The sequence below is a fragment of the Gardnerella pickettii genome (assembly GCF_029226345.1).
Classification (GTDB): Bacteria; Actinomycetota; Actinomycetes; order Actinomycetales; family Bifidobacteriaceae; genus Bifidobacterium; species Bifidobacterium piotii.
In genome coordinates, this window is the sequence record NZ_JAKNCU010000001.1 from 865,071 (window position 1) to 922,741 (window position 57,671).

Genomic DNA, 57,671 nt, shown 5'->3' on the forward strand with positions numbered 1-57,671 from the left:
AATTGACTTTGCGTCAAATGGCTGACTCTTTGCCACAGCACCCTTCCTATCCGTGTATGCGTACTTTTGTGAAGCATTCAAAAAACGTCTCAAATCCCCATTTTTCGCTCATGACTAGACATAGCCAAGCCCATTAGCATTACCGCTGCACTGGTTGCTAAGTTCATTGATTCTGCTTTTCCGTAGATTGGTATTACCGATATTTCGTCTACTTTATTTAAGACTTCTTGCGGCAATCCTCTGGCTTCGTTTCCAAATAATATTGCTACATTAGAGGTGATATTATCGGCGATATTAGACTCCTTTCTAAACGAATCTAAAACACGCGCAAACGACTTTGGTTTTTTATTTTCCGTGCCGTAAATATCAGCAGCAATCACTTTGATTTTTGCATTTTTTGTCCAATCAAACCATTCGTTTTCGCTCATTTTTACTACTGGCAAGTGGAATAACGATCCTGCACTAGATCGAACAAGCTTTGAGTTAAATCGACTTACGCAATCGTCAACAAAAACAACAGCATTGCATCCAGCTACGTCTGCAACGCGAATAATCGCGCCAGCGTTGCCTGGGTCTCTTACTTGCCAACATGATGCAATTAATATGTTTTTGTTTTTGCAAGATTTAGTATCATCGCTGCTCTCTAGCCCAGCTTTATCAGCTTCACTAATCTTATTGAATTCTTTACTAAATTCTTCGTCTAAAACCTTAGAATCGCAAAGTGCAACAATCCCCTGGCAATCCGTGCTGATTTTTCGCATAACTTCTGCCGTTACAGGGTGCACATAGCAATTATTTTTTAATGATTCGTCAACGATTTTAGCGATTACTTCTATAGGGCCACCACTACTAACGCTACTATATCTACGATTACTGCCACTATTAACAGCATCTTGCAAAACATAAATGTCTAAAATCGATTTACGCGCGTACCTTACAGCTTCCCTAACGCTTTGCGGACCTTCAACTAAAAAGCGCCCATCCCCTCGCGATTTTGCGCGACTTATTGCACAAATGCGCTTAACGCGATCGCTATGCGCGTTGTCTATTAACTCTTTTAACGGCATAATATCACTCTACTTTACATGTATTTACATTTACATGTATTTACAACACGCGTAACTGTTGCAATACAAAACTACTCAACAAAACTACTCGTGATGCTCCGACGAACTTTGAGTAGTATATCCCTCTGGCTCCAACTGGAACGTTGTATGCGAAACAGAAACTGGAAAATGCTCACGCAAACAATCTTGAAGCTGGCTTAAAATATCCGCACACTGCCCCATCGTCAAATCGCGTTCAACAACAACATGAGCCATAAAAATAGGCATTCCTGTAGAAACTGTGCTTGCGTGCAAATCGTGAACAGCAAGAACGTGCGGAACATGTTCAAGATGGTCTCGAACTTTTTCTATATCTAATCCTTCTGGAGTTTGTTCAAGCAAAACTTTTACAGCATTTTTAAGCAAGTGCAACGCTCGCGGAATCATCAAAATCGCTATAACTCCGCCAGCTACAGCGTCGAAACCGCTCCAATTTGTAGATATCATAACCAATGCAGAAACAACTACTGCTACAGAGCCTAAAGCATCGTTCATAACTTCCAAAAACGCTGCTCGCATATTCATATTGTCTTTAGATTGAGAAACTAGGATTATAAGCGAAGCAATATTTGCAAGAAGACCTAGAATACCAAAGAAAAGCAGTTGACTTACACTGTGAATTTCATTATGACTTGCGCCAAAAAGACGCATCCCCGACTCCACAATCGCATAAACGCCTACAAAAAGAAGCACAAGAGCGCCAGCTGCAGCAGTAATCACCTCTAGCCTTGCCCACCCCCAAGTGCGCTTTGCATTAGGCTTTTTGCGCATTAAAATCGCAGTAACCGTAGATGCAGCCAAAACGGAAATATCCGTTAGCATATGGCCAGCATCAATTAGCAAAGAAATCGAATTAGTTAAAATAGATCCGATTACTTCTGCCAAAAACACAATTGATGTTAGCGCTAGCGTTAGTGAAAGCTTATGCTGATGCGCATGACTTGCGCTAATAGCGTCTTTAACAGAAGCAGCATTAGCGCCAGAATTTTCTAAATGATTATGCACAAAAATCTCCTATTTTGATATTCACTTTTGATATTCACTTTTAATATTCATTTTGCAATTCACCAAGATGATGAGAAGTTGATTCAGCAATCAAATCATCTTTGAAATTGCCATTATCCGCCGCGTCGATTATTTCCATAGCATCGTCAACAACGTTTGACTTCAAAGCATTAATCCAATGAATACGAGAGTCTCTTCCAAACCAGCCCATTTGCTTGCGCGCAAGTCGCCTAGTTTTTTGCGCAATATCGTCAAATGCTTCGTCTTCACTACACAAGCCGTCTAAATAGTCCATTATCTGCTTGTATCCCAAAGCCCTGCTAGCAGTAACACCAAGCTTTGAGCGAATCGCCTTAACTTCGTTTACAAAACCCTGCTCGCGCATCATTTTTGTGCGAAGATCCACTCGCGCATCCAAATCTTCTCTACTTAAATCCAATCCGATTTGCACGCAATCAATCAAATACTTGTATTTTGGCAAAGTTGCAGAATACGGCTTGCCTGTTAGCTCAATAACTTCTAGCGCGCGAATTGTTCGGCGCGAATTTCTTGAATCCATGTTTTTAGCTGCAGCGGGGTCTAACTTTTGCAATTCTTCAAAAAGCGCCATTGCTCCTTGCGATTTTTCGCGCTCTTCCAAAGCTTTGCGAACATCAGGATTTGTGCCAGGAAAAGTTATATCGTCTACAGCAGCGCGAGCATATAGGCCAGATCCTCCAACAAGAATCGGGCGAATACCTTTTTCTTGCAAATCGCGTATGCATTGGCGCGCAAGCGTTTGAAACTTTGCAACGCTCATTGCCTCTTGAGGGTCAATAATGTCTATTAAATGATGCTTAATCTCGCTTTGCTCTTCTTTAGTGGCTTTTGCTGTACCAATATCCATATAACGGTACATTTGATATGCGTCTGCGTTAATAATTTCCGCTTTTACACCACGTTCAGCAAATTTCTTTGCAATCGCAATACCAAGACTCGTTTTGCCAGATGCTGTTGGTCCTACAATCGAAATCACTTTCGGCGGTTTGCACACAATGCGCTCCTACGTAGCAAATTTAAGCTAATAAAATTTAAGCTAATAAAAATAAACTTACTTCTTCTTAGCTTTTTTAGACTTTTCCGCAAGCAATCTAAGAGTATCTGCAGCTGCTTCTTCTGGAGCATGAGTATGGTGTTCCTCGTCTCCAGGCAAAGGATTAGCATAACCAAGATTCACGTTAAGCAAACGCTCTGCTTGAGTCTCGTCAATCTTTTCCGATAATGCGATTTCCGATATAAGAATACTGCGAGCGCGCGCAAGCATGCGCTTTTCTCCAGCAGAAAGTCCGTGTTCGTCAACGTCTCGCTGCGACAAATCGCGAACGACTTCCGCAATCTTATTAACATCGCCCGTGGCAATTTTCTCAACGTTAAGCTTGTATCTTCTAGACCAATTCATTTCTTTTTCAATGATTGGCGTACGCAAAATCTCAAAAACTTTAGCAACTTCTTTGGCGCCAACAATGTCTCTAACGCCAACTTTTTTAACATTATCTACTGGAACGTTAATCTCTAAACCATCTGAAGACAATACGACTAAGCGCAAATATTGCCTAGTAACACCCTTAACAGTACGTTCACTAATTTCCTCGACTCTAGCCGCACCATGACGAGGATAGACGACCATATCGCCGACTTGATAACCCACAGAACCCTCCGTATGCACAGAAAAACTCATTTCAGTCTCCCATAAGGCAAAGACTTGAGCGCTGTTAAATTATTTTTTTGACTTATTAGTCAAACTTTGCTCAAAACACACAAGACATACGCAAATAATGTTGTATGATAGACAACATGAGTACAGTATCTAACATCAATGAAGATGCAATCGCAGTGGCCGTTCGTCAAGACGTGCTTGCTGCGGTGAGCAACGCAGAATATTACAATCCGCACGAGGTCCTTGGTGGACATCTCGGAACTGGCAAAGGCGCTGGTACTGCCACTGTTCGCGTTTTACGACCAATGGCCAAGAAAGTAACAATTCTCACTAAGAGCGGCGAGTACGAAGCTCAGCACGAATACAATGGCATTTTTGTTGCCACTGTTCCTGCAACTAAGCACACTAAAAGCAAAGAATGGTCTGTTCCTAGCTATCGCATTCGTACCGTAGAAGTGGACGGCGCCGAGTCCGTAGACGACGATCCATATCGCTACTTGCCTCAAATCGGCGACATGGACATGTACCTATTTGGCGAAGGCAGGCACGAAAGACTTTGGGAAGCACTAGGTGCTCATGTTAAAAGCATTACTGATTCTTGGGGTCTTGTAAGCCCAGAAACAGGCAAAATGGTTAAAAAAGTTACTGGAACATCCTTTACTGTGTGGGCACCAAACGCTCGCGCTGTAAGAGTTGTTGGCAACTTTAACTATTGGAATGGCCGCCGTCACGCAATGCGTTCGCTTGGCTCTAGTGGCATTTGGGAGCTTTTTATTCCAGGAGTAGGCGCAGGCGAGGTTTACAAGTTTGAGATTATGACTCAAGCTGGAAACTGGATTATGAAGGCAGACCCAATGGAGCGCTCGCACGAAGTTCCACCTAACACTGGTTCTGTTGTTGTTGACTCCGACTTTAAGTGGCACGATAATGAGTGGCTTGAGCATCGCGCAAAGACGAATGCACACGATGGTCCTGTTAGCATCTACGAAGTTCAAGCAAATAGCTGGAATCGCGATTACGACAATTATCGCGAGCTTGCAGATCACTTAGTTGACTACGTTCAGCAAGAAGGCTTTACTCACGTTGAGTTTATGCCTCTTACACAATATCCATTCTCGGGATCTTGGGGATATCAAGTTACTGGCTATTACGCTGTTGATTCCAGACTCGGAAGCCCAGACGACTTTAAGTACTTAGTAAACAAGCTCCACAAGGCTGGAATTGGTGTGATTATGGATTGGGTTCCAGCACACTTCCCTAAGGATGACTTTGCTTTGGGTAGATTCGACGGCACTGCGCTTTACGAAGACCCAGATCCACTTCGCGGCGAGCACCCAGATTGGGGAACGTACATATTTAACTTTGGCAGACACGAGGTTCGCAACTTCTTGGTTGCTAACGCGTGCTTCTGGCTTAGCGAATATCACGTTGATGCTTTGCGAGTAGATGCCGTGTCTTCTATGCTCTACTTGGATTACAGCCGCGAAGCTGGCCAATGGCGTCCAAACATGTATGGTGGACGCGAAAACCTTGAAGCTATTGACTTTATTAAGGAAGCAAACGCTACTGCATACAAGAATAATCCTGGAATTATGATGATTGCAGAAGAGTCCACTGCATACCAAGGCGTTACTGCTCCTACAGACATGGGCGGCTTAGGCTTTGGCTTAAAGTGGAACATGGGCTGGATGCACGACACTTTGCAATACCTTAAAGAAGAGCCGATTAATCGCCGTTGGCATCACAACGAAATCACATTCTCTATGGTTTACGCGTATTCCGAGCATTACGTGTTGCCACTTAGCCACGATGAAGTTGTGTACGGCAAGGGATCTCTTCTTGGAAAGATGCCTGGAGACGAATGGCAACAGTTTGCTGGCCTTCGAGCGCTCTTGGCGTATCAATGGTCTCACCCAGGAAAGAATCTTCTGTTTATGGGCGGAGAAATCGGCCAGTCTTGCGAATGGAACTTCAACAATTCGCTTAATTGGCACGAGCTTCAATGGCCATTCCATCAAGGAGTTCAAAAGCTGGTTGCAGATCTTAATGCTTTGTATAAGAGCTCTAGGGCATTCTGGAGCCAAGACTTTACGCCAGACGGATTCCAGTGGCTTACTAGCGACGATTCCGACCACAATACATTAAGCTACATGCGAATCGGAGACAACGGCGAAGAAATCGTTGTTGTTGTTAACTTCTCTGGTCAAGCTTGGCAAGATTACCAAGTGGCATTACCTAAGGGCGGAAAGTGGCAAGAGATTCTTACTACAGACGACGCTAAGTATTGCGGATCCGATATTCACAACGGCACATTTACTGCTGCAGCCGAAGAGTATCATTCCAGGCCGTATTCTGCAAGGATTACTGTTCCAGCACTTGGAGCTGTATTCCTTAAGCCACTAGATTAAGTTAATAATTAAATAGCTAAAAAGGAATCTAAACTAGGTAAAATGTTGGACACTCCATTACAAACAAGTGCTCCTCGAACAATTCTTGTTGTAGAAGACGAGCCAGATTTAGCTACAGCTATAGCACAAAGAATTGCTGCTAGAGGTTGGAAAGCTAGAGTTGTTTGCGATGGAGTGTCTGCCGTTAAAGCAGCGTTAAGCTTAAAACCAGACCTTATAATCATGGATATTATGCTTCCTGTTATGGATGGCATAGAAGCAACGCGAAGAATAGTATCTAAATGCCCGATTCCTGTTCTTATGCTTACAGCAAGAGACTCAGAAGCAGATAAGTTGGCTGGACTAAGCGCAGGAGCAGACGACTACGTTACAAAGCCATTCTCCCCTAGAGAGCTTATTGCAAGATGCGGTGCGCTTTTAAGAAGAGTTGAGCGCGCTGCAATAATAGCAAAAAGAGAACAATACAACACTTTAATTAAGTTTGGAAACTTGATTATTGACACAAAGCAGAGACTTGTTACGATTGGCGAAAAAGCAATCCACTTTACGCCTACAGAATTTTCTTTACTTACGACTTTTGCAAATCATCCTCACGAAGTGTTAAAAAGAGAAACGCTTTTAGAAAAAGTCTGGGATTGGCCAGATGCTTCGGGAACGCGCACAGTTGATTCCCACGTTAAATCTTTAAGACATAAGATTGGATCTGATTGGATTCGCACAATACATGGAGTAGGCTACGCTTTTGAGCCACCTAAAGAAGATTATGAGCCAGAATTTGATTCTCAAAAATAGCAAAGATCATAAGAACATAAAAAATAGCAATCTGCTAAAGCGTTCATTAAAAAATTCAATGAAGAATACTCTAAAAAGCCCACTAAAAAACCCACTGCCTCATCCTAAAAGCGCAATAGGATTTTTTACGTCATTAAAAGGCGAATTGTCTGCGATTATTGTTTTTGCAACCGCTATAGCATTTGTTATGGCATGGTTTTTACTAAAAGTTGGATTAAGTGGTTGGATTGCAATGCCACTAACTCTTGCAGTTGCATTAGGAATAACATACGCGTTTTCTAGAGGATTAACTTCCCCACTTAGACAAATGCGCGATGCTGCAGAAACGATGGCAGATGGCGACTATTCTGTGCGTGTTCAAATCGAAAGCAGAAAAGACGAAGTTGGAAAACTCACTCTTGCTTTTAACGAGATGGCAGAAGAACTAGAGCACGCAGACAACATGCGCCGAGACCTTATAGCAAACGTTAGCCATGAGCTTAGAACGCCTGTTAGCGCTTTGCAAGCAATGGTAGAAAACCTTGCAGATGGCGTTGTGGAACCAACACCGTCAAATATGGAAGCAATCGTAAATCAAACACATAAATTAGCTGATTTAATCACTTTTCTTCTTGACTTATCTAGAGTAGAAGCAGGCGCAGAAAGCCTTGTTATTACAAGTTTTGACTTTAAAGACTTTATTAACAACATTGTAGAAACAGTAAGAATCGCAGACGCGGGTCACAATCACAGCATAAGTCTTAATATTGAAAACAACATTATGCTTGTTGGAGACAAAAATCGCCTATCTCAATTGTTTACAAACGTAGTATCTAACGCAATCAAGCATTCTGCAGACAACACTAAGATTCTTATAAGCGCTAAGTCGAATCACGAAAAAAATATTTTAGTTTGCAATGTTATTAATTTTGGAACGCAAATTCCTGAAGAAAATCGCGCAGACATTTTCCGCAGATTTGTTAAGGGAAGTCAAGGAATAGGAACAGAGTCTGGCGGAACTGGATTAGGACTTTCTATTGCAAGATGGGCTGCTCTGCTTCATCACGGAAACATTAGAGTTGTAGACGATAAGCGCGGAGTTAATTTTGAGATAACATTGCCGCTTACATATAGCGAATAGCAAAGTCGCGCGAGCTTTAAGAGCTTAAACATACAAGCTAAACACGAAAAATCCTTAAACACGCAAATCTAAGAGTATAAAACGCTTTCTTTAGACCACACTCCAGCCAGCGCAAAACATGCAAAAACAGTAACACCGCTTTTATTTAGCTCTTTAACGCAGTTTTTTAGCGTAGACCCCGTAGTAATAATGTCGTCTATAATAATCACTTTGTACCCGCTTTTAATGCCCTTTACGTTTACAGATAAACCTTTAGACGTGCGCAAAGACCTTTGCCTACTCCCACTTGCTTGAACCGATTTTCCCCTTACATTAATCATTTTAATTGCTTTAACAAAAGTAGCATCAATGCCTTGTTTTTTAAGACTTTTAACAACATTTTTAGCTATTGGCTCCATATGACTTCTTCCGCGCTTTCTTTTAGACGCAAAAGACGAAGGAACTGGAATAATGGCCACTTTGCTTGAGCTTCCAACAACACTAATAATCAAGCTAAAAAGCAAGTCTGAAAAAGGCTTATCTAAAAGTTGGTTTCCATGATCTTTCCATTGCAAAATACACCTTCTTACAGCCCATCCGTATGTTGCACAAGAATAAATATTTTTGCAAAACACTCCGCTAAACGGATCCATATGCCACTTACTAAACTTTGATTTGCATTCGTTGCAAAGTACGCAATCTGCAATTGAGCAGCCAGCACAAGAAATTGGAAAAGCAAGATTAAGAATGGTCTTAAGCAAATTTACCCAAGAAACGTTGGAAATAAGCCGATTTTGTTTGCTTTTGTTAAGGTTTTTGTAAATCATAAAAAGACGATAGCAATGCTAAAAACAAATAGCAATAAAATTAGAGCAATGTGGTTAAAGGCTTTTTACTTAAAACTTTACTTAAGACTTTCTAATAGCTTAGAGCACAATTCAAAAGTGTTATTAGGGTTTTTTACGCAAATCGCAAGAGCTCCTGTTAAAGAAGTTGGGTAATCGTTACCACCTTTATACATACGATCTCCCACAAAAGCAACAGATTTTAGCGAAATTTCGCAAATACTACAAAGAGAATCAAGAGCATAAGCCTTGTTGTTTCCTTTGCAAACAATATCAACACTTGTCTCTCCGCCAGCTCGCACAGAAAAGTCGGGCAAATATGCAGAAATTTGTTCAGCTAGCTGCTCCTTTAGCTTGCCGCTAGGATCCCAATCCTTTTTAAGTTCGATTGGAGCAAGCTGCCCTAGTGCAGAAAAAGTGATTTGAGTACCACGATTTTCTATTTGACTACCCCAAAGGTCTTTGTCTCCACTACTTTTTAGCAATCCCATTTTTTTAGCGCAATCTTTAACAACGCAAATAATTCGATTTGCGTCTTTTACGGAAATCGTGTGAGAATACACGCATTTAAGACTGCCATCAACAATTCGATAATAGCTTGTTCCATTAGTTGGCATAATGTGAAAATTGTCTAAATTCGTAGAAGCAGGCAAAACGCTTAGAACTTGACTTCTGACTAATCGCAAGTCTCCGCCCGTAATTAAAGCAACAGGAATTTTATTGATTAAATCGCCAAAAACCTTGCACATTGGACTAGTCATAGGCTTTTTAGAACATGCAAGAGTGTTGTCTAAGTCAAAACCAATAAGCGAACACAAAGCAAGACGCTCACAAAGTCCCTGCTCATTGTACTCATGAATATTTGGCTCCAACGCTTTCCTCCTGTACAAACTGTGCAATTCAAGTATTCCATATTATCAACATATTTACTACACCGTTTTGTGTTTGCATATTAATCAAATGCCCTAGCGTACAAATAAAGTTAGGTGTATGACGTCTTTAGTATGGGAACAAAAAAGATATAGAAACCGCCACGGGCGCGGCATGCGTGCGCCAATGTTTGGCACGCGACTTCCTAGATACAGAACAGCCAGCGGAATGTTCGATTCAATGGTAGCAGCTCAAATTAGAAGACTTAACAGTGCTTGGTCAAATCTTATAAAAGACGTTCAATTTGCTGTAGAAGATGTTCCTCCAAGCCAGCCAGTTTTGTGGGAAAGTAATAAAAGAATAATGTCTCAAGCTTTTCCTGCATCTAAAGGAATACCACAAAGAATAGTTTTGTACAGACTTCCACTATGCACACACGTTACTAGCAGAGCTGAGCTTCAATACGCGATTAGAGACGAAATAGTGCAACGTTTAGCAGAATTGTACGGAAGAAGACCAGAAGAAATCGACCCAGATTGGGGATTGTAAATAACAGCCTAAAAAGCCCTAAGTCTACTTTACAATCGAAGGATTCGAGCGAACTTTAACACTTATACTGTTAGGGTCAAGCGACTTAGAAGGAATCCATGCAACGCCTGCAAAACCAGCATCGTTTACTGCTTTTGATTGAATCCTAGACGCAAACGAAACGCCAGACTTAGATTTAATAGTAAACATAACAGCTTTAGGATTAATATCTTTCGCTAAAATCGTTGAAACAGTATAAGACTTAACTTCAATAGTCTTAGACGCTACTTTTAAGCCAGAAGAATCGTAAGCACTAATCTTTACATTGGCATTATCAACAGATCCGTTTGCAATATGTAGCGAAGTTTCGTCTGCAGAAAATGGGGAAACAAGCGCACTATTTGTAATAGAACGAACTGAATTAACAAAAGCAATATCGCTTTGACCATCTTTGCCACTTTTTTCAACAGAAGCCATAGCAAAAATCGGAACGCTACTTTGCGCAAAAATCGCCCCAACGCCCTTAGGTACTTCTGGTAAATCAACAACTTGAATTTGTCTTGCACTAAAATCTACTTGCTTTATGCTCTTTTTTCCAGAATCATCAAGCCAATACAAATCGACTTTTCCGCTTTTATTAGACCAAATATAAGCTTTAGCTTGATCACCCTCAATAACACCTGGCAAAACAGGCTCTAAAGATGCTGATTCTTGCGGAGAAATAACATCCACGCCTTTAGAAACAAGACCAGATGAACGAATAAACTTAACGAACGACGAAACTGGAGCTTGCTCACTTAAAACTTGAATATAAAGGCCATCCGACTTTGCTGCAGCTGCAGAAATGTTAAAGTAAGCGTCACTATGCGCTGGAACAGTAAAAGTGCTTCCTGTAGAAAGATTTAGTTGCGCGCCCGATTTATTAGTTGACCACGCTTTAACGCTTACAACAGTAGGCTTAGACGAAAGATTAACAGAGTTTAATCTTACAGAAACACCTTCCGCTATTCTTGGAATAATAAAGTTTTGGCGCATTGAAGGAGATACGCAAGAAGTGGCCGATAAGCCTTTTAAGTCGCCGTTTTTAGCCCAAGATGCAACAGATGCAGCAGACCCAGTTCCAGATTGCGCACTTAAAAGACTACTTTCCAAAACTTGAGCGTCTTTATCTACATTACTTTCTGCAAAATAAGCTCTATCTTGGCTTTCGCTTGAATCACTAGGATCACTAGAAGAACTAGAAGGATTGTTAAAAGATTTGTTAACTAAATCTTTAGAATCGCCAGCATATTTTATGCCATTAAGAGTGGACTTGTAAACGCTTCCAAAAGACGCATATCTGGATACTGACTTTAAGTCTCCTTCGGATTCTTGAAACTCGCTATCGCCATATTTTGCTGAATCTGGTAGAGCTATTCTGCTAGGGCAAACTGTTTGCAAATTTGTAGAACCAACACGCTTTTCTACGCTTCCAATAGGAAAAATCGGGTCGTCTGTTAGCTGTTTTAATGGGCATACGCAAGACGCAACAACTGCACAAGAAACCAGTATTGCTGCGCTTAAAATAGACAAAGACCACAGTTTGAATCTTCTAAAACGAACAGAAGCGCTAATTGAAGCAGCATCTTGTGCATGACGATGACTATTTTTAGAATTCGTATTTGACTTCATTAATCTACCTGCCATTTATCCGTCTAATCAATCATAGCTTCTAACTAATCATCCTAATTATTCACGCTCTATTACGTTATTGCTGTTAAAACGAGGCAAAGCAACCAGGCAATACAATAGCAGCACTAAAGCAAAAACAACAATCCATGGAATTCTCCAAGAAAGTGGGCGCGAATGGCTATAAATCGAAGTTTTAGAAGAAGACATGTCTGCTACATCGTCGAATCTGCAATACGTTCCATGACTAGATGAAACAACAAGCTGAGTTCCTTCCGAAGCGTTTACGTTTGCAATCAACTTTTCTGTTGCGTCTTTATTTGCGTCTCCTTCTAATCCAATAATTGAATTATTAGCCGCTAAATTATTTTTGGCTTTAGAATCATTAACAATGTAAATTCCGCCAATACCAAGCTGCTTTAAGGTTACAATCGACTCATCGCTTGCGTGAGAAAGAAGCTTAGAAGCCGCGTAATAAAGCGTATTTGTGCTAGGAGAATGCCCGTATAAAACATCTCTAACTTGTAAAGATGGAGATAAGTCAACTAAATCGCCACGAGTGGTACGCATAAGCGAAATATTCAACTCACGACTATTCACAGCTTTAATCGCAAGAACGCGATTTGCACTATTCTTATTCAAGTAGTCCGAAACAACCATCGGCAGGCCACTATCGCTTGCGTAAACGGATGTTACAGGTCCGCTAATAATCGCAAATAATCCAAGCAAAACAGCAACAGCAAAAATTCCAAAAGCTAAAATTCCTCTTGCAAGATGAATAATCTTTTTCATCATTGCCTTAGCAGAACGATTCATAGCTGCACGCTTAGAAACGCGCGTAGTGTAATCGTCTGGATTATTGTCTTGATTAGCAGAATTAGATTTTCGCAAAGGCTCAAACCTACGAACAGCTTTTCCTGCAACCATGCACATGCATGCAAGAACACCAAGTGCGCTTAAGCTTACGCCTGGAAGAACACTTGCGCTAATAGGACCGTCAAAATCTGAAGCAACAACAACGCGGCAAGCGACTAAAGAAAGCGCCATTCCGCTAACTATTACAACCCACATCATTCTTGAAGCTCTTAAAGCAAAAGGAAGAGCAAGCGCGCATAAAGCCATTAATACAGCTAAGGCTGCAAACACAATCATGATTATTCCGCGAAGTTGCAAAATTAACATTGAACCCGAAGAAAAATGATTCAAATCAATGTTAAACGCTCGAAGCAAAACGTCTATATAACTACTAGCCCTAGGAGCGCCATTTATTTTTTGAGAAGGCAAAGCCATACTAGCAAAAATTTGACGCCACATTCCAGTTCCAAAATAGCGCACAACGCTACCAAGCGTTGGCAAAAGAACCAAAACAGATGGAACAGGCATTAGCGCAAGCATAAAACGATGCGAGCGCACCATAATAATCGATGCAACAAAAATAACAAACATTGGCAGCAAAAGCTGAGGACTTGCAGCAAGGGGAACCATAAAGCACAAAGATGCGCAAGCCGCGCTTTGTATTGACGCAACTGGAACAACAGGGTCTTCTGTAACGTACATTCCTACAGCGTGGAAAGCGAACGCAAATGCAGCTGGCAAAAATACCATTGTTAGAATCATTGGCAAATCGCCTCTAGCAAAAACGCCAAAAGCCATCGCAATCATTGTCCAACAAAGACCAGAGCACACTCGCACAATGTCTGATCTAGTAAACACGCCTGCGAGCGCCCAAAAACTTAGTAACATAGCGGGGGCAGCAAGGAAAAATATGGCGTTTATTGCAGCTAGCGTGTTACCACCAAACACAATGGAAGCTAGCATCCAAATCATAAGAAGCGGAGATGGAGGAAGAGGAGACGCAAAACCGTCGTCTGGAATATATGCTCCAATCGCAGACTTAAACAAATCACTAAAACTTGTTCCAGTAGAAAGAAGCTGGCTTGAATAAAGCGAAGATCCAGAAAGAATCTTATTAATTGGCGCTCCGTAAAGAAGTATTACGGTTGCAAAAACAAGAAGAGATGCACAAATTGCGGCGCTCCACCTAAACAAAACTCTTCTATGCAAGTGTTTTCTTGCAAGCGGACTTAAAATAACACCCTTTTTTTGAGTCTTAAAAGCAATAGTTTTGTCTTTCCAACGCGTAATTTGGCTACGACTTGCTATAAGAGAAGTGAGTCGTTTTAAGGAAACTTTTGAAACTCTAGACACTCGTCTTCTTGCAAAAATAGCGCTAGGTAATTGTGCTAACGCAATCCAAGGAAGCATAAGACGCATAAACGCAACATACGGCTGCTTAGCAAACAAAGATTGCAGTGCTCGGATTATTGACATTGGAACAGTACAAAGCCAAATAAGCGGCCACATAATAACGCTAACATCTGTATACATGTATCTTTGCTTTGCCATAATCGAATAGGCTAAGCCGTAGCAAACATTGGTTTTTTCTGCATCGCGCTCTTCGCCTCTCCTAGTGCGAAGACCGTCAAAACGCGCTCTTCTATGCGCGATTCTAGCTTGCGGAACAACAACAACTCGCCCACCGCTTAAAACGACTCGCCTACAAAAATCGTTAGACTCTTCAAAAGTGGTAAGCCAAGGCTGAGTTCCTCGCATTGTTTGCCAAGTGCTAAGCGAAACTAAAGCGCCTGCAAAAGAAACAGAATAGACGTCTCCCCTAAAATCGTATTGCTCTTGATCTGGCTCGCCTTCTACGCTAAGCGAATGCACTTTATGCTTCCACGCATACATGCCAACGTTATGAAGAATTTTTCCTTGCCAATCAACTTGTTTTGCACCAAGAACGCAAGCTGTTGGAGTGTTTCGCCAAGTCTCTCTTAAAGCTTCCAAGCATTTTGAATCGCAAGGTTTTGAATCGTCGTGCAAAAGCCATAACGACTTAACGCCTTGCAATGGCAAAAGTTTTCTTAAAGACTTTTCTACAGCATCTCCAAATGATTTTGCAGACTTAATAGGAAGAATAACAACTTTTACTTGCTTATATTGTTTGTAGGATTCAGCATTATTGCCACTGTACGCATTGCCATACGCATTACTAAAAGCTTGATTTCCGTTGGAAAAATCTGCACTAGAAATTAATCCCGATAATTGAGTTGGCTCTATTTGAACGTTAAAAGACTTTACTAACTCTTTTTGTGTTCTACTAGCACAATCAGCTACAACAATAGTTCCAGGAAGAACACTTTGATTTATAACCGCTTGCAAAGTTTCTTCGTAAAACCGCGTATCTTGCTCAACGCTCATTATTGAAACAATAGAAGAATCAACCTCGCGAGGCTTTATTCTATTCATAGCAGAAAAGACTTGTAAAACATCGTTTTCAAAAGTGCAAGTTTCAGCGGTTATTGAATCCATACATAACAGTTTACGCAAGGGGTATGTATTATGCATGTTAAAATCTCAATAGAATACACTATAATGGTGATTTATATGTGCATTTACGAAAGAAGGAAGCATGGCAGCCTCTCGGTATAATCAAGACCGTCGGTACCAAACTAACTATTGGGACTCATCTGCACCACACCATACTCTCAATAGTCAAATGCTTAATAATACTCGTAAAATCATTTGCATGGCGATTATTGCCGTTCTAGTCTTTTTAACTACAATAATCGCATCCGTATGGCTTGACTTTTCTTCTACTATTAGTTCGCGCGTTATAAAAACCATCTCAACAAGCACCAAACAGATTCAGTCAATAGACCCTAATGCTGGTAAAACTATTAATATTCTTGTTCTTGGTCAAGATACTCGAGAAGGTAAGAATCGCGCTTTTCAGGGCGGCGGAGAAGACGAAAATCATCAATCAGACACAGCAATGATTGTTCAAATCAGCGCAGACAGGTCTTATATAAACATTGTTTCAATTCCAAGAGATTCAATGGTTAAAGCCGCATCGTGCAATACGTCTAAAGGCAGAATTCCAGCTAGACGTAAAGTTATGTTTAACTCGATTTTCGCACTTGGCTACGCTAAGGGAGGCGACTTAGCAAGCGCAGCATCATGTACGCTTGCAACAGTAAACGAAATTACTGGCTTAAACATAACAGATTTTATTGTTGCAGACTTTAGCGGTTTAAGCGATATGATTAACGCGATTGGCGGAGTAACCTTGTGCATTCCTGTAAACACTAGGGATTATTACACGGGCGTTAATCTAAAGCGCGGACTTCAACACCTTGATGGCGTGCAAGCAACACAATATGCAAGAATGAGGCACGACAGCGCAAGCGACGGAAGCGATATTATGCGAACAACGCGCCAGCAATATCTTCTTAAGCAACTTATTCATCAAGCTCTATCAAAGAATCTTCTAACACAGTCGAGTCAGCTTTATCAACTTGCAAAATCAGCTCTAAAGTCACTTAATATGAGCCAGGGTCTTGCAAACCCTACAACACTGGTTGGTTTAGCTGCAAGTCTTCGTAATCTAAAACCTTCGCACATTTACGCGCAAACAATACCGATTACAACCGACCCATACGATGCAAATCGTGTTATTTTAGACGAAAGTGCTCAAGACGTTTGGGATTTAATGCAAGAAGATAAGCCGTTAACTAAAGATTTAGGCGAAAAATCAAGTAAAAGTGAAAAGTCTTCAAAAAAGAACGCAAAAAATGGCAAAAAGTCTGCCTCTAAAGAAAACTCCGATTCTTCTAGTGCAGATTCTAACAACTCTGCGGAGTCTACAAATTCTGGCGAGAATAGCCTTAATTCCTCTAATTCCTATGCAGATTCAAATGCAGTTAAAATTGGGCGCGTGGATCCAAAAACTGGATTAGCAAAAGACAGCTTAGGTAGACTTATTGATCCAAATAGCGGCGGAATTGTTAACCCAGAAGACGGAACAATAAGAAACCCGCAAACTGGTCACTACATGGGAATTGCAGATAAATACCTAAATAATACAATATGCGCTGTTCCAAAAGGAAAATAATACACTAGAAAAAGCACGTTGTTAAATCGTTTATAACTACGTTGTTTTATAATGCCATTGGTAGTTTTCACTAATAATTATGCATACATATAGACGCCATCAATATTGCAAACGCGTGGCTTAGGGAGGATAAATGAGCCAGCAACGTCCAGAAGACGCTTTGGGGAATCAAAATAATCCACCTAGCTTTACTCCATCGAATAAACACAATAAAAACGCGAATTCAATACCGAGCTTTCCGCCTAAAAACGCACACAATAACGCGCATAAAAACAGCGAATTAAACAAGCAAGAGACTGTTCAGCGTGCACCGTCGTTTGAGCCAAAGCCTAGAAAAGTAAGCCAAAACTCGCAAAATTATCGCACACAAAACACTGGCACACAAGCATATAGCGAGCAATACTACCCCGAACAAAGTCAGCGTTTAAGCCAAAACAATGCAAGTGCATCTAGTTTTACTCCAAAAAGAATCCAAAACTTTAGTCAAAACGAAGTTAGACCAATAGCAAGTAATTCTTCTGCTGGAACTCTTGCTTTTAGAAAAAAACATCGCTTACTAAAGTACTTATCCCTGCTTTTAGTAACAATATTGATTCTTGTAGGAGCACTAGGCGTTTTATCTTGGAACTGGGTTGACTCTCAAATTAAGCGAGATAATTGGCTAACGGATACTCCAGATACTCAAGAAACAACTTGGCTAATTTTAGGATCGGATCAACGAGAAGGCGAAGAAGCAAAAGAAATAACTGGATTTAGAACAGATACGATTCTTGTTTTAACAAAACCAGTAAGTGGGCACAGCTCCTTAATATCCATTCCAAGAGACTCGCTAGTTTCTGTAAACGGCCAGCAAATGAAGATTAACACAGTTGCACAAGATCTTGGAAATAGAGCATTAACAAAAACCGTTGAAAAAATTACGGGTCACAAAATAGACCACGTTGCAGAAATAAAATTCGCAGGACTTACAAACGTTGTAAACTCGCTTGGAACAATAGACTTATGCTACGATCGCACAGTTAGCGATGTCTACAGTGGGCTTAATTGGACTGCAGGATGCCACAGCGTAGACGGAAACGTTGCATTAGCATTTTCTAGAATGAGATATGCGGATCCTCAATCTGATTTTGGAAGAGCTGCAAGACAGCGAATGGTAATTAGCGCAATAATGAAAAAAGCTTTATCTAGCAGCACGCTTACAAACTTCTCGAAAGTAAAAGGCTTTGCAAAAGCATCGCTTGATTCTGCAATATTAGACGAAAACTCAAATCCTGGAACACTGCTGAACATGGGTCTTGCTTTTAAGGAAGCAACAGGAAAAGACGGCGTAACAGGAACAGTCTATTGGACTAATCCAGATTATTGGGTGTATTCAGTTGGATCAGCCGTTTTGTTAGACGATGCTAAAAACATTGAATTATTCGATCAATTATCTGCTGGAACGCATGCGCCTGGAAACGTTGGAACGCTTGCAGAGCAATAAACATAATTTTAGCTAATCATATTTAGCCAATTTAGCCTTTAACCACATTTATAGTTTTTACTTGCATATTTCTTAATCGCAATACACTATTGCGTTATGGAATACGAAAACAATGCAAATAATACTAAAAGCATAGCTTCAAAACCAATGTTTTGGATGCAAATAATGGCAAATATTGTGCCTATTTTAGCCAATATTGCTCTTGCTATAATGGCGTTTTTGCAAAAAAGTTGGATGATGCTTGCAATGATTGTTCCTAGCATAATGATGTATATTGCTTGCTTAATACCGCAAATTGTTCAATATAATTCAAACAAAAACAACAAAAATTTAGTAAAAAATAATACGAATCAAAGCGTTCACTTTAGCAAAACAACAGTCGATTCTCATATTAAAGGTGTTCCAGAAACTCTTGTTCCAATCAACCTAGAAGCAATGCTGATTAATAACGCAAATCAAATCGTTTCTACAAATTACTCTAAAAACATGCAAAATCGTGTTCCTCCATGGAAAAATGTTGTATACGCTTGGCTAGTGTCTTCTAAAAACTCTTTAGAAGCTCCGATTGGAATAAACAGCAGCGGTTATTTTTGTATAGATCTTGTTAAAAATGGGCCGCACGCGCTTGTAGCAGGAACAACAGGGTCTGGAAAATCCGTTTTACTAACATCTTGGTGTTTGGCTCTAGCTTTTAAATACTCACCTAAATTATTGCAATTTGTGTTTATGGATTTTAAGGGAGGAGCTACATTCGATTCTCTTTCCACGCTTCCACACAGCGTTGGAAACGTTGGAGACTTAAATCTTAAGCATGCTGCAAGAGCATTGCGCGGATTAGAAATGGAATTAGACAGGCGAGAAAGATTAGTTGCAAATCAAGGCTGCCACGATATTAGTCAAGTAAAACCAAGCGAGCCTTCAATGGTTATTGTTATAGACGAGTTTCATGCCCTTAAAAATCAACTACCCGATTACATGAATCGCCTAATACGCATAGCTTCTGTTGGAAGATCCCTAGGAATGCATCTTATAGCGTGCACACAAAATCCAATGGGACAAGTAAATGCAGATATGAAAGCAAATATGTCTATAAACATTTGTTTAAGAGTTAGAGACGCAATGCAATCACACGAACTACTTGGGTCTCCTGCCGCCGCAAGCATAAACCCGAATAATCCTGGAGCAGCATATTGCAATACAGGAGACGGAATAGTAGCATTACAATGCTCACAAAGTCAAAACAAAAATTCGCTTATAAAAGCAATCGAATTGGCTGGAAAATTCTATTGCTACAAAACTCCTAAGCAATTGTTTAGCGCTCCCCTACCAAGATACTTAAATAATTCAACGCTTAATAAATACTGCAAAAACACAAAAGATAGCGAGTTTGGACTTTTAATCGGCGTAAAAGACGATGGAATTAACTTAAGCGAAGCAATTTTGCCAATAAATCTTGGAAACATAGCGATTATTGGCGGAAGCAAACGAGGAAAGTCTAATCTTATAAATGTGATTAAAAATGCGATTAGTACGCAAAATCTTGATTCAAAAAACATTCACATTCAAGACAACGCAGACTCACTTTTAGAGCCTTTTAACAGCGACGAAAAGTCTAAAGAATTGCAATGCAAACTAAAAGACACTAAAACAACAGTAATATTTTGCGCTCAAAACGCAAGACACATACGCATACCAGAGCAAGCGCCAGTAAGAATAATCTTCCCAACAGGCGATGCTGCAACAGACTCAATGCTTGGAATACCTACCGACTTACTAAAAACACTAAGCGTGGAAGATTATCAAACACCAGGAAGATGCATAATGGTGATTCCTGGAAAAGCTAATTTGCTGCAAATATTGAGTTTTACATAAAAATATGACTTAAATCACTCAAAAAGATTAAAAAAATTTTGTAAAAGTCTTGAAAAAAAGTTATATTCATGCTTTCCTGGAGTGCGGATAGTTTTATACAAAATCTAACAAATTTAGTCAAAACATACGCGTATTAAAAAGAGGTTATTTACTTATGAGTAGCGCATTCGACTGGCGTGCAAAAGCAGCTTGCCGAGATAAGGATCCTGAACTTTTCTTCCCAGTAGGAAACAACAGCTCATCCAATCAGCAAGTTGAAGAAGCCAAAGCGGTGTGCAGAACTTGTAATGTTGCCGACAATTGCTTAAGATGCGCTCTAGAAACAAGCCAAGATTACGGCGTTTGGGGCGGACTTAGCGAAGATGAAAGGCGCTCGCTAAAGCGTAGAGCAATGCGAGCGCGCAGAAATCAAAGCACTGAATTTTAAGTAAGAGACTACTCTACTCCAGGCACGCGTAGCTTAATATCTAGCAGAACGCGAGTTCCGCCTTCTCTGCGCGATTCCCACTTAACAGTGCCACCAAAATCGTTAGTAACAAAAGTGTTGATTAGCTGAGTGCCTAATCCAGATCCAGAAGACTTTGCCATTCCATGCAAGGATTCGCTTTCGATTCCGCCGCCATTGTCTTCTACAACAATACTAAGGTTGTCTCCGCCACGACCAACAGAAATCGTAATATGGCCTTCGCTCATTCCTTCAAAACCATGCTCAACTGCATTTGTAACAAGCTCGGTTAAAACAAGAGAAAGAGGCGTTGCATCTTGAGCTGCAAGCTTGCCGAATTTACCACAAAAATCAACCGTAATATTTTGATTTTGCGAAGCAAGCTCAATCGTCATTTTAAGCAAGCTAGAAATTACTTTGTCGAAGTCAACAACCTCATCGGCAGTCTGGCTTAAACCTTCGTGAACAAGAGCAATAGTTTGAACTCGCCTTTGAGCTTCTTCTAGCTCTTTTCTAACTTCGTACGACTTGGTTTTTCTAGCTTGAAGACGAAGCAAAGCAGAAACAGCTTGAAGATTATTCTTAACGCGATGATGAATCTCGGAAATGGTAGCGTTCTTAGTCTGAAGCTCCTTTTCTCTTCTAAGAACCTCCGTAACATCTCTGCAAAGAACAACTGCACCAGTTCTATCGTTAGGCCCATAAAGCGGCAGCGAGCGCATAGAAACAACGGAATTATTTACTTCTAACTCGCAATCAACATCGGCTTTACCGCTTAAAACTAAAGGCAAGCTTTCGGGAACAACATCGTTTGTGTGAAGAAGACGCGCTCCAAACTCGCACAAGAACTCGCCTTGCATAGTGTTTAATCCGCCAAGTCTGCGGAAGCAGCTGATTGCGTTTGGAGAAGCATAGCGAACAACACCGCTTTCTTCTAAAATAATAAAACCATCTGCAACTCGAGCATTGTGGCGCTGATTTAGCATTGAATCGTGGTACGGAAACTGCTCGCGCGCAATCATGTCGAACAACGTTTTGCCAGCATTAATGCTTTCTGTCTCGTACCTACCGTTTGATTCTCTTGTTGCAAGATTTGTTTCTCTAAGAACAAGACCAAGCGTTTTGCCATTGTGGCGAACTGGAGCGTAAACATTGCAAACAGTAGCTCTTCCAACAGTTCTTAAAACCGAAGAATGGAAACTTGTTTCTTTACTCATTGCTGCTTCTAGCTCATTATGCATTGATTCATCTAGCTTTACGCCGAGTAAATCTTCGGTTCTAAGCGTGATTGCTGTAGACGGACGGCATTGTTCTGCTACAACGTAATCTCCATTGCCATTTTGAATAACTAAAAGCAAGTCTGCAAAACTTAAATCTGCTATTACTTGCCAATCTGCTACAAGGTGATGCAACCATTCGCGATCCGACTCGTCAAAATCTGGACGTGTTGCAAGAATATGAGAAAAATCAGCCATGATTTAATAATATAAACACGCGAATATAAACACGCGAATATAAACAGACTAAATAAACAGACTAAGATTCTAAAGTCCATTAAAGCGCGTTATAAAACAAATAATTATAGACCAAAACAAAAGTGCAGAAGTTTTATCTCCTGCACTTTTATCTGCATCTATTAGCTTGCACTAATACGATTCTTGCGACTAATCCAAGCCAAGTTCCAAGTTTCCACCAGGAATTGCGTCGAGAAGATCGCGAGTATATTCCTTTTGAGGATGATCAAACACTTCGTCGGTTGTAGCATGCTCAACAAGCTTGCCGTGTTGCATAACAACAACCTCATCTGCGATTTGACGAACAACAGCCAAATCGTGAGTGATGAACAAGTAGCTTAATCCACGCTCTGCTTGCAAATCGTTAAGCAAGTGCAAAACCTGATCTTGCACAAGCACGTCTAGTGCAGAAACAGCCTCATCACAAACGATTACGTCTGGATCCAACGCCATTGCACGCGCAATCGCAATGCGTTGACGCTGACCGCCAGAAAGCTCGTTCGGGAATCGAGTCATAACAGAAGCAGGCATGCGAACCATGTCCAAGAGTTCACGCACACGATTCTGGCGACTCTTTTTATCACCAATCTTATGGATTCGCAAAGGTTCTTCAATAGAACGATAAATCGAATACATTGGGTCGAGCGAACCGTAAGGATTTTGGAATACTGGCTGAACATGACGACGGAAATCAAGCAAATCTGCGCCCTTTAAGTCAGAAATATTCTTGCCCTCGTAGGTAACAGTTCCGCTTGTTGGCTTTAGTAATCTCAAAACCATGTTTGCAACAGTAGACTTACCAGAACCAGATTCGCCCACAATTGCCAACGTTGTTCCGCGCTTAATAGAGAACGAAACGTCATCAACAGCTTTGAAAAGTTCCTTCTTGCGCGGAAGCTTAAACTCGCGAGTTAAGTGGTCGACTGTAATAATATGCTCGCTCTTTTCAAGAGTTTGCTCGCCTACTACGTGATGCTCAAGCAAATTATCCGCGTTTCCGCCATGCTCCTTAACGGAGATGATTCGCTGAGAAGCAAGGCTTGGAGCAGCAGCAACAAGTCGCTTAGTGTATGGATGCTGCGGGTGCTGCAAAACGTCCAAAGATGGACCAGACTCAACAACGCGACCCTTATACATAACAACAACGTGCTGAGCACGAGCTGCAGCCAAACCTAAATCGTGAGTAATAAAGAGCACAGAAGTTCCAAGCGAATCAGTAAGCGTGTGCAAATGATCAAGAATACGCTTTTGCACAGTCACGTCTAGTGCGGAAGTCGGCTCATCTGCAATAAGCAAATCTGGTCGGCAAGCTAAGCCAATCGCAATTAACGCACGCTGACGCATGCCGCCAGAAAACTCGTGCGGGAACTGACGTGCGCGAGTCGCAGCATCTGGCAAACCAGCCTCATCTAGCAAACCAGCAATGCGGTCTTCAACGCTTGCTCCAACAACATACTTTTTGGCAATTTCCCAAGCTTTGTCGTCATCTACGCCATACTTGATTAAATCGTCTGCAACGCGCCAACGAGTTTCGGAACCTGGAACCCACTCTTTTTTGTAGTATTCCATAGCTTCATTAAACTTTTCGGCATTCGTTTGTTCGCTAAGACCAATTTGCGCCAAAGCTTGTTTTGCTTCGTCCAATAATGCGCTCAGTTCTTTAGAGCCGAGGAAGATTTCGTCTTCGTTGCTTTTAACTTCTACAGCGTCTCCTGCTAAAGCTTCTGCAAGTGCGGAGCGCTTTTCGTGGCTAACGTCAACGCCATTTGCAAGAAGAGCTTCTTTAACTTGAGTTCCAATTCGCCAAACAGGATTAAGGTTGCTCATAGGGTCTTGCGGAACCAATCCCATTGCCGTTCCACGCAAAGCCGCATAATCTTTAGGCTTTAGATTGCTTATTTCTTTACCTTTAAGCTTAATAGAACCACCCGTAACGTGACCTGTTCCAGGAAGTAAACCAAGAACTGCCATTGCAGAAGTGGACTTTCCAGAACCAGATTCGCCTACGATTGCAACCCACTGACCTGGGTAAACGTTAAAGCTTGCATCGCGAACAGCGTGTACGGCCTTTTTAGAATCCGTTGTAAAGTCAACTTGAAGATTTTTGACTTCCAACAAAGGACCCTGCTCGCGTTGCATTGCAATAGTATCTACATTTTTACGTGTTGCTGTGTTCATAATCACTATTCCTCCACGCTAACTTACGCCTTGCGGCTCTTTGGATCCAACGCATCTTTTACGGCGTCGCCCATCATAATAAAGGCGAGAACGGTAATAGCGAGCGCAATAGACGGATAGAACAAGACTTCTGGATTCGTAGTAAGAACATTTCTAGCGGTAGAAATATCTACACCCCAGCTAACTGTTGTAGTTGGCAAACCAATACCCAAGAAGCTAAGTGTTGCTTCCAAAACAATGTAAGAGCCAAGAGAAGTTGTACCTACAACAATGATTGGAGCCAGCGAGTTTGGAATAATGTGCTGGAACAAGTTTCGCATTGGAGTAGAACCTAAAGCGGTAGATGCTGTGTTAAATTCAAGATTCTTGGATTCCATAACAGCACTTCTTGCGATTCGAGCAACGCCTACCCATCCAAAGAGAACCATAACAAACACGATTTTCCAAATCGACTTAGATGTGCGGAACATTTGCAAAACTACGATTGCACCTAACAGCATTGGCAAAGCCAAGAAGATGTCGGTGATTCGGCTAAGAACCGCATCAATCCATCCGCCAAAGAATCCAGCCAAAGCGCCGATTAGAGAACCAACTAACACAACTAAAGCAGTTGCTAGCAAGCCAACGCTTAAAGATGTACGTGTTCCGTACACAACTCGAGCGTAAATATCGCATCCTTGCATGTCGAATCCAAACGGATGCGCAGCAGAAGCTGGCTCAAGCGAGTGCTCCAAAACGCAATAATTAGGATTGTGCTTTGTAAGAGCGCCTGGGAAGAGCGCAACAAAAATAATCGCAATAATCAAAATTGCAGAAACAATAAACAATGGATTTCTGCGCAAAGATCGCCAAGCATCAGCCCACATGCTTGTAGCTGGAGCGGATTCGTCTACAGAATCAACTTCTTGAAGAGGCGTATCGTCAAGAGGAGCAACATAGCGTTCCTGACCTGGCAATGTATTGTAATTTGCATTATTTGTAGTCAAATTATCTTCCATCAAATTATCTTCCATAATGTGCTCTCCTTACGCGTAGCGAATGCGCGGATCTAGAGCCGCGTACAACATGTCAACAAGAAGATTGCTGACTACAAATATCAACATAAGAAGCGTAACTATAGAAACAACAAGGTTTCCTTCTCCCTTTAGAATTCCTTGATAGGTAAGGAATCCAACGCCATGAATGTTGAAGATTGTTTCCGAGATCATTGCGCCGCCCATAAGAGCGCCCAAATCTTGACCTAAGAATGTAACAACTGGAATAAGCGAGTTGCGCAAAATGTGTCGAACAATAACGGAGCCTTCTTTTAAGCCCTTTGCACGAGCTGTACGCACATAATCAAGCGATATGTTTGACGAAACTTCCGACCTTGTAAGTCGAATAATATACGCCATTGAAACGGATCCAAGAACTATTGCAGGAAGAAGAAGATCGTAGAATCCAGGATCATTGCTTGCAGTAACAGGCATAATATGCCACTTAACACCAAACAAATATTGGCCAATAAAGCCAGTAACAAATGTTGGCACAGAAATAAGAAGAAGTGATACAACCAGGATTACACTGTCGTACCACTTTCCTTTCTTTAAGCCAGAAATTATGCCAAAAGCTACGCCGAACAAGGCTTCAAAAGCAAACGCCATCAACGCAAGCTTAATGGTTACAGGGAATGCGCGGCCAATCTCATCAATTACTGGCTGACCAGCAAAAGTATGGCCAAAGTCAAGAGTAAGCGCATTCTTTAAGAACAACAAATATTGAATAATAAATGGCTTATCCAAGTTATACTCGGCACGAATTTGCGCTTCTACAGCATGGTTAATTGGCTTATCGCCAAACATTGCTTTTACTGGATCTCCAGGCAAAGCAAACACCAAAGCGTATACCAACAATGTTGTGCCGAGAACCACAGGAATCATCTGCAAAACACGGCGCAGAACATATTTACCCATTGGTTTCTCCTTATATATTTACTTAAAAATTCGCATAGCACACACCCAACTTGTGGCTTGCATATTGATTTAACCCAACCTAAGTAAAAACACAAAGTGCTGCCTCGAACAGCGGATAGAATTTTGTAATTTTATTCGCCATTCGAAGGCAGCAGCACGTTTTTACATGCTATTTAATTATGATTTATTTTTTAATAGCTACTTGATTTTAATAGCTACTTGATTTTGATCTTTACTTGTGGAGCTTGTAGTAAAGTGGCATATTCTGCCAATCCATTACAAAGCCCTTCAAGCTTGGAACCATAACAGCCTTAGCGTTCGCGTAGAACAGTGGGATGTATGGAAGATCCTCAAGAAGAATCTCGTTAGCTTGCTGATAAAGCTTAGTTGCCTCAGCTGGCTTAGAAGAAGCAGCCTTCTTAAGCAAAGCATCAAACTTAGGATTCTTGTAATCAGCTTCGTTAGAGCCATTGCCATCTGCAGCAACAGAAGCAAATTCCTGAGTCAAGTAGTTTTCTGGGCTTGGGTAATCTGGCATCCAGCCTGCACGCCATGCGCCCTTAATCTGACGCTGTTCGCATGCGTTACGGAACTCTTGGAATGTTGGAACTGGAGTGGTTTCAGCATTAATTCCAAGATGATTCTTGAGGGAGTTTACAACTGCGTCGAACACAGACTTAGCGTTGCCATCGGCGTTGTAAGTAAAGGTAAGAGGACCATCATACTTAGAGATCTTATCTGCCTTTGCCCAAAGCTCCTTAGCCTTTGCGGCATTAAACTTAAGATTTTCGTGACCCTTAAGATCTGCCTTGTAGCCTGGAGTCAAAGGAGAAGTGAACTCGTTTGCAGGAGATGCAGTGTTGTTAAGAACCTTCTTGATGATGGTTTCGCGGTCGATTGCCATAGAAACAGCTTGACGACGCAAGCGGCCTTCTTCGGTAGTTACATCGAAATGTGGCAATTTTGCATGAATACCGAACTGCTGGATTACAGAACCTGGACGGTTGTATGCCTTAACAGTAGTATCCTTTTGGAAAGTCTTGGTTTCGGTATCTGGAATGTTATCGGTCATATCAAGATTGCCAGACTGAACATCGCGGTAAGCAGCGGTGCCGTCGGTGTAGATCTTAAAGGTAATGCCGTCATTCTGAGCCTTGCGTGGACCTTCGTATGCTGGGTTCTTTACAAGTTCGATCTGCTTGTTGTGATCCCAAGACTTAAAGAGGTATGGACCAGAAGAAACTGGCTTTTCGCCATAAGCCTTTGGATTCTTGTAGAAGGATTCTGGAAGAGGAGCGAATGCAAGATAACCAACCTTAATAGCAAACACAGAATCTGGCTGGTTCAAATCAACAGTAAAGGTGTACTTATCTACAACCTTTAAGCCAGAAAGCTGCTCGTCGCCCTTAGTATCATTCTTCTGCAAGTCTTCGTAGCCCTTAATGGTTTGGAAGAAGGAAGAGCACTTCTGAGCATTCTTAGCGTTTGCTACAAAGCTCCAAGCCTTAGTAAAGCTTTCTGCGGTGATTGGAGTGCCATCGCTGAACTTCTTATCTTTCTTAAGCTTAACAGTGTATTGGGTTGCATCCGCGTTTGGAGTTACGCTCTCGGCATCTTCGTTTACCGTATTGCCTTTTTCATCAAAAGTGACCAACGTGGAGTTGACCAGCAAACCAATGCGACCACCAGCATTTTCGTTAATGTTTCCTGGAACAATCTCATTCTGAGGCTCGGAGTTGTTTACAGTAATAACAACCTTGCCACCATTTGTTTGAGCGGTCTTCGAGGCAGAAGAACCACATCCACCGAGCAGCATAGCAACCGAGCACGCAGCTGCGGCAAAAAGTAATGCCTTATTCTTCATATGTTTTCTCCTAACGTCGGGTATGGCAGGATTCAATTAAATATCACGAAAAAGTCTCATTACAAGCTTTGCAAAGCCTTTACGCTTTACAGGCTCTATAGGCTTAATAAATAAAATCCACCTAGTATTTATTGCCAGATGGATTCTTTGCAAAGCCAATAAGGAGGCCTCTTCGTTGATTAAAATTCAATCATACGGATTTTATTAAACAACGCAAGCTCAAAGTCTAAATGTAAAATTTACTGTTATTTTGTCTATAAACAGTAAAAACAACTATTGTAATAGAAAAATATTAGATTAAATCGTGTTTTATGAGATATTTTGCCAAGTCTTTTACATCTGCAGTGATATTACAAAAATGTAAATTTACATCTGGAATATGTAACAATCATGTTAAACGATGCAAAATATGCAACAAGATGATTAAGTATTAATCAAAATAAAAAGTGGTGTAAAATCGCACCCAAAAATACGAGTCTACACCACTTAATAATTTAAGTCAAGTAGCTAATCGAATCTAGTCAAATAGTTTGATTAAATCACTTAGCGTTATTTGTTTGATGCTCAAGAGCAGCTGCCACTAATCCAGCAAACAAAGGATGAGGCTTAGTTGGACGAGACTTAAACTCTGGGTGAGCTTGAGTTGCAACATAGAATGGGTGAACACTCTTTGGAAGCTCCACAAACTCAGTCAAGTTACCATCTGGGCTTTGGCCGCTAATACGCAAGCCAGCTTCGCGCAAACGATTCTTATATGCCACGTTCACTTCGTAACGGTGACGATGACGCTCAGTAACATGCGTAGTGCCGTAAAGCTCAGCAACAATAGAGTCTTCCTCAAGCGTTGCAGGGTAAGAGCCAAGTCGCATTGTGTGACCCATATCTCCTTTACCAGCCACGATATCCTTCTGCTCTTCCATAGTCGCAATTACTGGATCGCCACAATCCTTCTCGAACTCAGTGGAATTAGCATCCTCAAGCCCAAGCACGTGACGAGCGTACTCAATAACCATAGATTGCAAGCCAAGGCAAAGGCCAAGCGTTGGCAAGCCATGCTCGCGAGCGTAACGTAGCGCGCCAATCTTACCTTCAATTCCACGAATGCCGAAGCCGCCTGGAATAACCATGCCGTCCATTTGGTCAAGAGCTGCAGCAGCACCTTCTTGAGTTTCGCACTTGTCCGCAGCAACCCAGCGCACGTTAACTTTAGCCCAGTTTGCAAAACCGCCAGCCTTAATTGCCTCCGTAACGGAAAGGTACGCATCTGGTAAATCAATGTACTTTCCAACGATTGCAATGTTTAGCTCATGCTTTGGATGATGAACGCGCTCAAGCAAATCTTCCCACTCGTTCCAATCAACATCGTGGAATGGAAGCTCAAGCTCGCGCACAACGTAAGCATCCAAGCCCTCGTTGAACAAAATCTTTGGAACATCGTAAATGCTTGGAGCATCCACGCAATTCACAACGCCTTCTGCATCAACATCGCACATAAGCGAAATCTTGTCTTTAATGCCTTGATTAAGAGGGCGATCTGAACGCAAAACAAGCGCGTCTGGAGAAATACCAAGAGAGCGAAGCATCATTACGGAATGTTGAGTTGGCTTAGTCTTCAACTCGTGAGCTGCAGCAATATAAGGCACCAAGGAAACGTGCACAAACATGCAATTTTCTGGGCCTAAATCGCGGCGAACTTCGCGAGCAGCCTCCAAGAATGGCTGCGACTCAATATCTCCAACAGTACCGCCGATTTCCGTAATAATAACGTCTACATCGTCGCTAGCTTGCGCACGCATACGCGATTTAATTTCGCCAGTAATGTGTGGAATAACTTGCACGCACTGACCCAAATACTCGCCAGCGCGCTCTTTTCTAAGCACGGATTGATAAATCTGGCCAGTTGTAACATTAGCTTTTTGACTTAAGAAAACATCAAGGAATCGCTCGTAGTGACCAATATCAAGATCTGTTTCTGCGCCATCTTCTGTAACGTAAACCTCACCATGTTGGAATGGGTTCATTGTGCCTGGGTCAACATTGATGTAAGGATCAAGTTTTTGTTGCAAAACGTGAAGACCGCGGCTTCGCAAAAGCCTACCTAAAGACGATGCAGTAAGACCTTTTCCGAGGGACGAAACAACGCCACCAGTAACAAAAATATGCTTTGTAATATGCTCCTGAGAGTTACCATGTTTTCTTCTAACCATGGAACTCCATAGTATCTTCGAGCCTCGACTCGGGTGTTATACAATGAGCAACAGCTTCTAGTGCAAGCTTGTAACCGTACAGCCCCATGCCTGTAATAGTTCCAGTTGCAACAGCGCTAATAACGCTAATTTTACGAAAAGCATCGCGCGCAGAAGGATTAGAAATATGCACTTCCACTAGCGGCACTCCAGCATCCAAAACCATGTGAGCAGCATCCGCGAGCGCATAACTGTAGTGTGTAAAAGCAGCAGGATTCATAACAACAGGAGTATGCGTATCAGCTGCTTCGTGCATCCAGTGCACCATTTGTGCTTCGTCGTCACTTTGACGCACTTCTACTTGCAAATTAAGCTCTTGCGCCCACTTTTTGCAAAGCGAGCACAGTGCTTCAAAATCTTGATTGCCATAAACGTCTGGCTGGCGAACGCCTAATCGCCCCAAATTTGGGCCATTTACTACCAAAACTTTGCGCATATTTATCACATTTTCTCGATTTTCTCGATTTTCTCGATTTTCTGCATCTACCATTTCTGCATCTACCATTTTCTAGCTTCTAATCTTATTAAACGCTTCGCGAATCGCCTCCAGCGGCGGATTATCTAAGTGAATCGGGTTTCCAATCCCGTCTAAAACAACAAATCGCAAGGTGTTGCCTCTAGCTTTTTTATCTTTATGCATCAAATCAAGAACCTTATTAAAAGCATCGTCACTACTGCCGCCTCCATTCCAAGATATTGGCAATCCAAGTGACTTTAAAAGTGAACGATGATACTCAACGTCTTCTGGACTTAAATAGCCCAAATTTTGCGCAAGCTCCGCCGCAAAAACCATTCCAACAGCAACTGCGTTTCCGTGACGCCAAGAAAAATGCTCTATTTGCTCTATTGCATGCCCAAGAGTATGGCCGTAGTTCAAAAACTCGCGTAAACCTTGCTCTTTTAAGTCGTTAGAAACATGATACGCCTTAACGCGCACGCTTTTTTCTATTAAATCGCAAACCATATTGTTCAAGTGTGAATCGCTTAAAACAGAAGAGCCATCGAGAGTGCGTAATTTGCTAGCATTTTGCGGATTTTCCAGAATTTTTAGGATGCTCGTATCGCCAATAAACCCTGATTTTGCAACCTCTCCTAAGCCTTCAACAAAAATATCGTTAGGAAGAGTAGAAAACGCGCAAGTATCTGCCAAAACGCCTGCAGGCGTGTAAAAACTACCAACCAAATTCTTGCCAAACGCAGTATTTACGCCAGTTTTTCCGCCAGTCGAAGCGTCTACCATAGCAAGAAGCGAAGTTGGGCAATTTACGTAACGGATTCCGCGCATCCAAGTAGATGCAACAAATCCAGCCAAATCTGTGGCTGCTCCACCACCCAAGCCAACAATCGCATCCGAACGCGTAAAACCAGCATTTGCAAGGCGCGACCACACAAAATCAGCAACCTTAACGGTTTTGCCAGCCTCTGCGTCTGGAATAAGAATGTCGAAAACATCGTAGCCAGCAGCGCGCAAAATAGCTCTTGCTTTATCGCTATGCCTTTGAACAGGCTGAGTGTGAATCAAAGCTACTCGAACAGGCTCTTTTCCAAGCATTTGCGGCAAAAGACTCATAGCACCAGCGCCAATATGAACATTATAGTTTTCAATATCTTTGCCACTTACATGCACAATTCGTTGCATAATCATATCTTTCAGCTTTCTTGCGGCAGGTTTTGGCGTTAATCCATAAACGCGAGCGTGCAAATTCGCTACTTTACAAAACACGGGGTCTCTTCTAGCAAACAAATCCAACCACCGTTTTGCTCCGTCTTTGCCGTTTAGCATAGGGCGATTTGAATTCCAGCTTACGCGCTCAATTGCATCGTTTGGATCCACTTGCAAGTAAACAACGCGGCCACCGAGTTTTGTATATTTTTTTAAGACTTCTTGCGTTTGTGGGCGCATTGGGGAGCCGCCGCCGAGGGCGATTATTGGGGCAGATTGCTCAGAATCTGCAAAAATAGCATTTTTAACAATTTGAGCTTCAATATCTCTAAAAGACTCTTCGCCAAAATCCTTAAAATATTGGCTAATCGGCATATTGATTTTTTGCTCAATTAAATCGTCTGTGTCTACAAAAGGAACATTCAAAATATGCGCTAATTCCTTGCCAACACGCGTTTTTCCAGCTGCAGGCATGCCGATTATAACAGCTAACGGCATTTTGTATTTAGGCACACTGTGAGTGGAACTTTGCAAAGATTCTTCGCTCATCTCATATGCTCTTTCCAAGATTGAACGTAATTCTTAGCATTCCTAGCGGTTTCTTCTAGCGAATCTCCACCAAACTTTTCTAACGCATACTTTGCAAGCGTTAATCGAACCATTGCCTCTGCAACTACGGAAGCTGCTGGAACTGCTGTAAAATCGGAGCGCTGATTAATTGCCTGCGCTGGCTGGCCAGTAAGCACATCTACCGTTCTCAAAGCACGCGGAATAGACGGAATAGGCTTCATTGCAGCGCGCACGCGAATCGTCTCTCCATTTGACATTCCACCTTCAATGCCACCAGCACGATTGCTAAGGCGCGCAATGTTGCCATCTTCGCCTGTTACGATTTCGTCGTGAGCAACCGAACCAGGGCGATTTGCTTCTTCAAAACCATCTCCAATTTCCACGCCTTTAATGGCCTGAATTCCCATAAGCGCCGACGCCAACGCCGCATCCAATCGGCGATCCGACTCAACATACGTTCCAACTCCAGCAGGCATGCCGTATGCCAAAACCTCTACAACACCGCCAAGCGTATCTGCATTGGCTTTTGCTTCATCAATGCGAGACATCATGCGCGCTTGCGCATCTTTATCTAGAGTACGAACAGGCGAAGCATCCAACGCCTCAATATCATCTGGTGTTGGCAGGGCTAAACTTTTGCTTACATATTCGCCGCCAATCCCAATAACGTGTGCAACTGTGCGCACACCCAACGCTTGGTGCAAAAACGCATCAGCTACAGCACCTAAAGCCACACGGGAAGCCGTTTCCCTGGCACTCGAACGCTCCAAAACCTCGCGAGAATCACTAAAACCGTATTTACGCATGCCTGTTAAATCCGCATGCCCTGGGCGAGGCCTAGAAAGAGGCGCGTTACGGCCTTCTTTTGGCAAATCGTGGTCTAGCGGATCTGCGCTCATCACTTCCACCCACTTTGGCCACTCGCTATTTGCGATTTCGATTGCAATTGGAGACCCAAGAGTAACACCGTGGCGAACGCCTGTAAGCAAACGCACTTTGTCTTGCTCAAACTTCATTCGCGCTCCGCGACCATATCCAAGTCGTCTACGCGCAAGAGCAGAAACAATGTCTGCGCTAGTAATCTTAACTCCTGCTGGCATGCCTTCAATCATTGCCACCAGCGCTTCACCATGCGACTCCCCTGCCGTTTGCCATCTAAGCATGCCTTCTCCAATCGCGTTATGCGTTATATTTATTGCTATAAATCTTGTACTTTGTAATGCACACTATTCTAAATCTGTATTCGATTCTAAATCTGTATTCTACTAACCACTAAGTATTGCTCATAATCCACGTAATCAATCGCAAAAGCCTTTAACCACATTGAGCAAAATTTGTTGCAATGCAATTTTCGCTTATTTAGCATAATCAAATGAGTCAGTTTATTATAGCGTGTTTATTTGCAACGCCAACGCTTATATGCATGATTGCATTGTGTGCAACGGATTTAACAAGCCGCATTGTGCCTAGACTTTGGGTTGTACTAGCTGCTTTTGCGCAATCTGCAGCAAACCTTATTTTTTCGCTGATTACTTTTCATAATGTTAATTTTCTTTTGCGCGGCTGGCTTTGTGCAGTAACAGTTTTTGCATTCTACGTTTTGGTGCAAAAACTTTGCGTGCGCGGAGCACTTGGATTTGGCGATGTTACATGCGCTTCTATGATTGCTCAAGCTTTGGTGCTATTTGGATTCACCTGCATAATCTACTGGTTTGCATTAGTTGGAATATTTGGATTAATTTGGATTTTAGTGTGGAAAATCTGCTCTAGAGTCTGCTTGCGATTTTTCCGCGTGCATCTTGTGCAAAATGAACAAAATAAAATCCCGTTCGTACCCGTATTAGCTGCATCTGCAATCATCGCTGTTATGCTTTCCGCTTTTTGTAGTTGATTTTGCCGTTTAGAGCTACAAAAAGCGGAGTTGTTTTCCGTGCTTTGTTGTTTATGATGACTTTTGTTCAGTATTTTGTGCATTTCTTGTAGTGCGATTGTACTGAATTTCCGTGTTTTTTGATACAAACGCACTACAAGGCAGGTCGTCGTTCGCACGGATTAGCCGTGCGAACGTCTTCGCTTGCGTTGAAAGCACACTGTGCTTTCAACCTTAAGCAAGCTCAGCGCTCCGAATTACCTTTTCGCGCTACGCTCTAAGCGAAAAGGTAGGTCGGAGCGCAAGTAAGGTGGAGATTCGAGATTTTTCGCAGCGAAAGAGGCGAGCCTCAGCGTCGCTAGATGGTGACTCGCCGAGAGAGCAAGAAAAATCGAGAATCTCAGGTGATTAAGCAATACGCAATTGTTCAAGCATGCAAGAGGGCTGGGTGATTCTTGGTCGAACAGTATAAGAGCGGCAGCCGATACCAAATAATCCAATGGCTCACGCCTACAAACAAACTTCAACCAAAAACAAAATCAAAGCCAAATCGGAACAACCGCAACAACAAAAAACACGTAAGAGGCGGAGCGTTGTGAGACAAGAATTAGCCAGCCCTCCTACACACAAAACAGGAAGTCGCGCAAGGCTAAGTAAGAAATATCGCTCGCGCGGATTAGCCGCGCTCACGTCTTCGCCGCGCAGAAGCAGCGCTTCTGCCTTGAGCGGCTCAGCGCGCCAAATTGCCTTCGCGCGCTACGCTCTAAGCGCTCCGGCAGGTTGGCGCGCCTGCGAGGAGAGAAATACTCAAACCTCGCGCAACAACAAGTAGGAAATATCGCGCTACGCTTTAAGCGAAAAGGTAGGTCGTCGCGCTAGTTAGCGTTTTCGTTGGAACGCTTATACTCGTCGCGAATCTTTAAGAAATCGTCGTAGTTATCCGCAAACTTAGTTTCGCCAGTCTTTAAGTTAGTAGTAACAAAATAAATCCACGACCCATTTGCAGGATTAAGCGCCGCCAAAATCGCATTATCTCCAGGAATGCTTATAGGAGTAGGTGGCAACCCCTTGTGAATCCTAGTGTTGTACGGATTGCTTGCATCGTCTAGATGCGATTGCGTAAGCTTAATCGCCTTAATTCCAATGCCGTATGCAACCGTAGTATCCATTCCCAAAGGCATGTCTTTAGCTAAACGATTTAAGATTACGCGCGAAACTTTGCCGTAGTATTCACGATTATTGACTTCTGCTTCTGCAATGGAAGCAATTTTAAGAACTTTTTGACGCAAATCACCCCTAGGAACGCCTAGAGAATCAAGCTTTTTAATGCGCTCATCTACCATTTTTGCCAGTATCTTGCTAGCTGATTTAATGGCTTTTACGTTGTAAACTCCAGGCTCCAACCATCCTTCAAAGCTTCCGCCAGCTTCTGGCGGCAAAATCCCCTCGCCGTCCGCTTTTTGAATAGCGTTAAATTGAGCAATGTCAATTCCCGAGATTTGTGCAGCCTTGCGAATAACCTCCGTTGCGCGCTCCCCTGCTTTAACGTCTAGGAATCCGCCAGCCTTGCTTTGATCGGAAAGAATTTCCACTACGTCCATTGAATTCATGTGTTTTTTAAGCGCGTAAATTCCTGGGTACAAAATCTTGTTATTTGCTGCAACAATGTTAGAAAAAGTGGATTGCGACTTTACAACCTGCGCCTTAACAAGGTTATTTCCCACTTCTACAGCTCCTTGGCCTGGTTCAATCGTAAATTCAACGAATCCACTTCCAGGACCTGGCCAGTCTTCCATTATTGACGACTGACTATTGTTTCTTACATAAACCGCAACGCGATATAAGCCGTATCCAACAACAAATAGCAACGCAAAAACTAGTGCAAGAATGAATGCGACTATACGATTTCTTTTACTTTTGCGATTTCTACGCGCATTTCTTGCTTTTCGCGATTTTGGCGGAACAGGTGGATTGGATGAATTGTGACTCCATTTAGCGTTTTGATTGAAAAAATCGTCTATATTCTCACTCATTAAACGCTTCCTTTCTGATGAAGTCACTTTGCGAGTCACTTTGCGAGTCGCCTTTTACATTTTTGCAAGCATTTCTGTAATCGTCAATCGCAGATTGCAAAATCAATACTGCCGATTGCTGATCAACCATTGGACGATGCTTTTTAGTGGAAAAATCAGCATCTAACAATTGCCTATGAGCAGTAACTGTTGTTAGCCGTTCGTCGTTAAAAACGATTTCTGGAATAAAATCAAGCGACCAATCGCCATAATCAAAAAGCGATTTAATGCGCTTGGCTAAATTAGCACCCCATCTGCGCGCTTTTTTAGCAGACTTTCCTTCGGATCCGTCTAACTGTAAAGGCAAACCAACTACGACTCGGCTCACACTATTGTCTTCTATAACGTTAATAACGTCTTCAATCGCATTAAATGAGTCGCCATAGGCTTGAATATTACCGATTGGGTGAGCAAAAGTCAGCTCAGGGTCGGAAAGTGCAAGTCCGACCCTGGCGTCACCTAAATCAATACCTAACCACACCATGAATTTCGTGCTGCTCTTGGTAAAGATTATATCGTTCTGTTTTAAGCGGATAGCTACGCATTATGCGAGCTTAGATGCTGCTTCACAGCTTCCAACGCTTCGTTAATCTTAGAAGCGTCCGTACCGCCGCCTTGAGCGAAGTCCGGCTTTCCGCCGCCGCCACCGCCAAGAACCTTGGAAGCGGTACGAACCAAGTCGCCAGCCTTAGCTCCAAGTACGCGCGCAGCCTCGTTTGTAGCAACAGCAACCATTGGCTTATCATCCTCGTTTACGCCGCACAACACGACTACTGCAGGAGCATCCTCGCCTAAGCGAGCACGCACGTCGAGCACCGTCTTACGAAGCGTTTCGAACGAGCCGAAGTTACCAACGTTCTTAAGAGCCAACTTAATGTTTCCGGCAGCAGATTTAGCAGCCTCAATCAGAGCTGGAACGGAATTAGCAAGATGAGACTCGTAAACGGCTGCAAGCTTACGATCCGAATCCTTCATCTTGTTAAGCAAAGATTCCAAACGTTCAACCAACTCGTCTGGGCGAGCGTTCACCATGTCTGCAAATTGAGCAACCAAAGCATGCTCGCGAGCGCCATATCGGTACGCTTCTTCGCCGCAAAGCGCGTCGATTCTGCGCACACCAGAGCCAATAGAAGACTCAGAAAGGATTGTAACCATACCAATCTTGCCAGTGCTCTTAGCATGAGTACCGCCGCAAAGCTCGCGGCTCCAGCCATCGCCAATCTCTACAACGCGAACAATATCGCCATACTTTTCGCCGAACAAGTGCATTGCGCCAAGCTTGAAAGCATCGTCAATCGGCATCTCTTTTGGAACAACTTGCAAGTCTTCGCGAATACGCTCGTTTACGCGAGCTTCTACGCGTAACAACGCATCTTTATCAACAGCCTTTGGCCATTGGAAGTCAAAGCGCAAACGATCTGGATCTACTACCGAACCGCGCTGAGTTGCCTGCGGGCCAAGCTCTTCTCGCAAAGCCTTGTGAAGAGTGTGTGTAGCAGTGTGGCTTCTAGCCAAAGCAGCACGGCGCACCTGGTCAATATTTGTGTTTACAGGAGCACCAACGCTAAGAGTTCCTTCAGTAAGTCGGCAGCTGTGAACAATCAAATCCTTAATCGGACGCTGAACATCGTCAACTTCCAAAATCGCGCCGTCATCGGAAATAATCTCGCCCTGATCAGCAATCTGACCACCGCGCTCAGCATAGAATGGCGTGCGATCAAGAATAACTTCAACGTTTGCAGGAGCGCTAACACTTTTAACAGCACCCTTACCGGCTTCAACAATCGCCAAAACGTTTGAACGGCTGGAGAAGTCTGTGTAACCGAGGAAGTCGATTGGCTTTTCAAGTTCTTTCTTAATGTCGTCGTAAACGCTAACATCCACATTGTGACGCTTCTTCAAAGCATCCGCGCGAGCGCGACCTTTCTGCTCGCTCATAAGCTCGCGGAACTTAGCTTCATCAACCTTAACACCCTGCTCAGCAGCCATCTCAAGAGTCAACTCGATTGGGAAGCCGTAAGTATCGTGCAAAGTAAATGCGTCGGAGCCGCCAACAATAGGGTCATCCTTGTGTTCTTTCTTAGCTTTTTCAACAGCCAAGTCAAGAATAGTCGTACCCTTTTCTAGAGTGCGGCGGAACGCATCTTCCTCACCGTATGCAGCTTCGCTAACCTCGTGGAAAGTGTTATTAAGCTCTGGATAGCTTGGCTCCATAGCGTCCTTAGAAACTGGGAACAAGGTTGGCAAAACTGGGTCTTGCACGCCAAGCATGCGCATTGCGCGAACAGTTCTGCGAAGAAGACGGCGAAGCACGTATCCGCGGCCAACGTTGCTTGGACGCACGCCATCGCTCATAATCATCAACGCGGAACGCACGTGATCTGCTACAACGCGGAAACGAACATCCGCATCGGCGTTGCTGCCGTACTTTACGCCGCTAAGTTTTTCTGCAGCTTCAATAACTGGATAAACTTCGTCAGTCTCGTAAATGTTTTCCTTGCCTTGCATAAGGTAAGCCAAACGCTCCAAACCAGCGCCTGTATCAATATTCTTTTGATCAAGCTCACCAACAATGTGCAAATCGGTCTTAGACTTTACGTTGTCTACCTGGAAGTTCTCAAAAACCAAATCCCAAATCTCAATAAAACGAGATTCGTCTGCAGCAGGACCGCCATCCTTTCCATATTCTGGACCGCGATCCACGTAAATCTCGGAGCATGGGCCGCCAGGGCCAGGGCCACCAGTAGTCCAGAAGTTATCTTCCATGCCAAAAACTTGCATGTGCTCTGGATCAAAGCCCTCATTCTTCCAAATTGCGCGAGCTTCGTCGTCGTCGGTATAAGTAGTAACCCACAGCTTTTCTGGGTCAAAACCGTAGCCGCCCTTATCTTGAGGAGTTGTTAAAAGCTCCCAAGCGTAGTGAATTGCTTCTTCCTTAAAATAGTCGCCAAAACTAAAGTTACCAACCATTTGGAAGAAGGTACCGTGGCGAGTTGTTTTACCAACTTCGTCAATATCGAGCGTACGTACGCACTTTTGGTTAGACGTCATTCTGCGAGAAGGAGGCGTTTGCTCTCCTAAAAGATAAGGTATGAATGGAACCATGCCTGCAATCGTGAAAAGCGTCGTTGGATTTGGAGAAATCAGCGATGCAGAAGGCACGACCATATGTCCATGATTACCAAAATAGTCAAGATAACGCTTTGCAATTTCTGCTGTGCGCATGGGTACGAACTCCTTTTTTATTTATCAGACTTAGTATAAGACTACTTAGTAACTACTTAGTATAAGACTTGTTTGTAAACGAATCGTCACGCTTATCAGCATACTTACTAGCATACTTAGAGTTAAGCTGCGACTCGTGGGCTTTTCTGCTGGAATTAAAATCATTGTACAAAGACAGAATCGTGCTTAAAGTAAGATTTTTTGGATCTTTATCGAAGAAGAAATTCCTAGCGTTTTGCGGGAACTTTTCCTTAACGTACGCGCGAGCTTTTGTAACAGACATAACTCCCATTACAAAACCGATGCAAATCCAAAATAAACGCTTAAACATCACTCCCCCTTAGGCGTAAACGACTCGCCAGAATTTGCCGCATGCCTAGCGGAAGATTCTGCTGCATCCGTTGGAACAGTAGCCTTATTAAAGAACGCATTAAAAGTGTCTTTAAGCGCGTAGCAAGCAGATGCAATTTTAACAACTGGCTTTCCAAGAAAAGCGCCATACAAATCCGTAAGAGCGCCAACATTTGTAGCTGTAGTGCGAGCAGCATCTGTAACGGCATTAACGTCTTCAAGGGTTTTGTTCACTTGTTTTACTGTGGTAACAGATTCGTCGATAGCAGGTAAAGCGTGTTCGCCCGATTCCTTAACAGTTTGAGAAATCTGATTGAACATTTTACCCAGCCGAATAAGCGGATAAATCATAAATCCCGAAAGCACCGCAAACGAAATCGCTGCAATAAGAGCAGCAATGTCTCCAACGCTCATCGTAACCTCTTTCCTGCTATTTTACGCACGACTACCCACGCAATGTATTAAAAGATTAACGAAGAGTCAAGACTCTTTTTGTAAATTTAGCGAACACTTAGCGAACACTTAGCGAACACTTTTTGCGCAAACTAATCGCATTTACTCGTTATATCCCTTAATTGTTATAGCTTGATCAATTGGCTCTGCCGTGTTGAAATCAAGGCGAGTTACACTTCCATTTTGCGGGCGCTCGCTCAAATCGTAGCCAGAATGGGCAAAACGATGCATAAGGCTTAAAAGCGTGTTTCCGTGGGAGATTTGCAAAACGTTGTCTCCATCTTTTAACTCTGGATTGCTTGCGATTATTTTGAAACCGCCTTCAACGCGCTTCCAATATTCAATATCTGACTCTGCATCGTGGAATGGGTCGGCCTCTTTAAGCATGTCTCGAGTTGCAGCAAGACCAAATTTTTCAACGATTTCGTTATACGTTTTTGCTCCGTGAGGCGCGCCAGCAGCCCACCAAGCCATATTCATATCTTGGCCTTCAAAATAGCCGTAGCATTGCTCACGAAAATGCATATCACTTACAAGATGCGGACGAGTATTAGTGTGCTTTTCGTTTTCGCTTAAAATACGCTCAGCTGTGATTTGCGCACGAGTTGTATCGGAGCAATATGCTGCAGCAAAAACAATGTTCTTAAGCTTTTGAGCCGCTAAATCGGCGTCTTTAAGCCCTTTTTGAGTTAGTGGAGAATTGCTCCATCCTTGCAAGCGATTGTAGCAATTAAACATGGTTTGGCCATGACGAACTAAATAAAGATGCAACAACATAACTTAATCATCTCACTTTTTGAGTAAAACGCGTAAAAATCAGAGTAATCAAGACTGACTAAACAAATTAAGGCATGACTAATCAAGCATGACTAATCAAGCATGACTAATCAAGACTTACTAATCCAAGTCAACATCTCCTAATTCTTGGAATCTGCTTGCAATCAACTCTGGAGTAGTATCGGAAATCCAAGATGCCATCCCAGCTTCCGACCCAGCCAAATACTTGATTTTATTGGCATCTCGCATAAACGAGAAGAATTGCAAATTAAGGCGATAATGCGAGCGTCGAGAATCGTGCACAGGGGCTTGATGCCACGCTGCAACGTAAGGCAAATCAACGAATTCGCTGGAATTCGCATCACTCGTGCCAGAAGATAAGTCGAAAGCAGGCGAACCTGCAAACGATTTAGCACTCGAATCGCCCGCGTTTGAAGACGATAATCCAAAGAACTTATTAGCACGCTTAAGAAGTGTTATGTAGATTTGCGCCAAATCCCAACGCTCTTGATCGTCAAGCTGATCCAAAGTAAGAACGTCTCGAACAGGAGCAACATGCACTTCTAGCGGCCATCGAGCGGCAGCTGGAACATACGCAACCCAACTGTGATTATGCATAATCACACGCTTTTTAGCTTCAATCTCTGAATTCATCAAATCCTTAAGAAGATTGCTGCCAGTGCGCTCAAAATAAGCCTCCGTGTGGCGCAACTCCTGCTCCAACCTAGGAGCAATAAACGGATATGCGTAAATCTGACCATGAGGATGATGCAAAGTTACGCCGATTTGACTGCCGTGATTTTCAAACGGATAAATTTGCTCAATTCCTTCGATTTGGCTAATTTCTGCGGTTCTAAACGCCCACGCTTCAACAATCGTGCGCATGCGCAAAACAGAAAGATTAGCTGGAAGCATGTTCTCGTTGGAACTAAAGCAAATCACTTCGCATCGACCAGCTGCAGGAGCCTGTTTCCACAATGGATTTCCGTCAACGTATGTTGTTGTATTTGGCACGCCTGCAACCTGAGCCATAGCTGGATAGCGGTTTTCAAAAACAACAACGTCGTAGTCTTCGTCTGGAATTTCGCCATCTTGATACTCGCATTGCGCTTTTCTGCCAGCAAATGGGTCGATTCTTGATTGAGCAGAACCATCCGCAGAACCATCCGCAGAATCATGATTATTTGAATCCTCACCAAGAATCGCAGCTGGCCGCTTTGCCCACAACCTAGACATAGGAATCCAGTCTCCTGTAAGCGGATCTTGGCGCATTTGCGGAACTTCGCTAGGAACTTCGTTGCCTTCGCTATCAACATGCGAAGTAAAACGATACGCTAACTTTCTAGGGTCAATCAGCTCCCTTGTTTTGTGGCCGCTAACGTATTCTGGATTGTCATCTATGTAGAAAAAGTCGCGTCCGTCGGAAAGCTTTGTTGCTGTAATGCGCATATGCTCGCGCGCGTAAGTTCCAGGGCGATACAACTTATACGGATACTCGCCACCAAAATCGCGAATCGGAGATTGCGTTGCGCGCGGCGGCTCTTGCGGCGTAATACCACTTAAAGCCGCAGGCATTGCAGTCATTTGCTGAGTTACATACAACGAATCGCGCACATCGGCAGCAGCTTCTCCTTCGGCTTGAGCTACAAGGCTACTAAGAGACGAATCCCCAACACCCGTACTTGTAATCTTGCTCATAACCGTTTCGTTTGCGCCGCTAGCTTTGTTTCTAGCACGAATCGCGTTAACGTCTATTGCATCAAAAGCATCTGTGTCTTCTAAGCTTTTTTCAACTTCGCGTTCATCTGCCTTCTTATGCTTAGATGCGTCGTCAATCTCGAATCCTGCAGCAGCACCACCTTCAAAGCCGCCGCCTGGGCCTGCAAATCCAGCTGTAGTTGGAATATTGTGCAACCCGTTAATCTTTTTAGGCTCTACCACAAGACCACCCCTTCAAAAGTGTTATTGTTTAGCGCGTCTTTTGCGCGTTTGTTAATTGCGCGTGTGGCAAGTTGTTGTGCTTTTAGCGCATTCGCTTTGGTATTTTGTTGAGACATCTTTGACTCCATCGTCTCTTCTACTCTCTAATCTTCTTTTATTGCGTATTCTGTTTTACTTGTATTTTGTATCTTCTTTTATTCTTTTGTATCTTAATAACACGCTTTAGACGCTTAGTTACCTATTATATATTTTCTGATTCAACACTCGCACAATGTTATATTTTGTAATATAACGGGCATTGTTGTAATGATTATATGTGATTTTGTTTTATTATTAAAGTGTTTTGTTGCATAATGTTCGGTTGCTTGAGACCCTTCCCTAACAAAAGTTAATACTCACCAACACGTAACCAGCTTTTAGCATAACTCAGATTGCTTTTTATACAATCGCACTACAAGGCAGGTCGTGTCGTTCACACGGATTAGCCGTGCGAACGTCTTCGCTTGCGTTGAAAGCACACCGTGCTTTCAACCTTAAGCAAGCTCAGCGCGCCAAATTGCCTTCGCGCGCTACGCTTTAAGCGCTACGGCAGGTTGGCGCGCAAGTGCGGTAGAGATTCGAGATTTTTCGCAGCGGATGAAGCGAACCTCAGCATCTTTGATGGTGATTCGCTGAAGCAGCAAGAAAAATCGAGAATCTCGGTGATGAAAGATACGCAAAAGTTCTAGACATTCAGAAGGTTTGATGTATTTCTATACGAGCAATAAAAGAGGAGCGTAGCGACGGGATTTGCGAGGAGAGAAATACTCAAACCTCGCGCAATACCAAGTAAGGAAGCTCGCACGCTACGCTCTAAGCGAAAAGGCAGGTCGGAGCGCAAGTAAAACGCATTGACCCCCACTATGCAATGCACAGCAGGGGTCAAGCGGTATGTCCTTAAGAATGAAATCCAGAATTTAGCGAGCGTAGTACTCGACGACGTACTGGATGTTGACTTCAACTGGAATCTGATCGACTTCCGGCTTACGAGTCAAAGTAGCCTTCAAAGAGGCAAGATTCACATCGAGGTAACCAGGAACTGCTGGCAAAACGTCACGATGAACGCCTTCCGCAGCCATCTGGAATGGCACCATTGTCTGGCTCTTAGCGCGAACCTGAATGGTCTGGCCTGGCTTAACACGGTAAGATGGGCGATCAACAAGATTGCCATCTACCAAGATGTGACGATGCACAACAAACTGGCGAGCTTGAGCGGTTGTACGAGCAAAACCTGCGCGCAAAACCAAAGCGTCAAGACGGGTTTCCAAATCGGTGAGCATTGCGTCACCAGTCTGACCTGCAGTGTGCGTACCCTTTTCGTAAGCTGCACGAAGCTGCTTCTCGGAAAGACCGTACTGAGCGCGAAGACGCTGCTTCTCGCGAAGACGTACTGCGTAATCGGACTCGGTACGACGACGAGTGCGACCGTGCTCACCTGGAGCATATGGACGCTTCTCGAAAATACGCTGAGCCTTTGGGGTCAAAGCGATGCCGAGGGCGCGAGAAAGACGCACCTGACGGCGAGAACGCTGAATATTAGTCATTACTAATCCTTTATTCTGTCGTTATCTGAACGGAACGTGAACCAAACTTTTACGATTATTCACGCTGAGCCGGCCTCTCCAGTGCTTCTTCGTGCAAACACACGAACGCGAAAGCATTAAAACGCTTAAATAACGCCATAATTCTTGCGCGCCGACCCACTGATGGGCTAAGGCTCCAGATAATGCCTACGAAAATAGGCATCGTTCCCTATACTACTCCGCGCCGTAGAATATGCGCGACGACCTGCCTTTGTGCTTGAGCGTAGCGCACAAAGGCAATTCGGAGCGCTGAGCCGCTTAAAGCAGAAGCATTGCTTCTGCGCGGCGAAGACGTGAGCGCGGCTAATCCGCGCGAACGCTTTAAGCTACAAAGTGCAGAAAATCGCTCGCGCGTTATGTTTTAAGAGCTCAGTCAAAGCGAGCACGAAGTACGCCAGAGTCCATTGCGTAAACGCAATCAGCGCTTGCAGCGACCGATTCATCGTGAGTCACAACTAGAACAGCCGCTCCAGAATCCGCACAATCGCGCAGCAAAGACACAACAGTTTGCGTGTTTTGCGAATCCAAATCGCCAGTAGGCTCGTCCAAAATCAACAAACGCGGCTTATTAATCAAAGCGCGCGCAATCATAACGCGACGCATTTCTCCGCCAGAAAGCTCGCGCGGATAGCAATGCGCAAGATCGTCCACATTAAGTCGCTTAAGCAAATCCATAGCGCGTGAAGTCAAACTAGCATAATCATTCGGATTAAGTTTTTGCGCTGAATCGTCTACTCGCTTAGAAGATGCGCGCGCAATCATAACAGGCAAAATAACGTTATCTAGCACATTCAAATTAGCAAGAAGCGTTTGCGATTGCGTAACAAAACCAATGTTTTTTGCGCGAATCGCAGAAATTTGCTCGTCGCTTATAGAAGGCATCGAAATATTGCATCCAAAAATCGTAACACTTCCGCGCGTAGGCTTTAAAAGCCCTGCAAGCATGTTTAATAGAGTTGACTTTCCATTTCCAGACTTGCCCACAATCGCCGCAAAATCGCCAGCTTTAAGCGAAAAATCAACATTATCTACAGCAATAAACTTGCGATTTTTGCGCTTAAATTCGCGAGTAACATTTTTAAGATTTACGACTAAATCACCTAAGCCTAAATCGTTGCCAATTACTTTATTCGCCACTTCACTTGCCATCTCACTCGCCACTTTACTCGCCATCTCTTAAAGTCAAATACGCTTCCCTGCTTGCAATTCGCCCCACAATAATCGCAGAAGTTACCAAAACACTAGCAAGCGAAAACGCTACAGAAATCGCAGCAAGCGCGCACACAAGCCAAACATTCGATTCCAAATACGGCAATTGTAACTGGCTAGAAATCGCAATATTGTACGGGAACAAAATAAGCGAAGCAAACGCAACGCCAATCACGCCACCTGCAACGCCAATCACAGCCGATTCGCGCGAAATCATGCCAAAAAGCATGCGCTTATTTGCGCCCAAAATCCTCAATGAAGCAAATTCCCTCTTGCGCTCAGATGTAGAAGCCGCAAAAACGCACACAAGAATTAACACGCCCACAGCCCAAAACGCAAAAACGCCAAGAAAAATCGCCTTGTTTAGAACCTCTAAACTCTTTTTAGTCTGCTCGGTAATTCCGCCAGGAAAAACCATTCCAAGACTTTTAATTCCGCTAGTTTTACGAATATTTTCCGCAACATTTTGCGCACTAAAACCCTTACGCACTTTTACAAGAACCGCACTAACCGCCTTACGTGCGTATTTTGCAGGAATCGCAGTGTGACCAACCTTCGACGAATATTTAACAACCGCTGGAATCGTATCTCTGTTTACAAACACCGAGTTGTCTAAGCTAGTGCCCGTTTTAGCAAGTTGCGCAACAATCGGCCATTCGTGCCCATACAAGCGAACCGTATTTTTGTAAGACACAAGCACGTTTGCGCCTGCAATCATCTGCCCTTTTTTAAGCTCGCTTTTGTGTTGCGAATAAATCCATGGCGCAATTACAAAGTCACTAGCAGGGTCAAAACCTATGATTTGCAACTTTTCCGCGCAGCATCCAGCAGATAGAGAAGATATGTAAGTTTGCACGCTTGCTTTTTCAACGCCTTTTGACTTTCGCACAAAATCCTCAATATTATTCGTAAAATAAAACGTGCTAGATCCGCCATTAGTAAGCAACGCTTCTGCACGATTGTATGTGTTTTGCGGAATCACCATAATATCCGCGCCAAGGCGAGCGCGCATGCTATTTAGGCCATTTGAAAGATTTAGGGAGATTAGCGAGCCGCCAAAAAACACTGCAGCTAAGCACGCGGAAACCACGATTAACGCGGCAGTTCTTAGCGGCTTTTGCTTTAGGTTTTCTAGCGGCAATCGCTTTAATGTAATAGTTCGCATAGTAAATTACTTGTATGCGCACTAGCAAGCAGATTTAGTGTCAAGATACACGCTAACAGATGCAAACACCAACGCGAGTACAGATAACACAATCAACGTTGGACGCATAACAGATGCGCAATGCATCATTGGGCTCTTGCAAACACCAATAAGGAAGGTTGTAGTAGAAATCATAAACAGAGAATTAACGATTACAGCAATATTTAAGCCAGCGCGAACGTGCTCTTTAACGAATAGTGCAATAATGCCTAAAATCGCAATAACTACGCCAATTCCAATAGCCACGCGGCTTGTGTAGTAGCATGCCATAGGCTGCATCATCATAGGCATTTTAGCCATTTTAGACATTTTGTGCATGCCTCCAGTTGAGCATGGTTTTGCAAATGTTAATGGCGCTATAGCAATAAGAATTCCAAAAACAATTGCATGAAGCGATGCGAATAATTTGTTCTTCATAATAAATACCTCATTAAATCTAGTTATTATTTTTTAGTGTTGCTTTTCTTTAATGCAACACGCTTTACGGCACTCACGTTTGCAAGCGCCACGTCTTTTAAATCTCGTTTATAAATACAATCGCACTTATAACTACAATCGCAATGCTTAAGAACCTAACCAACTTCCCCTTGAGTCACAAATCTTACACATTTGCGATTTTTACTTTTATATTTTTCTTGCCTTTATATTTTTCTTAACTTTATATTTTCTTGCCCATGCACTTTTTTCTACTCTTATATTTTTTCGTATAGTTTAATAGAAAACAAGTCTTGAATATTTTGTTTTCGTGTATATAATCACGCAATAGTCATAACAACATCACAATTAACAATTTAAAGTAATCTTTAATAGGGTTGTATTATTTTGCGTGCAACATTTATAAAACAAAAAATTTTACAATTTTACAATTTTACAATTTCTCGATTGGTGCAACTCTTAACATAAGTCGCTTTACACCATCCGATCCAAAATCGACTGTAATAATCGAGTTTCTGCCCTTGTCTTGCGTTTTAAGAACAGTTCCAAGACCGTATGTGTCGTGCGAAATCTTATCGCCTTCGTGGAAATCATTAATGTTTAAGTTGTTATCTTTTTCTTGCAAACTCTGCTTTTTATAAGATAATGACGATGCGGATGATTGCAAATTTGAGGCGGATGATTGACTCTGATACGATGCGCTTGATTTTCTAGCGATTCGAGTGGTGACTTTGCTAGATTTTGAACCGTAAGATTTTGAACCGTAAGATTTTGAACCGTAAGATTTTGAACCGTAAGATTTTGAGCCATATGAGTTGCCATATGACTTTCCGTATGAGTTGCCATATGAACTAGAGCCATAAGACTTTGAGCCATAAGACTTGCCATAATGCGATTTGTTGTAACTAGATCCGCCATAACTAGATCCGCCATAAGTTGTGTACGAATCGTCACCCCAACCGCCATCGCTGCCAAAATCGTCGGAGAAATCGCCAGCAAAATCGTGGTCAAAATCACTGCCTGCTCCCCTAAGCCCAGCTCGCATAACATCTGCTTCCGTGCGCTTCCAGCAAATCAAATCCGCAGGAATCTCATCCAAAAACTGGCTTTGAATCATCTCTGCAGACTTGCCCCATTGCGATCGCTCAGCTGCCCAAGTAACGTACAAAATTTTCTTAGCACGCGTTATGCCAACGTATGCAAGACGGCGCTCCTCGCAAAGCTCTTTTTGATTGTCAACACAGCGCGAATGAGGGAAAGTGCCCTGCTCCATACCAGTCAAAAACACAACAGGATACTCCAAGCCCTTAGCTGTGTGAAGTGTCATAAGCGTAACTTTTCCAGTATCTTCGCCCTGGTCTGGAAGCTGATCTGAATCAGCAACCAAAGCCGTAGTCTCCAAAAAACCAGCAACATTAGCATCAGGCGTATTCTGCTCATACTCGGCTGCAACCGATTGCAATTGAGACAAGTTATCTACTCTAAATTCATCTTGAGGGTCCTTAGACTCTCGCAAATCCTGCAACAATCCGCTTTCGTTAAGCACGTTCTCTACAACCTTAGAAGGCTTGGAATCGTTAGCTTTCATAAAGTCAATAAGCGAAGTCATAAGATCCCTAAAACTCTTAAGCGCGTTAAAAGTTCTAGATGAAATACCAATTTGCTCCGCAATCTTATCTATTTGACTAAGAGCAGACCAAAAACTTATAGAATTTTCTTTTGCATAAGACGTAATCTGCGACTCAGCACGCGCGCCAAGACCACGCTTTGGAACGTTCAAAATTCGGCGCATATTAACATCGTCATCAGGGTTTGCAATCGATTGCAAGTAAGCAAGCGCATCTTTGACTTCGCGGCGCTCATAGAACTTAGTTCCGCCAACAAGTTGATAAGGCAAACCCGACTTAATAAGCGCATCTTCTAAGCTACGCGATTGCGAATTTGCGCGATACATAATCGCAATATCTGAGTAATTTACGCCATCTTCGCTATCTTCACTTGCCAAGCGCGCGATTTCTTGAGCAACCCAAGAAGCCTCGCCTTGCGCGTTATCGGCCACGTAACCGACGATTGGCGAGCCTTTGCCTAAAGACGTCCACAACTTTTTAGGCTTGCGATTAGTGTTGTTAGAAATCACAGCATTTGCAGCGTCCAAAATGGTTTGTGTAGAGCGATAATTCTGCTCCAACATAATTGTTGTAGCGTTTGGAAAATCCTGCTCAAAGTCTTGAATATTGCGAATATCTGCACCGCGGAAAGCATAAATCGACTGGTCAGAATCGCCAACAACCGTGATTGAAGATTGCGGAAGCTGAGTGGAATCTGAGAGTTCTGCGGAGTCTAAGGAGTCTGCGGAAACTGGTGAAACTGGCGAATAATCATTCAAACTTGCGTCATCCACGCCTGCAAGCTGGCGAATCAAAACGTATTGCGCGTGATTTGTATCTTGATACTCGTCAACCAAAATGTAGCGGAACTTTCGCCTATAATACGCGCTAACTTGCGGATTTTGGCGCAAAAGCTTAACTGTTAGCATAATCAAATCGTCAAAATCAACAGCATTCGAAACGCTAAGCCTATTTTGATATTCCGCGTAAACAGCAGCGTAAAGCGCATCGGCATTGCCAGCAGCATTAAAGCTAGATGCGCCAGATACAGACGCGCCTGGCTTATAATCTGGCGCGTAATTTTTAAGATTTTCCTGCCATGTAACCAAATTATTTTTGAAATCAGATATCTTAGACAATAAAAGTTTCGGCGTAAACTTTTTAATATCGATGTTCAATTCGGAGGCAATTATTTTAACAAGACGCTCGCAATCGGAAGAATCGTAGATAGAAAAGCCCGATTTTAAGCCGATTGAATCGCCATGAGTGCGAAGAATCTTAACGCAAGCAGAGTGGAAAGTAGAGACCCACATGCTATTTGCGGCAGGTCCGATTAAGCTTGCCAGGCGCTCGCGCATCTCCGCTGCCGCCTTATTTGTAAACGTGATTGCAAGAATTTGGCTCGGCCACGCTTTGCGATTAGCCAAAATCCACGCGATTCGGCGCGTAAGAACACGCGTTTTGCCGCTGCCTGCGCCAGCTCCGATTAAAAGCGCGGGGCCAGTGTATTGGACTGCCTTGGATTGCTGGGGATTTAAGCCTTCTAACAGTGTTTGAGGGTTGATTTCGGGGAGGCTGAGGTTGGATGATGTGGATGGCTGTGCGATTGGTGTGCGCTGGAATGATTGGGCAGACTGGTTGTATTGGAAAGATTGGGCGTACTGTGCGGATTGGCTGTATTGAGTGTATTGGTTGGACTGGTTGTATTGAGTGTATTGGGCGGAGGCAGCGGAAAAATCGCCAGCCGCCGTAGAAGCAGAAACTTCGCTCGTCATATCTTCATCAATAGAAGCATCGCTAATAGGAGCATCACTAATAGGAGCATCGCTCTGCTCGTCGGTAACATCATTAATAGTTGCATCGCTCTGCTCACTGGCATCTTCTGGATTGCCAAACAAATCAAAATCGTAACCGTACTTGCTCAAAAGCCCCTCGCTCCCGTGTTCCAAATCGCAAAAATTAAACTCTAACCAATTTTAACGGACGGCAGCCAAACACAATCGCAGCGTTTTGCGAGTCGACGACGTTAGCGCGCCAACCTGCCGGAGCGCTTAAAGCGTAGCGCGCGAAGGCAATTTGGCGCGCTGAGCCGCTTAAGGCAGAAGCACTGCTTCTGCGCGGCGAAGACGTTCGCGCGCTTAGACCGCGCGAACGACTTTCCTGGGTTTGTTCCCTTTTTGGTCGATTTGGTAAACAAATGCGGGGAAAAAGAAACAAACTCGGGGGGGGGGGAAGAAACAAACTCGGGCTATACGACATACCTTCGAGCTTAAAGCGTAGCATGTAAAGTGAGTCAAAGCTGGGGGTAAGCTATACAGATACACGCCGAACACGCGGAATGCTGCGCAATTTGAAAGGAATCATCGTGCAAGAACTGGAAGAACGCATCCAAAAAGAAGGCATTGTTAAGCCAGGAAATGTTTTGAAAGTCGACGCATTCCTTAATCACCAATGTGATTGCGCGCTTTTTGACGCAATGGGAGCCGCGTGGGCGCAGCATTTTCAAAACACGCAAATCAACAAAATCCTAACAATCGAGTCTTCGGGAATCGGAATCGCGTGCGTTGCTGCGCGTCATTTTGGCAACATTCCAGTGGTTTTTGCAAAGAAAGCGCAATCAATCAACTTGGATGGCGATCAATACGTATCTACCGTATTCTCGTTTACAAAGCAGCGCGAATTCCCTGTGATAGTGTCTAGAAAATATTTGAGCGCAAACGACCACGTTTTGATTTTGGACGATTTTTTGGCCAATGGCAAAGCTTTACAAGGGTTGATTGACATTTGCAATCACGCTGGGGCCACGGTTGCTGGCATTGGTATTGCGATTGAAAAAGGCTTCCAAGGCGGCGGAGATGCGTTGCGCGAAGCCGGATATGACTTGGATTCGCTGGCGATTGTGGACGCAATGGATCCTAGCGATGGGTCAATCACATTCCGCAAATAGCGATTCTCGCGCACTTTGTAGCGAAAATAGGCTGAATTTGGTATAAATTCAAACGAAGACTCGAGAGTATTCCTCTTGTTTGGTGTTGCGCGAGGTTTGAGTATTTCTCTCCTCGCAAGTCCCGTCGCTACACTCCTCTTTTATTGCTCGTATAGAAATACATCAAACCTTCTGAATATCTAGGACTTTTGCGTGGTTCTTATCACCGAGATTCTCGATTTTTCTTGCTACTTCAGCGAATCACCATCAAAGATGCTGAGGTTCGCTTCATCCGCTGCGAAAAATCTCGAATCTCTACCGCACTTGGCGTAATCTATGCAACACAGTTGTGCGCAAATTGTGAAAAAATTAAACATAATTCTTCACAAATCGCAATTTTGCGTAAAAATACGATAAAGTAGTTCGGTTAGTGTTTGAAACCTATCACTCTAAATGTGCTAGTTTTCAACATGCAATTTTTGATAATTTTCAATAAGATAGCTTGATCGATATGGCTTTAATCGGCTAGTTTTCAACTGATTGGCGGCTAAACGTATGAGTGATGTTGTGATTGTAAGCGCAGCGCGCACACCGATAGGAAAATTCGGAGGCGCGTTGAAGTCGCTCACATCTGTTGAGTTAGGCACAATCGCAGCAAAAGCCGCCATTGAACGCGCAGGAATCAGCCCAAAATCCGTAGATCAAGCGATTTTTGGAAACGTACTTCAAGCATGCAGCGGTCAAAACGTTGCGCGCCAAATCGCGCTTAGATCGGGACTTGATGAGTCAAGTTGCGCAATGACAATCAACGAAGTTTGTGGGTCTGGTCTTAAAGCCATTCGCCTTGCGCAAGCTGCGATTTGCATGGGAGACGCACAAGTGGTAGTTGCTGGCGGCACGGAAAGCATGAGCAACGTGCCGTTTTACGCGCAAAACGTGCGATTTGGTGGACTTCGCTACGGAAACAGCGCGCTGGTTGATGGCCTGAAAAAAGACGGACTTTGTGATGCTTTTACTGGCAAAGAAATGGGAGTTACCGCGGAAAACGTGGCTGCAAAGTTTGGCATAACGCGCGAGCAGCAAGACGCTTTTGCACTAAAATCCCACAAGAAAGCCGTTTTTGCGCAAAATAACGGCGATTTTAACGCGGAGATTGTGCCCGTGCAGCTTATGGACGGAACTATTATTAGCCGCGATGAGCATCCGCGCGCAAACACATCTATGGAGAAATTGGCTAAGCTTAAAACGTTGTTTGAGGCGGATTTTGGAACGCGCGAAACTTGTGGAATGAGTGGAGCGAACTGTGGTTTGAGTGAGGCGGATTCTGGCAGTCGCGAAGCTGATGGAATGAGCGAGGCAGATTTTGGCGAAAAACACTCTCCTACTGTAACCGCTGGAAACGCAAGTAGCATCAACGACGGCGCTGCAGCACTCGTATTAATGAGCAAAGACTACGCAATCGCGCACGGAATCGACTATTTGGCAGAAATCGTGGGATTTGCAGAAGGCGGAATCAGCCCAGATCTTATGGGATACGCGCCAAAACACGTTATGGAGCGCATGCTAAAAAACACTGGCTACACCGTTGAAAACATTGACCTTTTTGAGATTAACGAAGCGTTTGCTGCGCAAAGCATAGCCGTGTGCCAGCAGCTGAACATAAGCGAAAGCAAGCTGAACGTAAGAGGCGGCGCGATTGCGCTCGGGCATCCTTTGGGAGCTAGCGGAGCCAGGATTTTAACAACACTTCTTTACGCACTTAAAGACAATCACATGCAAAACGGCGTTGCGGCGCTGTGCGTGGGAGGCGGAATTGGAGTGAGCATGCAAGTTAGGATGCGAAAGTAGAAGTAGTAGCAGCAATGCGATGCGTGCGTGTTACGTTAGGCTTTTTGCGACTGGCGATGTTGCGACTGGAGAGTGTGTGTTGCGACACGCGCGGAGTAAGTCGCAGAACACATACGGAGTATTACGTATGCGAACGATACTGCTTACGGAGCGTTATGACACGCGCGGTTGCTGGCGACTTTGCGGATGCTGGCGATTCGTCTATTACTGACGACTTGAAAATAGCGTAAAGTAACGTAAAAGCAACATTGCAAAAGTGAAAAATCGTAAAAATGAAAATAGTGAAAATAGTGAAAATAGCGCAAAAATAGCGTCAAAAAATGGAGAAACATGGCAGCTTTTCGAGAATTAAGCGTAGAACAGCGCATAAAAACGCTGGAATCAGAGTGCGCGCTTAGCGGCGATTTTGCGCAACTTCTGCTCACGCAACTCGCGCAAAGTGGTGAAGCAAACATTCCTGCAAGCGTTGCAAACAGCATGATCGAAAACCAAATCGGGCGATTCAGCCTGCCAGTAGGCGTTGTGCGCGGCCTAAAAGTAAACGGCGTTATGCGAAACGTGCTGATGGCCACTGAAGAGCCGTCCGTGATCGCTGCTGCATGCAACGGTGCAAAAATCGCGTCGAAAAGCCTAGAAAACGGCGTTGTAGCACACAGCGAGCATTACGTTACGCGCGCGCAAATCGTTTTTGAAGACGCGGACGGAAGCATAGCCAAAAAACTAGATAGCATAATGCGCGACGAGTCAAAACGCACGGCGATTAGTGAGGTTGCGCGCTCCGCGCACCCATCAATATACCAACGCGGCGGCGGATTAGAACGCGCACAGGCGGCGGCGTTAACAGGCTTCGCCAAGCTAACACTAGACATAAACGCGTGCGATGCAATGGGGGCAAACATTGCAAACACCATTGGCGAAGCTGTTAAAACCCAGCTGGAGAGCTGGGTTGGGCGCAAGGCGCTGGTGGCAATTCTTGCCAACTCCAGCCGCGCGGCAACAGTCGCCGAAGTACGCATACCCGTAGAAGCGCTTGTGTCTAGCGCAAAAACTGCCGCGGCTGGAGATGCCGACGGCATGCGCCTTGCGCGCCGCATCGCCGCCTTAAGCTCCCTGGCCTCCGTAGACGCGGAGCGCGCTGCAACCCACAACAAAGGAATCCTAAACGGAATAGTGGCTGCAGCACTCGCGTCTGGCAACGACACGCGCGCATTGCAAGCCGCCGCGCACGAATGGGCCGCAAAATCAGGCCGCTACATGCCTCTTTCAACGTGGACTTTACAAAATAACGACCAAATCCTTTACGGCCGCATCGAAATCCCATTGCAAATCGGCACGGTGGGCGGCGCAATCGCCTCACTCCCAATGTCAAAAGTCGCGTTGCACCTTGCTAAAGTCGAGAATGCCAACGATTTTCGCAACGTTCTAGCAGCAGTCGGACTCGTTCAAAACCTTGCTGCCCTTCGCGCTCTCGCGGGTCCTGGAATCCAGGCTGGCCACATGCGACTTCAGGCTGCAAACATCGCCATCGCTTCTGGAGCACATGGTGACGAAATCCAGAAAGTTGTGCACGCGCTTCTAAACGAAAATTCTTCCGATTTGAACACGAATTCTGCAAGAATAATTCTTGATGATTTGCGCAAGCGCAGGAACACGTAAAACCGCAAAAACGCGCGGTTAATGGCCATTTTTCCGCGGAAAATTCGGAAGCTTCCGCGCCGTAAAATTTACACCACTAAAATCACACTTAAAAAAAAACACTTAAAAAAAAAAACAGGAAACTATGAGCAACACACAAAAAATACAAAGCACCACACAAAACACACCAGACACACCAGTCAACACACCGAACTCCCACAACAACACACTCAACACGCCACAAAACAACACACCAAACACGCCCCAAAATCCACCAAAAGTCGGCATCGACCGCATAACTTTCGCAACTCCAAATTGCTACCTAAGCATGCGCGACCTTGCGATCGCGCGCGGAATCGACCCGAACAAATTCATAATCGGAATCGGCCAAAGCCAGCAGGCAGTGCCGCCAAATCATCAAGACATCGTAACGCTTGGCGCTCAAGCTGCGCTGCCGCTGATGCCGTACATCGATAGCAGCCGCCTAAAAATGGTGATCGTTGGTACAGAAAGCGGCGTTGACGCCAGCAAATCCAGCGCGCTCTACATTCACAAACTGCTAAACCTTAGCGAGTGGGTGCGTTGCGTGGAAGTAAAAGAGGCGTGTTATGGCGGAACTGCTGCACTTATGATGGCTCGTGACTACGTTCTGGCACATCCTGGCGCGCAAGTTTTGGTGATTGCTGCAGACATTGCGCGCTACGGCGTTGGCACTCCTGGCGAGGTGACGCAAGGCGCTGGTGCTGTGGCGATGCTTGTAAGCGAGAATCCGCGCGTGTTGCAAATCAACGATGACAGCATTGTAAAATCGGCGGAAATCCAGGATTTTTGGCGGCCTGTATATCAAAGCACAGCTTTGGCGCGCGGAAAGTTTTCAACCGAGCAATACATTCGCATGTTTTACGACGTCTGGCAGCGATACAGTGCGGAAAACGCCTGCAATTTCAACGATTTTGAGGCGATTTGCTTCCATCTTCCGTACACAAAAATGGGACTTAAGGCGCTTCGAGCTGGGCTGGAGGAAAATTCGGGCGCGCCGCACGCATGTGATGGCGTGTTGCACGCAAATGACGGCGTGTCTATCACAAGCGATACTAGCGAACGTCTTCTTGCGCGATACCAAGACAGCACACAATACAGTCGCAGAATCGGAAATATTTACACTGGTTCACTCTATTTAGGCTTAATTTCTTTACTTGATTACGATTATTTTAGGAATTCTTGCGATTCATCAGAGTCTGCTGGCGATTCATCAACGGTTGCTGGCGATTCGTCTGCGGTTGCTTGCGATTCGCCCTCCGCAACGCACACAAACGAATCACCGATGCGCCCGTCTCCCCTACTCCCAGGTCAAAAAATCGGCTTATTCTCTTACGGTTCGGGCGCTGTAGCAGAATTCTTTAGCGCAACACTTGTTCCAGGATGGCGAAGCGCGCTGTTTTCCAATCAGCACATAAAAACATTAAACAATCGCACGCAATTAACCGTTTCGCAATACGAGGAGATGTTCAACAGCGCAGCACCTTATTCTCCGCAAGATTTTGTAAGCAGCCAGAAAAATCGAAGTGGCGCGCGATTCGTGCTTGACTCCATCAAATCTCAAGAGCGCAACTATCGTTCTATCTAGCTGTAGTGTGATTGTACCGAATTTCAGCGTTTTTTACGATACAAACGCACTACATAAACACGCAGTCCTGTAGTGCGATTGTACCGAATTTCAGCATTTTTACATACAAAC

At 43.7% G+C, this 57,671-nt stretch carries 44 protein-coding genes (1 of these 44 only partly in view); 13 read left to right on the forward strand and 31 right to left on the reverse strand.

What is annotated here, in order from left to right; genetic code table 11:
* The 5 genes from pheS to MAF46_RS03410 all read right to left on the reverse strand — a co-directional run.
* A protein-coding gene (gene pheS / locus MAF46_RS03390) for a phenylalanine--tRNA ligase subunit alpha (RefSeq protein WP_032815474.1) crosses the window boundary here: on the reverse strand, positions 1 to 36 show its beginning. Its footprint begins 1,032 nt before the window's first position; 36 of the gene's 1,068 nt are visible here — the first part of the coding sequence; the start codon lies at positions 34 to 36; its stop codon lies beyond the left edge, outside the window.
* Between the two features lie 53 nt (positions 37 to 89).
* Positions 90 to 1,067, reverse strand: a complete 978-nt coding sequence (locus MAF46_RS03395) for a TrmH family RNA methyltransferase (RefSeq protein WP_060785637.1) — start codon at positions 1,065 to 1,067, stop codon at positions 90 to 92.
* Positions 1,068 to 1,151: 84 nt separating this feature from the next.
* A complete protein-coding gene (locus MAF46_RS03400; RefSeq protein WP_060785638.1) occupies positions 1,152 to 2,111 on the reverse strand; it encodes a cation diffusion facilitator family transporter in 960 nt (319 codons plus the stop codon).
* A 40-nt stretch (positions 2,112 to 2,151) separates the two neighbouring features.
* Positions 2,152 to 3,144 (reverse strand): tRNA (adenosine(37)-N6)-dimethylallyltransferase MiaA, encoded by a 993-nt coding sequence (gene miaA / locus MAF46_RS03405; RefSeq protein ID WP_004132001.1) that lies wholly within the window; start codon positions 3,142 to 3,144, stop codon positions 2,152 to 2,154.
* 57 nt (positions 3,145 to 3,201) lie between these two features.
* Positions 3,202 to 3,798: a CarD family transcriptional regulator gene (locus tag MAF46_RS03410; protein ID WP_128813736.1), complete on the reverse strand. Its 597-nt coding sequence runs from the start codon at positions 3,796 to 3,798 to the stop codon at positions 3,202 to 3,204.
* Positions 3,799 to 3,944: 146 nt separating this feature from the next.
* On the opposite strand from MAF46_RS03410, the gene glgB reads away from it, so the two are divergent.
* The 3 genes from glgB to MAF46_RS03425 are packed head-to-tail and all read left to right on the forward strand — an operon-like array spanning position 3,945 to position 8,127.
* Entirely contained in the window at positions 3,945 to 6,215 is a 2,271-nt protein-coding gene (gene glgB / locus MAF46_RS03415; protein ID WP_032819040.1) for a 1,4-alpha-glucan branching protein GlgB, read from the forward strand.
* 42 nt (positions 6,216 to 6,257) lie between these two features.
* Entirely contained in the window at positions 6,258 to 7,007 is a 750-nt protein-coding gene (locus MAF46_RS03420; protein ID WP_016636277.1) for a response regulator transcription factor, read from the forward strand.
* Complete coding sequence (locus MAF46_RS03425; protein WP_004131997.1) at positions 6,979 to 8,127, forward strand: sensor histidine kinase; 1,149 nt, start codon at positions 6,979 to 6,981, stop codon at positions 8,125 to 8,127. The genes MAF46_RS03420 and MAF46_RS03425 overlap by 29 nt, the downstream gene beginning before the upstream one ends.
* A gap of 68 nt (positions 8,128 to 8,195) precedes the next feature.
* On the opposite strand, the gene MAF46_RS03430 is transcribed toward MAF46_RS03425, so the two are convergent.
* Together MAF46_RS03430 and MAF46_RS03435 are read right to left on the reverse strand one after the other, a co-directional pair.
* Entirely contained in the window at positions 8,196 to 8,933 is a 738-nt protein-coding gene (locus MAF46_RS03430; RefSeq protein ID WP_060785639.1) for a ComF family protein, read from the reverse strand.
* Positions 8,934 to 9,010: 77 nt separating this feature from the next.
* Positions 9,011 to 9,823, reverse strand: coding sequence for an HAD-IIB family hydrolase (locus MAF46_RS03435; RefSeq protein WP_032840159.1), 813 nt, complete (start codon positions 9,821 to 9,823; stop codon positions 9,011 to 9,013).
* A gap of 118 nt (positions 9,824 to 9,941) precedes the next feature.
* Here MAF46_RS03435 and MAF46_RS03440 point away from each other — a divergent pair, with 118 nt between their 5' ends.
* Complete coding sequence (locus MAF46_RS03440) at positions 9,942 to 10,370, forward strand: metallopeptidase family protein (protein ID WP_004131993.1); 429 nt, start codon at positions 9,942 to 9,944, stop codon at positions 10,368 to 10,370.
* Between the two features lie 24 nt (positions 10,371 to 10,394).
* Here MAF46_RS03440 and MAF46_RS03445 read toward each other — a convergent pair whose 3' ends face one another.
* Both MAF46_RS03445 and MAF46_RS03450 read right to left on the reverse strand, forming a co-directional pair.
* Positions 10,395 to 12,020 (reverse strand): DUF5719 family protein, encoded by a 1,626-nt coding sequence (locus tag MAF46_RS03445; RefSeq protein WP_032840160.1) that lies wholly within the window; start codon positions 12,018 to 12,020, stop codon positions 10,395 to 10,397.
* Positions 12,021 to 12,077: 57 nt separating this feature from the next.
* Positions 12,078 to 15,389 carry a glycosyltransferase family 2 protein gene (locus tag MAF46_RS03450; RefSeq protein ID WP_060785640.1) on the reverse strand — a complete coding sequence of 1,104 codons (3,312 nt, stop codon included), beginning with the start codon at positions 15,387 to 15,389 and terminating at the stop codon, positions 12,078 to 12,080.
* Positions 15,390 to 15,489: 100 nt separating this feature from the next.
* Between MAF46_RS03450 and MAF46_RS03455 the strand changes: the two genes are divergently transcribed.
* The 4 genes from MAF46_RS03455 (at position 15,490) to MAF46_RS03470 (ending at position 20,753) form a co-directional block, all read left to right on the forward strand.
* The gene (locus tag MAF46_RS03455; RefSeq protein ID WP_060785641.1) at positions 15,490 to 16,971 is read left to right on the forward strand and encodes an LCP family protein; all 1,482 of its coding nucleotides are present in this window, start codon (positions 15,490 to 15,492) and stop codon (positions 16,969 to 16,971) included.
* A gap of 133 nt (positions 16,972 to 17,104) precedes the next feature.
* Positions 17,105 to 18,454, forward strand: a complete 1,350-nt coding sequence (locus MAF46_RS03460) for an LCP family protein (RefSeq protein WP_060785642.1) — start codon at positions 17,105 to 17,107, stop codon at positions 18,452 to 18,454.
* A 96-nt stretch (positions 18,455 to 18,550) separates the two neighbouring features.
* Positions 18,551 to 20,326: an FtsK/SpoIIIE domain-containing protein gene (locus MAF46_RS03465; RefSeq protein WP_060785643.1), complete on the forward strand. Its 1,776-nt coding sequence runs from the start codon at positions 18,551 to 18,553 to the stop codon at positions 20,324 to 20,326.
* A gap of 154 nt (positions 20,327 to 20,480) precedes the next feature.
* A complete protein-coding gene (locus tag MAF46_RS03470; protein ID WP_004131981.1) occupies positions 20,481 to 20,753 on the forward strand; it encodes a WhiB family transcriptional regulator in 273 nt (90 codons plus the stop codon).
* Positions 20,754 to 20,761: 8 nt separating this feature from the next.
* On the opposite strand, the gene MAF46_RS03475 is transcribed toward MAF46_RS03470, so the two are convergent.
* From MAF46_RS03475 to aroC, 9 genes are all read right to left on the reverse strand, one after another.
* Complete coding sequence (locus MAF46_RS03475; RefSeq protein WP_004131977.1) at positions 20,762 to 22,246, reverse strand: sensor histidine kinase; 1,485 nt, start codon at positions 22,244 to 22,246, stop codon at positions 20,762 to 20,764.
* 189 nt (positions 22,247 to 22,435) lie between these two features.
* The gene (locus tag MAF46_RS03480) at positions 22,436 to 24,463 is read right to left on the reverse strand and encodes a dipeptide ABC transporter ATP-binding protein (protein WP_060785644.1); all 2,028 of its coding nucleotides are present in this window, start codon (positions 24,461 to 24,463) and stop codon (positions 22,436 to 22,438) included.
* 23 nt (positions 24,464 to 24,486) lie between these two features.
* Positions 24,487 to 25,476: an ABC transporter permease gene (locus tag MAF46_RS03485; protein WP_060785645.1), complete on the reverse strand. Its 990-nt coding sequence runs from the start codon at positions 25,474 to 25,476 to the stop codon at positions 24,487 to 24,489.
* 12 nt (positions 25,477 to 25,488) lie between these two features.
* On the reverse strand, positions 25,489 to 26,415 hold the full coding sequence (locus MAF46_RS03490; RefSeq protein ID WP_004131972.1) for an ABC transporter permease: 927 nt from the start codon (positions 26,413 to 26,415) through the stop codon (positions 25,489 to 25,491).
* A 232-nt stretch (positions 26,416 to 26,647) separates the two neighbouring features.
* The gene (locus MAF46_RS03495; RefSeq protein WP_060785646.1) at positions 26,648 to 28,279 is read right to left on the reverse strand and encodes a peptide ABC transporter substrate-binding protein; all 1,632 of its coding nucleotides are present in this window, start codon (positions 28,277 to 28,279) and stop codon (positions 26,648 to 26,650) included.
* A gap of 539 nt (positions 28,280 to 28,818) precedes the next feature.
* The gene (locus MAF46_RS03500; protein WP_018640755.1) at positions 28,819 to 30,486 is read right to left on the reverse strand and encodes a CTP synthase; all 1,668 of its coding nucleotides are present in this window, start codon (positions 30,484 to 30,486) and stop codon (positions 28,819 to 28,821) included.
* Positions 30,479 to 30,961, reverse strand: coding sequence for a type II 3-dehydroquinate dehydratase (gene aroQ, locus MAF46_RS03505; protein ID WP_060785652.1), 483 nt, complete (start codon positions 30,959 to 30,961; stop codon positions 30,479 to 30,481). Before aroQ ends, MAF46_RS03500 begins: the two co-directional genes overlap by 8 nt.
* 72 nt (positions 30,962 to 31,033) lie before the next feature.
* The gene (locus MAF46_RS03510) at positions 31,034 to 32,737 is read right to left on the reverse strand and encodes a bifunctional shikimate kinase/3-dehydroquinate synthase (RefSeq protein WP_060785647.1); all 1,704 of its coding nucleotides are present in this window, start codon (positions 32,735 to 32,737) and stop codon (positions 31,034 to 31,036) included.
* The gene (gene aroC, locus MAF46_RS03515) at positions 32,734 to 33,921 is read right to left on the reverse strand and encodes a chorismate synthase (protein WP_060785648.1); all 1,188 of its coding nucleotides are present in this window, start codon (positions 33,919 to 33,921) and stop codon (positions 32,734 to 32,736) included. Before aroC ends, MAF46_RS03510 begins: the two co-directional genes overlap by 4 nt.
* A gap of 209 nt (positions 33,922 to 34,130) precedes the next feature.
* Between aroC and MAF46_RS03520 the strand changes: the two genes are divergently transcribed.
* A complete protein-coding gene (locus tag MAF46_RS03520; RefSeq protein WP_060785649.1) occupies positions 34,131 to 34,649 on the forward strand; it encodes an A24 family peptidase in 519 nt (172 codons plus the stop codon).
* A gap of 854 nt (positions 34,650 to 35,503) precedes the next feature.
* On the opposite strand, the gene mltG is transcribed toward MAF46_RS03520, so the two are convergent.
* The 13 genes from mltG to MAF46_RS03585 form a co-directional block, all read right to left on the reverse strand.
* Positions 35,504 to 36,661, reverse strand: a complete 1,158-nt coding sequence (gene mltG / locus MAF46_RS03525) for an endolytic transglycosylase MltG (RefSeq protein ID WP_060785485.1) — start codon at positions 36,659 to 36,661, stop codon at positions 35,504 to 35,506.
* Complete coding sequence (ruvX, locus tag MAF46_RS03530) at positions 36,654 to 37,184, reverse strand: Holliday junction resolvase RuvX (protein WP_060785484.1); 531 nt, start codon at positions 37,182 to 37,184, stop codon at positions 36,654 to 36,656. The genes mltG and ruvX overlap by 8 nt, the downstream gene beginning before the upstream one ends.
* A 53-nt stretch (positions 37,185 to 37,237) precedes the next feature.
* The gene (gene alaS, locus MAF46_RS03535) at positions 37,238 to 39,925 is read right to left on the reverse strand and encodes an alanine--tRNA ligase (protein WP_060785483.1); all 2,688 of its coding nucleotides are present in this window, start codon (positions 39,923 to 39,925) and stop codon (positions 37,238 to 37,240) included.
* A 52-nt stretch (positions 39,926 to 39,977) separates the two neighbouring features.
* Positions 39,978 to 40,256 carry a hypothetical protein gene (locus MAF46_RS03540; protein WP_020757849.1) on the reverse strand — a complete coding sequence of 93 codons (279 nt, stop codon included), beginning with the start codon at positions 40,254 to 40,256 and terminating at the stop codon, positions 39,978 to 39,980.
* On the reverse strand, positions 40,256 to 40,690 hold the full coding sequence (locus MAF46_RS03545; protein ID WP_004131946.1) for a DUF948 domain-containing protein: 435 nt from the start codon (positions 40,688 to 40,690) through the stop codon (positions 40,256 to 40,258). Before MAF46_RS03545 ends, MAF46_RS03540 begins: the two co-directional genes overlap by 1 nt.
* 141 nt (positions 40,691 to 40,831) lie before the next feature.
* Positions 40,832 to 41,506 carry a histidine phosphatase family protein gene (locus tag MAF46_RS03550; protein ID WP_032819352.1) on the reverse strand — a complete coding sequence of 225 codons (675 nt, stop codon included), beginning with the start codon at positions 41,504 to 41,506 and terminating at the stop codon, positions 40,832 to 40,834.
* A 120-nt stretch (positions 41,507 to 41,626) separates the two neighbouring features.
* The gene (galT, locus tag MAF46_RS03555; RefSeq protein WP_081090758.1) at positions 41,627 to 43,447 is read right to left on the reverse strand and encodes a galactose-1-phosphate uridylyltransferase; all 1,821 of its coding nucleotides are present in this window, start codon (positions 43,445 to 43,447) and stop codon (positions 41,627 to 41,629) included.
* Entirely contained in the window at positions 43,441 to 43,563 is a 123-nt protein-coding gene (locus tag MAF46_RS03560; protein WP_004131940.1) for a hypothetical protein, read from the reverse strand. The genes galT and MAF46_RS03560 overlap by 7 nt, the downstream gene beginning before the upstream one ends.
* Before the next feature lie 840 nt (positions 43,564 to 44,403).
* Positions 44,404 to 45,030 (reverse strand): 30S ribosomal protein S4, encoded by a 627-nt coding sequence (rpsD, locus tag MAF46_RS03565; RefSeq protein WP_004113375.1) that lies wholly within the window; start codon positions 45,028 to 45,030, stop codon positions 44,404 to 44,406.
* 408 nt (positions 45,031 to 45,438) lie between these two features.
* Complete coding sequence (locus MAF46_RS03570) at positions 45,439 to 46,218, reverse strand: ABC transporter ATP-binding protein (RefSeq protein ID WP_060785694.1); 780 nt, start codon at positions 46,216 to 46,218, stop codon at positions 45,439 to 45,441.
* A 13-nt stretch (positions 46,219 to 46,231) separates the two neighbouring features.
* Positions 46,232 to 47,443 carry an ABC transporter permease gene (locus MAF46_RS03575; protein WP_060785689.1) on the reverse strand — a complete coding sequence of 404 codons (1,212 nt, stop codon included), beginning with the start codon at positions 47,441 to 47,443 and terminating at the stop codon, positions 46,232 to 46,234.
* 21 nt (positions 47,444 to 47,464) lie between these two features.
* Complete coding sequence (locus MAF46_RS03580; protein ID WP_060785688.1) at positions 47,465 to 47,899, reverse strand: DUF4418 family protein; 435 nt, start codon at positions 47,897 to 47,899, stop codon at positions 47,465 to 47,467.
* Between the two features lie 451 nt (positions 47,900 to 48,350).
* Positions 48,351 to 51,449, reverse strand: coding sequence for an ATP-dependent helicase (locus tag MAF46_RS03585; RefSeq protein WP_275883744.1), 3,099 nt, complete (start codon positions 51,447 to 51,449; stop codon positions 48,351 to 48,353).
* 440 nt (positions 51,450 to 51,889) lie between these two features.
* Between MAF46_RS03585 and MAF46_RS03590 the strand changes: the two genes are divergently transcribed.
* From MAF46_RS03590 to MAF46_RS03605, 4 genes are all read left to right on the forward strand, one after another.
* Complete coding sequence (locus tag MAF46_RS03590; protein ID WP_060785687.1) at positions 51,890 to 52,471, forward strand: xanthine phosphoribosyltransferase; 582 nt, start codon at positions 51,890 to 51,892, stop codon at positions 52,469 to 52,471.
* A gap of 534 nt (positions 52,472 to 53,005) precedes the next feature.
* A complete protein-coding gene (locus tag MAF46_RS03595) occupies positions 53,006 to 54,298 on the forward strand; it encodes a thiolase family protein (RefSeq protein ID WP_060785686.1) in 1,293 nt (430 codons plus the stop codon).
* 330 nt (positions 54,299 to 54,628) lie between these two features.
* Positions 54,629 to 55,954: a hydroxymethylglutaryl-CoA reductase, degradative gene (locus MAF46_RS03600; RefSeq protein WP_004131919.1), complete on the forward strand. Its 1,326-nt coding sequence runs from the start codon at positions 54,629 to 54,631 to the stop codon at positions 55,952 to 55,954.
* 124 nt (positions 55,955 to 56,078) lie between these two features.
* Positions 56,079 to 57,560, forward strand: coding sequence for a hydroxymethylglutaryl-CoA synthase family protein (locus tag MAF46_RS03605; RefSeq protein WP_269145761.1), 1,482 nt, complete (start codon positions 56,079 to 56,081; stop codon positions 57,558 to 57,560).
* The last annotated feature ends 111 nt before the right edge of the window (positions 57,561 to 57,671 follow it).

What these genes read in the sequence shown, in the direction of transcription:
- MAF46_RS03490 (WP_004131972.1), bottom strand. Translation starts at nt 26,415, where the DNA reads ATGGGTAAATATGTTCTGCGCCGTGTTTTGCAGATGATTCCTGTGGTT.
- rpsD (WP_004113375.1), bottom strand. Translation starts at nt 45,030, where the DNA reads ATGACTAATATTCAGCGTTCTCGCCGTCAGGTGCGTCTTTCTCGCGCC.
- MAF46_RS03480 (WP_060785644.1), bottom strand. Translation starts at nt 24,463, where the DNA reads ATGAACACAGCAACACGTAAAAATGTAGATACTATTGCAATGCAACGC.
- MAF46_RS03500 (WP_018640755.1), bottom strand. Translation starts at nt 30,486, where the DNA reads ATGGTTAGAAGAAAACATGGTAACTCTCAGGAGCATATTACAAAGCAT.
- MAF46_RS03570 (WP_060785694.1), bottom strand. Translation starts at nt 46,218, where the DNA reads ATGGCAAGTGAAGTGGCGAATAAAGTAATTGGCAACGATTTAGGCTTA.
- MAF46_RS03465 (WP_060785643.1), top strand. Translation starts at nt 18,551, where the DNA reads ATGGAATACGAAAACAATGCAAATAATACTAAAAGCATAGCTTCAAAA.
- MAF46_RS03580 (WP_060785688.1), bottom strand. Translation starts at nt 47,899, where the DNA reads ATGAAGAACAAATTATTCGCATCGCTTCATGCAATTGTTTTTGGAATT.
- MAF46_RS03510 (WP_060785647.1), bottom strand. Translation starts at nt 32,737, where the DNA reads ATGAGCGAAGAATCTTTGCAAAGTTCCACTCACAGTGTGCCTAAATAC.
- MAF46_RS03440 (WP_004131993.1), top strand. Translation starts at nt 9,942, where the DNA reads ATGACGTCTTTAGTATGGGAACAAAAAAGATATAGAAACCGCCACGGG.
- MAF46_RS03600 (WP_004131919.1), top strand. Translation starts at nt 54,629, where the DNA reads ATGGCAGCTTTTCGAGAATTAAGCGTAGAACAGCGCATAAAAACGCTG.
- MAF46_RS03540 (WP_020757849.1), bottom strand. Translation starts at nt 40,256, where the DNA reads ATGTTTAAGCGTTTATTTTGGATTTGCATCGGTTTTGTAATGGGAGTT.
- MAF46_RS03425 (WP_004131997.1), top strand. Translation starts at nt 6,979, where the DNA reads ATGAGCCAGAATTTGATTCTCAAAAATAGCAAAGATCATAAGAACATA.
- glgB (WP_032819040.1), top strand. Translation starts at nt 3,945, where the DNA reads ATGAGTACAGTATCTAACATCAATGAAGATGCAATCGCAGTGGCCGTT.
- MAF46_RS03455 (WP_060785641.1), top strand. Translation starts at nt 15,490, where the DNA reads ATGGCAGCCTCTCGGTATAATCAAGACCGTCGGTACCAAACTAACTAT.
- MAF46_RS03575 (WP_060785689.1), bottom strand. Translation starts at nt 47,443, where the DNA reads ATGCGAACTATTACATTAAAGCGATTGCCGCTAGAAAACCTAAAGCAA.
- MAF46_RS03545 (WP_004131946.1), bottom strand. Translation starts at nt 40,690, where the DNA reads ATGAGCGTTGGAGACATTGCTGCTCTTATTGCAGCGATTTCGTTTGCG.
- MAF46_RS03475 (WP_004131977.1), bottom strand. Translation starts at nt 22,246, where the DNA reads ATGGCTGATTTTTCTCATATTCTTGCAACACGTCCAGATTTTGACGAG.
- aroC (WP_060785648.1), bottom strand. Translation starts at nt 33,921, where the DNA reads ATGCTTAGATGGCAAACGGCAGGGGAGTCGCATGGTGAAGCGCTGGTG.
- MAF46_RS03470 (WP_004131981.1), top strand. Translation starts at nt 20,481, where the DNA reads ATGAGTAGCGCATTCGACTGGCGTGCAAAAGCAGCTTGCCGAGATAAG.
- MAF46_RS03595 (WP_060785686.1), top strand. Translation starts at nt 53,006, where the DNA reads ATGAGTGATGTTGTGATTGTAAGCGCAGCGCGCACACCGATAGGAAAA.
- MAF46_RS03460 (WP_060785642.1), top strand. Translation starts at nt 17,105, where the DNA reads ATGAGCCAGCAACGTCCAGAAGACGCTTTGGGGAATCAAAATAATCCA.
- MAF46_RS03560 (WP_004131940.1), bottom strand. Translation starts at nt 43,563, where the DNA reads ATGTCTCAACAAAATACCAAAGCGAATGCGCTAAAAGCACAACAACTT.
- MAF46_RS03395 (WP_060785637.1), bottom strand. Translation starts at nt 1,067, where the DNA reads ATGCCGTTAAAAGAGTTAATAGACAACGCGCATAGCGATCGCGTTAAG.
- MAF46_RS03445 (WP_032840160.1), bottom strand. Translation starts at nt 12,020, where the DNA reads ATGAAGTCAAATACGAATTCTAAAAATAGTCATCGTCATGCACAAGAT.
- MAF46_RS03430 (WP_060785639.1), bottom strand. Translation starts at nt 8,933, where the DNA reads ATGATTTACAAAAACCTTAACAAAAGCAAACAAAATCGGCTTATTTCC.
- ruvX (WP_060785484.1), bottom strand. Translation starts at nt 37,184, where the DNA reads ATGGTGTGGTTAGGTATTGATTTAGGTGACGCCAGGGTCGGACTTGCA.
- MAF46_RS03450 (WP_060785640.1), bottom strand. Translation starts at nt 15,389, where the DNA reads ATGGATTCAATAACCGCTGAAACTTGCACTTTTGAAAACGATGTTTTA.
- MAF46_RS03550 (WP_032819352.1), bottom strand. Translation starts at nt 41,506, where the DNA reads ATGTTGTTGCATCTTTATTTAGTTCGTCATGGCCAAACCATGTTTAAT.
- mltG (WP_060785485.1), bottom strand. Translation starts at nt 36,661, where the DNA reads ATGAGTGAGAATATAGACGATTTTTTCAATCAAAACGCTAAATGGAGT.
- aroQ (WP_060785652.1), bottom strand. Translation starts at nt 30,961, where the DNA reads ATGCGCAAAGTTTTGGTAGTAAATGGCCCAAATTTGGGGCGATTAGGC.
- MAF46_RS03485 (WP_060785645.1), bottom strand. Translation starts at nt 25,476, where the DNA reads ATGGAAGATAATTTGATGGAAGATAATTTGACTACAAATAATGCAAAT.
- MAF46_RS03420 (WP_016636277.1), top strand. Translation starts at nt 6,258, where the DNA reads ATGTTGGACACTCCATTACAAACAAGTGCTCCTCGAACAATTCTTGTT.
- MAF46_RS03605 (WP_269145761.1), top strand. Translation starts at nt 56,079, where the DNA reads ATGAGCAACACACAAAAAATACAAAGCACCACACAAAACACACCAGAC.
- MAF46_RS03495 (WP_060785646.1), bottom strand. Translation starts at nt 28,279, where the DNA reads ATGAAGAATAAGGCATTACTTTTTGCCGCAGCTGCGTGCTCGGTTGCT.
- MAF46_RS03520 (WP_060785649.1), top strand. Translation starts at nt 34,131, where the DNA reads ATGAGTCAGTTTATTATAGCGTGTTTATTTGCAACGCCAACGCTTATA.
- alaS (WP_060785483.1), bottom strand. Translation starts at nt 39,925, where the DNA reads ATGCGCACAGCAGAAATTGCAAAGCGTTATCTTGACTATTTTGGTAAT.